We start from the raw sequence: 57,671 nt of genomic DNA, 5'->3' as shown, positions 1-57,671 counted from the left end.
CCTATATAACGTCACTATAAAAAGAATATATATGGATACTTTGAAAATGCTGGCTGTTGTAACGGGAACGGATATGTATGCTGATGGAAATCTGGAAACAGGATTGTGGCTCAGTGAGTTGACTCACATCTATCATTGTGCGGAAGAAAAGGGATATGAAATAATCATAGCAAGCCCCAAAGGTGGCAACGTCCCTGTTGATCCGGAAAGTTTAAAGCCGATGGTTTTAGACAAACTTTCGAAAGAGTATTGGGATGATCCTGAGTTTAGGAATGAGTTGCGACATGCGAAGAGTTTGGACGAGGTTGCCGGAGAGCTGTTTGATTGTATCTATCTGGCGGGCGGACATGGTACGATGTATGATTTTCCTAATAATACCACTTTGCAGACGATTATTAAGGAGCATTATGAGCATACTAAAATAGTAGCCGCGATCTGCCATGGTGTAAGTGGGCTTTTGAATGTCAAATTGTCCAACGGAGAGTATCTTATAAAAGATAAAAGGCTCACAGGATTTTCCTGGTTTGAGGAAAGTGTTGCCGGGAGAAAGAAGGAGGTACCTTTTGATCTTGAAGCAGAGTTGAAAAAGAGAGGAGCCGATTACGAAAAAGCATTGATTCCGATGACCTCAAAAGTAGTGGTGGACCATAATCTGATAACGGGGCAAAACCCGTTCAGTTCAAAAGAAATGGCGGAAGTCGTCATGCGACAGTTGGGTTGAGAAAGGTAATTTTTATTATAATAGAACATGAATTTAGAGGAAGTCTTAAATTATCGTCGTTCCGTACGGGTGTTTGATAAAGCGAAGCCGTTGGACCCTGAGAAAGTGAAACATTGTCTGGAACTGGCAACGCTGGCTCCTAACAGTTCGAATATGCAATTGTGGGAGTTTTATCAGGTCACGCAACCGGAGTTGCTGGCCAGGATATCCAAGGCTTGCCTTGACCAGACCGCAACTTCAACAGCGTCGGAGATCGTTGTTTTTGTGACGCGTCAGGATTTATATCGGAGCAGGGCCAGGTTTGTACTCGATTTTGAAAGAGGGAACGTCAGACGAAACAGTCCCCGGGAGCGTCAGGAAAAACGTATCAAGGACAGAGAACTCTATTACGGAAAGTTAATGCCGTTTCTTTATGTCCGGTTCCTTGGTCTGCTGGGCTTTTTAAGAGTCCTGCTGGCCAAAGCCATCGGCCTTTTCCGCCCCATTGTGCGTGAAGTTTCCGAGGGTGATATGCGTGTCGTCGTCCATAAATCTTGTGCGCTTGCCGCTCAGACGTTTATGATTGCTATGGCAAACGAAGGATACGACACCTGCCCCTTGGAAGGCTTTGACAGTAAACAAATGAAGAAACTGCTGAAATTGCCTCATGGTGCCGAAGTGAACATGGTGATCGGCTGCGGAATACGAGATGGAAATAAAGGAATCTGGGGTGAACGGGGCAGAGTACCCTTTAATGAAGTTTATCATAGAGTTTAATATTGCCCCCAAAAGTCAGACACAAAGCTTTTGGGGGGTACTTCAGTTGGACACACCCTCATAACAGGCGGGCCCAATAGAGGTCGTTTTTATTCCTTTTTCAAAACACTTGCCGGATTCAGGTGCATTACTTTATAAATCTTGTATGCCGTAACCAAGAAGATCAAAAGGGCCATCGTGAAGAACAATAAGATTCCCCAATTCCAACTATATATGCTTTTCAAACTACTTTTTTGCGCGATCCCTATCAACACCAATCGTACTAACGGATAGATAATGACGAAGACAGAAAGGTAAATAATCAGATAGATTTTGCCGAATAACAGGGCAATCACTTTCGGGGTAGCTCCGTTTATTTTTCGGATGGCTACTTCCTTTTGCCGATTTATCACATCCATGGAGATTCCGGAATAAATACTTAATATCAACAAGAGGATACTGACTATTGCCAACAACAGGGATGCTGTCTGCAAGAGTGCTACAGTTCCCATAACGGACTGTTTGGAATCACCCATATTACGAATATCAAGAGGCAATGTCTCAGGTACATAACGCCGGCAGATCTCCGTTATTTTTTCCAGGGCGACCGGAGTAATATCCGAATGGAGGGTTTTAAAGTAATAGGTGTAGGCTTGCGGGTTAACTAAAAAGACAGAACCGACTGAACTGTTCTGAGCATTTTCCTTGTTCAGTGCACGGTAAGTCCCGGCAATCCGGTATTCTTTACCATCCAACGTGACACTACTTTCTATACTATCCTTCTGCAATTGTTCTTTAAACCGTTCGCTTATATAAACAAAGCCTTGAGCATCCTTATCCACCAATTTTCCGGAGAACGGGATCTTGAAGAACTCAAAATAATGGGGCTCTGCTTCGTTCATCAGCACATTTCCTCTTGGCTTTCCGTTTTTCATGTAGGTCATGTAGGTATAAACATCGGCATCGAAGGTATTGAAAGCGGATGTCCGATCGGTTATCTCGGGTAAGGACTGGATATCCGAAAGAATGGCATCCATGTTTTTTTGCATGCGTATGGTATTGACCGATATTGAAATCACCCGGTTCTCTTCTTCCGTACTCAAAGGATGGTACATTCCTTCAAACATTTCATCGAACAAAAGTGTTATGCCAAATACACCGCCTGTGAAAAGGATGGAGATCGCCAATTGCAAAGCAATCATGAAATAGCGGAACACATGCCGCTTCTGTCTCTGCACGACCGAATGGAGGACATTCAACCGGCGTAACCGATAGATAGGGTAAAGAATGGCGAGCATGCAGATCAATAACAAAACGAGATACAAGCCTAATTGTGAACCATACAGATCTACCAAGGAGAATGAGATCATGTCTTCCGGACGGATGTACATATATGCCAAAGAGAGGGTGACTTCCGTCACGGCCAAGGATAGAAGGAAAGCGACAGATAGCATCCAGAAGATTTCGGCGAAAAGCAAGGCAAACAATCCTTTGATGTCCGAACCGATACATTTGCGAAGCACCAGTTCTCGTTGCCGGTTATAGAACATCTGGATAATGAACTTCAGAAAATTGATCAACCCCGACAATAAAATCAGCGAAGCTATAAACCGGGCGAGCAGAATACTTATCGTTCTTTGGACACTGTCATTCTGTTCCGACTCCAGGAAAGCATATAAATAGATATCCTGTTCTCCATGCTTCCAGGTCAGGTTCTTTAACTGTTTATTCAGGCTTTCCGTCGTGGTTTGTCCGGTGAGACGTGATCTGATGCAGAGTGGAGTACGGGACTTTGCGGACAGGGGAAAATAACAATCGATTGTTTTTCCACGATGATCCTTTTCTTCTGTCAAAGCAACATTGACAATTTTATACACCACAAGATCAGACGAGTCGTTAGCCTCTGTCTCCTGACGGATGACCTGACCTATCGGATCTTCTTGTCCAAATGCTTTCCGGGCAAACGATTCGGAGACGATCACCTCATTGGGAGCTGTTATCTCTTGATTGCCATACTTCAATTTGAACGAATTATAGGTGAAATAATTAGATGATACATTTTTGAACGACATCAAAAACGGCAGTTCCCGTTGTTTTTTGTCGATGGCCGTAATTTCTTTTCCATTGCTATAAGAGGAAGAAGCCACAAGGGTATCTATGCCCGCTATCGGCAACTCTTTCAGATAATCAAAATCCTCCTTAAACAAATAGATATCGGCGGCTGTCTGGGAAGATGTTCCGAGCAACCGGATGCTGTATTCATTATCATCGGACAGTTCAATCTTACCGGATACGGCATCAATAAAATAATTCATCATGCAGAAGCAGGTGATGCCTATCGCCAAACAAATAGCCGAAATAAGACTATGAACTTTAAAGTTCATTAAATTGCGTAATGCTACTTTCAAGTAATGCTTAATCATGTTCTATTACTGTTTTTTCTTTATGCTTGCAAGAATCATGCCATATAGCTAAGTAGCTATTATATAATACAATATATTCCCGAACGTTCTCTTATTATTGTGCGGACACGCACAAAGGCAGTTCACTATCGCACAATTACATCCGGCTGCCCCTCTCGGAACAAAAAAGTGAATATATGCGTTAAGAACTGATTCATAACGCATTAAACAGAGAAGCTCGGAAATAGGAACAATGGCAATAAAGCAAGGGAATGAAGGCGGACAGTTTTCAAATCATTACCCGATGACAGAGTCTGATTTTTCTTTGTGGCATTACGTTTCATCGTTCTGCATCATTTTGTATATCAATGGGGTTAGGCTTAAAAACATACGAGGCAAGCAAAATAAGGCTAAAGGTTTTGAATAGTTTATGCCAACGGAAAGAAAAAGGTAGTAGTCTATTTATTGGGTTAGGAGAAAAAATAATGGACAACTAAGGTTGCTTATAGAATCTTTTTACTAAATTTGTTGTCAAATATTGACTATTCAAGATATATACAATAATTTGATATTAAAATGAGCAATATTATTAATACAATGAAATATACAGAACTCACCAATGCTGTTCAAGCAATTAAAGGTGCGATTTTGCAAAGCCAACAACGAGCCTTGGCTATAATTAACCAAGAACAATTAGCACTTTACTACGGCATTGGACGATTTGTCTCTGTGAATACCCGCAATAAGAATTGGGGCAAGGGATTCATTGAAGCAATCAGCGAACAACTTCGTAAAGAATTACCCGGGTTAAGAGGCTTTTCCGCAGCAAGCTTACGAAAGATGCGTACATTCTATGAGGAGTGGCAGATGCTTTCGGACAATTCGTTCGTTGAAACGAACAATTTAATAAGCGAAAAGCATAATTCGTTCGTTGGAACGAATGAATTGCCTACAGTGCAGTTTAAGATAGATGCAAATTTCCCGATTGCAGCATTTATGAACATTGGTTTTACCCACCATTATGTTATCATCAGCAAAGTCAAGGATACAGAGCAACGAAAATTCTACATTCAATTCGCAGCTGACACAAAAGCAAAGGTAGAGGATTTGGAACGAATGATAAATGACGATTTGTATAGTCATCAAGGTGAGTTGACAAATAATTTCAAGAAAACAATCCCTGGTCAGCTACAGGCATATCGTGCAATCACGATGTTCAAAGATGAATATCTGCTTGACTTTATCAACACCGAAGAGTTGTTTGTTAGGGACAAGGATAGAGATGAACGGGTAATCGAACAAAGCATAGTGCAGAATGTGAAAGAGTTTATTATGACATTCGGCAAGGATTTTACATTTGTAGGCAACCAATATCATTTGGAAAAATTCGGTGTAGAGGAGTTTCCGGACTTGCTATTCTTCAATAGAGAGTTGGCTGCTCTTGTTTGTGTGGAATTGAAAGATGGTCCGTTCAAGACCTCGTATTTAGGTCAATTGGCGGCATATCTGCGTATTTTGGATGATGAAGTACGCAAGCCTAATGAGAATCCGTCTATAGGAATCATTCTTTGCAAGAGTGCCAATAAGAAATTTGTTGAGTATGTAATCCAAGACTATGACAAGCCTATGGGTGTGGCGACATATAAGACTACTGCCGATATGGATGAGCGTCTAAAGAGACTGCTCCCTCCTGTAGAAGAATTAGAAAAACTTCTTTAATTCATTACATATGTTATTGGGAAAGAGAATAAAAGAATTAAGAGAGGAACAAGGATTGCTTCAACGGCAATTAGCGGCTATTCTTGAAATAGACACTCCTATGTTTAGCAAAATTGAACGTGGCGATAGAAGAGCAAAACGTGAGTAGGTAATTACCCTTGCCAAACAATTTAAGGTTGATGAAAAGGAACTCTTAACGCTATGGCTTGCAGACAAAGTACTTGACGCTATTGAAGAGGACAATGATAATTTGAAAAAAGAAGCAATAAAGGTCGCTCAAAAAGTCTTGGATTAAAACCATAACATATATGGATGTAATGAATATAGATGCCATTATTGCAAGGCTTCATGAATTGGAAGAAGACCATTTCATGGTTCTGGAGCATCTTCTTCTGTTCAGGCGTGATTTTGGCACCCATGATAGTGTCGTTGACTTTCAGCTGTTCGCCGGACTGCTTGAATGCGATGTCCATTATTCTCGGATCGACGAAAGCAACCCCGGAAAGCAGTGTGTCGTTTTTGCGTTGTATGTCGTTGATGGGAAGCCGGCCTCCTGACGCAAGGATTTGCTTCTGTTTGTCATCCAGTCTTTTACTGTATATGTAATCGGGTATCTTGATAGCATCCACCGGCATGGTAATGATACGGTTGCTCGGTTCATGGAAAGATACATAACAGTTGCAGACCGTTCCTGTATGGGTGTCCTTCATCTCCTTGACTGCCCCCAAAGTTCCAGTGTCTTTAAGCGACAGCTTTTCCTCGTCCGTGAATATTCCCTTATAGGCAGGTAGGTCATACTGCGGTTTGTCGAGCCTGCTTAGGGTTTTTCAGTTGCACCTTGCCATCCTCGCCCTTGATGCAGAGGAAACAGGCTTCCTCCATATCCTTCTTTTCACCGTTCACTTCCTTGCTGATGGGGAAAGCCATTGAGGTAATCCTTCCTTTCAGTATCTCACCCATGCAATGGTTGTCGAACAAGAGTTGCTTGTCAATTCCCAATACGGCGAGTTCTTTCCACGGAAGCTGGTGTTCGTCGAACTTATACCGGCGGGCAAGTTTGGCGATACGCCTTTCATCGTTGAGTTCGCTGTTCTTCACCAGTTTTTTGCCTTCCACTTCGGGATCTTCCCCTTTTCGGATCTGGACTACTTATTGAGAAATACCGGAATACGGCTTTTGCCGGGCTTGATGGAAAGGTCTTTAGGTTGTGCACAATAGAAAATGCTGATATTCAGTTGAAAAAGATAGCCAAAACAGCCAATATCGAGAAGCGGCTAACCTATCACAAGGCAAGACATAGCTATGCAACTCTTGGCTTTCAATGGGTGTTCCAATAGAAACGATAAGCCAAACATTAGGACATCGAAGCATTTCCACTACTCAAATCTATGCGGATATAACCCGTACCAAAATTAATGAGGATATGACTAACCTTGCGGAGCGGATTGAAAAAAAGTATAGCTTGGCTAAACAATAACATTTCAAAAGATGCAAATATAAATAAATATTCATATTTTTGTCTATATAAACAAGTTAAACCTCATCTATTAATATAATATGAAATTGATACTAGATTGGATACCAGTAATCTTTAGCATAGGTAATCTCCTTTACGCTATCGCAAATGACTGTGGTAGTATATACATACTAACAGGTATATTTATATTTATTATATGTTCGGCGTATTATACTATTTTTAGACTACATATTTTACATCCAAAGGGGGTATTTGCTGTATCTGCAATAATTATTGATGAAAATAACAAGATGTTATTGATAAAAAACAATAACGGTTTACATATGCAGCCTGGTTCTTATTATAGAACGAATAAGCCAATGCTAAATATGTCCTTGGAAACACCATTTAAAAAAATGATTGAAACAATACGAAAAGAAACAGGGCTGGAAGATATAGATATTGAATTGATTGACCTATCTTATTCTGGAAATAATAGAGAATATTTACTTAAGGATTTATTGAAGACAGATGAAGAAAAAAAATTCTTCAGAGAATATTTGAATCATAATATCACGCCTCCTCCTTTTTTTATGATACAAGAATTTGGAGATAATAAAACATCAAAAGAAAAATATCATATTTCCATGTATTATGCTTTCAAATTAAAGAATCTGCAAAAAAATCCTAAGTTAATATTTAAAGATATTGACGAGTTTGAAAATTTAAGCGTATATAAAGATTTGAAATACGTTTACAATAAATTAATTATGCTATACAAAAAGACTAATTATCCAACTTCAAATATTAGATTATGTAGATTTAATGACAAGATTAAAACAGTCTGTTGGAGAATGACACATCATTGTTCTACACATTGTCGCCATTGTTTTATTGACATAGAGGTTGATACAAATCCCATAAATATAAATGTTAATTATGATAAAATTTACAATAATATAAGTAAATATCAAGTAGAAAAAATGGTATTATCAGGAGGAGAACCTTTCCTTATTAGTAATTTATTTGATATAGTAGAAAAAATAAACGAATCTCCAGTAATGAAATTTTCCATATGCACTAATGGGATTTATTATCATAATCAAATTGCTTTAATTGATAAAATAAATCAATTTAGTAAGTTTGACAAGTTTGTTGTTAGCTTGGAAGGATATAAGAATGATAATTATTGTAAAACTAAACACATAGAAAAAAACAACAATGCATTTGACAAGGTAGTTGAATTTTTATCAAAATGTCAATCATTAAATATTCGATTTAATATTAATGTCATTGGAGATTCTTACTTTCTTTCCAATACAAAAAAATTCATCGATTTTTGGCGAGATAAAAAATTTGAGGATATTACTATTTCATATCCAATAAGAACAAGGAATAATTCAAAAACAGATTTATTAAAAACATATCAGAAAATAATTAATGGGGATTTTGGAGATGTTTCATTTATTAAAAATATTGAATTGATTATTCCTATCTGCGAAGATACTATATGTCCAAGTAGACAAAATATTTTCTCAATAGACAGTAGTGGCGATTTTCATAAAAATTGTATTGATTTTAATGATAAAAATAGCACTTCATTGTTGATAAATAGAGAAGATTATAAACATTTAGTAGAGGTGCATGTTGCAGGACTTTGTATTAAACAAGAGAATGAAATAATTTCCATATTGATAGCTCGAAGAAGTCCAGATAGAGATTTATTTCCTGATAAATACGAAGGTTGTGGAGGACAATTAAGACCCGGTGAATTATTTAATGATGGCGTAAAAAGGCATTTTAAAATAGAGATGGGGCTTGATGTTGAAGTTATTAACAAAATCCATCGATTCTATTATATATCACCGAATAAACAATCACCAATTCAAGGAGTATTCTTTTTATGTATGTATAAAAGTGGTGAACCTAAATCTATAAATCACACAGAGGTCAAATGGGTAACGCTTGATGAATTGAAATCAATGAGTGAGTCCGTTTTTATCAAAGACGTAAAAAATGAAATGATAGCATTAGTTAACCAGTATGTTCAATCTACGAAAAAATAGGAGGTTATCACTAAAACGAATTGGCTGAGAAAATAGTACCTAAAGCAAGAAGAATTGACACTATAGTACCCTAATGTAACCAACATATTTTTTCCTTTTTTTCTCTGATAAGCATTAACTATATGGAGAGAATAAATAAAGTAGCTCTTTTGATAAATTTACTCTTTTAAGGAACGAAAAAGGAAGAAATTTATCAGAATCCGTAGGGCTTGGTGTTGCCGTTTTATTTTTGGAATCTATCTTTGTGTTCAGAAAAATAAAGGATTAATTAAGATTATTTTATTGATAAATAAAATATTAGATTGCTTACGACTATTGTGAAGAAAGAGGAACATTTACGGAATATCCCTATTTTCTTCCATAGAATTAATCTCTTGGATAAGCAACGCCTGAAGTTCGTCTTTAGGTAACAGTAGTTGATATTCAGCTACCCCGATAGGCTTGTTTATATCTTGCAAAGCGATTTCTACATCTAAATGATCCTTGTCGGCACAAAGGATTATACCGATTGATGGGTTCTCTCCTTCAGCTTTCTCTAAACGATCAAGAAGTGAAAGATATAGGTTCATTTTGCCTACATATTCTGCCTTAAAAGCACCGATCTTCAATTCGATGGCAACAAGTGACCGCAAACCCCTGTGAAAGAATAGCATATCCACCGCATATTCCTTGTTGTTATACTCCAGACGGTATTGGTTTCCAATAAAAGAAAATCCCTTACCTAACTCCAGTATAAACGATCTGATTTTAGCAACCAGCCGCTTCTCCAATTCCAGCTCTTTAACCGGTTCTGTTATCCCAAGAAACCCCAAGTTGTATGAACTTTTAAAGACCTCATTTGCATAGTCTGCTTGTGCTACAGGTAAGACCGAATCAAAATTATTCGTTTTGATTTGTGTCTGATGAGCTGCGTAAGTATTCATCTTTATTGCATTGAGTAACATATCTCTCGACCAACCTTTCTGCAAGCACTCTTCTGCATAAAATTTCACAGCATTATTGTCATCTATCTTGTTTATCAATAATAAATTATGTCCCCAAGGTAAAACTGCGACAGCTTGTCGCAGTTTTGAATCACAAGTTTTATATCTTTCATAAAAACGCTTCATATCCCATAGATTACGAGGAGACAATCCCATATCCGGAAACTGTTCTTTCAAATCCACTGATAATCGTTTAACTACGCCACTACCATATCCACTCTCTAAATTTCTATCAAAGAGCAACTTTCCGATATTCCAATATACAGAATTGACGGAAGTGTTTACTTGCCGGGCAATGATAGTGCGAGCGGTCTGAATTTCAGAGACTGCCAGCTGTAATATTTGAGCGTACTCGCTATCATTTATTATTATTTCTTTTGCCATATCATGAATTCTTTCAATACTAATCTATTATATTTTTTTCAGTACACTTTCTTTGTTATTTTTTCGGCAAATAACATCGGTAACGGAGCACCTGCATATCGGACATTCTCATGCCTCGACACCCTTTGGGTACAGTGCAAGTGTCCGAGTGCCGTGTATGCAATCTCTTCGTCGAATACTTCAGGCGAAAAACACTCTAACCTTCCGATAATCGTGCGTTCGGCACGGTTCTTTTCCAAAATCTTCGAACACATAGCCTGCAAATACCACATTACAATGAAAAGTTTACTTTTGTCCGGCATAGGTAGTGTATCAAAAAGTTCTCTATACATCACTTGCACTCCTTCTGCATAGGCATCTGATTCGGGATAATCCTCTTGTCGCAAATAGGGTACAACCAAACAATACTCTCTTTTACCGAGCGGTACAATCAAATGGTCGAAATCAATATTACCCTCTTCGGTACGCTTGACAATCCCCCACACAGTAACATCCATCGATACCAAAAGCGAATTGATAGCTTCGAGCTGGGCTTCCGAGTCATGATTTCCGGCAATAATGATGATTTGCAGAGCGAAATTCTTCGCCGTCACCTCTTTGAAAAAAGTATAGTACTGCTGTTGTAATTCAGCCGATAGGTTTGGGATATCAAACAAATCTCCGGCAATAAACAACACATTCACCTCGTGAACTTTCACTTGCTCTCGAAGCCACGTCAAAAATAGAGTATGTTCACCTTTACGGTCATATTCAAAAAACGTCTGCCCTAAATGCCAATCTGCAGTATGAATTATTTTCATTTATTATTATTTATACCATTCTTTTTTTATCTCATCTATTTTAAGATCTTTCCATTCCTCTTTCCATAATTTCCATCTACTGCAAATATATTGAAAATGCAGATTAGTAACATTGTTTTCTTATATATTTATTTAGTAATCCTATTCTTGATTTCTACAATCGCCCGACTTGGGGGAGGGCGATTGCTCCCTGTAAGGGCAAGGTGTGGCGAGCAACTCGCTGCCTTTTGAGTTACCCCAAATACCTACAATGGTATTGGGCTTGAATTTCAATTGTACCCGTAGGTAGAAATCAAAGGCTTCGACAAAAGAATAATCCAATGCTTGAAACGAAATGTCACTCAGATTGTACTTTGTTCGTAGAAAACGGCGTAGGTGGTTGAATAATACGCCGTATCGTTTATAACTTTCCAATGTTATGTTTACACCGATTCTGGCTGCAAGTTGGTGGTTGTATCGGTTGCAATAGCTGATAAGTGTTTCCTGCGTTTTGACCGTTTTTGCTTTAACAGGATACAAACTGGTAACGTAACTCCCTTCCAAATATGCTTTCCTTTGCTTTCTTGTCCGACTTCGCTAAAAAATCTGTTTTATAACTATTTGACTTTTAGTATGGTTGCGTTATCTTTGCGCATCTTTTAAAAATACTTGGTTTCACAATGCTAGAAACTCGTTGTTTATAGTTGACAAAGAAGTAAGTATCCCGGCTTTCGTCCGAAGAGTCCATCCGTGAGGTGAAGAAGCGAATTTTAGAATAAACCATCTGAAAATCAATATCTTTAAAAAGTAAAATTTCTATCTTCAAAAGCTTTGTTTTAACACAGAGTTAAAGCTTGTTCTTTGGATGTGAATAACAAGTTCTTTAAATGCAAAAGACTTATTATTTGTGCATAAGAACCTGACAAACTGAAAAAGGCGTTAACAATGTTAATTGAGGAAAAATATAAGTATGAGGATACCGGTTCAAGCGGTGTAAATCCGCTTTCTAAACTTGAGTTATCCAATTCGGTTGGTGTCTGTTTTATTATCCCCGGAAGTGAATCTAAGGCCATATCTCCGGGAATTGCAGATTCTTTTTGTGACAACATCTTATATATTAGCGGCTTGTAAGATGTTCGTTTGATATGTATATAATGTTATACATTATTATATATGAAATAATTATATCCTTATTTTCTTTTATGTTGAGGGCTTTTTCACAGTTCTATATTACGTGGATATTTCCTTGTTTTATGATTATATGGGTATGGAGAAGCTGTTTAGGCTTTTTTTTCACTTGGATTCCATTAAAACTCAGACTTATACAAAAAACTCTAATTTTTTTTCTCTTAACTCTTGCTTAGTATAATTATAATATCTACATTTGCTCCGAACAATTAAATATACCCAATTATTAAAGGGATCTTTAAAAAGTATGTTAACTATTGGCAATTGGCAAATATAGCCAATTTTGATAGAATAGAGAAAAATAAAGGTATTACACTAATATTGAATTAATTATATTATTAACACTAAAAATTGAGATTATGAAAAAGAAACTCATGATGGTTGCAGTGCTTCTGGGTGCGTTGTCACTGGGAGCTTGCGTAGACAACGACGAATCGGCATCGGTAGAAGCTGTCCGTATGGCGAAAGCTAAACAATTAGAGTCTTTAGCGAACATTAATAATGCGGATGCAGATGCTAAGAAAGCTATTACTGCGGCTGAAGTTGCAATAAAAGAGGCTGAAGCCGCTTATAAAAAAGCACAAGCTGAATTGGAGCAGGCTCAAGCAGATCAACAAAAAATCTTATTGGAGAAAGCTCAGGCTGCTTTGGAAGCGGAACTTGAAACTGCTAAAATTAATGCTGAAGCACAATTGAATTCTGCCAAAGCTTCTTTGGAAACTGCTAAAGCTGCCCTTATTGCTGCTTTGGATGGCGTAGATCAGGCCAATAAGACAAGAATTACAACTTTGTTAGGAAAAGCTAATGGGCTGCTGGTAACTATCAATCAAGATAGAACGGATTTAATTGATGCAAAAAATGGTTTGGCAAGATTGAAAGCTGAATTAGTGACAGTGGAGTTGAGCAATCAGGAAACAATAGCTAAAGAGGAGAAAAATAAGGCTGTTGCTCAGGCATTAATTGCAGAATATGAGAAGTATAGTACTAAAGATAAGGCTGATGCTGAGAAAGCGGCTCAGGAAGCTAATGCTAAATTGACTGCTCTTAATCAGATTTCGAATGAAAAATATACTGCTAATAAAAATGCAATACAGGCTTTTAATGAAGCAAATACGAATTTGAACGGATCTCTTTATATGCAGACAATATATAGATTAACTTCGAATTATTATGTACAAGACTTTATTGAAGGAGAAAATGTGAATTATACAAACGATGATGCTACTACTGGAAGTGCATATTCTCGCGGTTATTACAAATATACTGCTAATATAGATGCTATCAATAAAGAAATCACTGATCAAACAAGAAATTTAAGTGTAAATAAAGCTGCTCTTGCAGATGCTAATAAGGCTTTGACAGACGCAAAAGCTGCAGATGCTTATAAAAATCTGACAAAGGCTGTAACTGATGCGCAGAAGAAGTTTGATGACGCTAAAACCGAAGTAGATAAAAATACTGCTTTAAATGAACTGCGTATAGCGGAGGGTAATTTAAGGGATTACGTAAAACCTCTGGAAACTGCGGTTGAGAGTGCTACTACAGGTGTAACGAATAGCGAAGAAAACTTGAAGTCTTGGAATGATATATTGGCTGGTGTTTCGGGTGACAATGCTACAGCATACGCTACTTTAATAACTGCTATGGATAATGCCGTTAAAGCACAGTTGGAGACTCAAATTGCATACAACAAAGCTTCTCATAATTATTCTGTTCAAAATTCTTTGGCCTATACATTGCAAAGTATAGCTGATGGCTTGGCTGATTACGATCAGTTGATTTTAGCTCAGAAACAGGCTATTGCTGCTGCTGATGAAAATATAGCTAATGCTGCTTCAATTGTATCGAAGGAACAGGCTATCGCAAATAAGGAGAAAGAAATTGCTGACCTTGAAAATAGTTTGGCTGTAAATGAACCTATTTACAATGATTATTTAGCTCAGATCAAAGCTTTAGTAGGTGACTCTGCAGAATAATCGCCAATAGTAACGGCAAATAAACAACAAATCAAAAAAAGTATCGTATGAAAATAAAAAGACTTTTAGTGTTGGCCGTTCTACCCATGATGTGTCTTGCAGCTAATGCGCAGAACTGTAGTAAAGACAATACTCCTAAAAAGGGTGACTTTACGGTAGCAGCTACTGTTGGATACAATAGTTACACAAATGTCACAGCCCCTTCGGGGCTGCTGACTGACTATGAAGTCAGAGCACTCTCAACCAACTGGGCAGACAAAAAGCTGATGGTTGGTTTCGAAGGGGGCTGGTTCTTCAAAGATCAGTGGAAACTAAATTTGGGTGGCGGTGTCAGCTTCACGAATAACCCCGGTTATCCGGCTGTTCCCGGCACGATAGATGGTTCAGAATCGAATGGAAGTGGATCGGCAGACGATTTGATGGGAGAAATCCCTAATTACCGTGCCGTAGCCAGTGCCCAGTCGTTCGCCTATAATGTGTCGGCAGGTGTTGATCGTTATTTCAACATCAAGCGTGTTCCTAACCTGATGTGGTATACAGGTGTTCGCGTAGGTTTTGCTTACGGCGAAAATGAAATGAAGTATGATGAAGAGACCTCTATGGGCAAATCGGTTGCCGAGAGCTGGAATCTTCGTGGCGCCCTGACTATCGGTGTCGATTACTATGTTCTTCCTGCCCTTTACATCGGTGCGCAGATCGATCCGTTTGCTTATACGTACAACAAGACTACGTATAATCCGCAAGCCGGTCTTGGCGATCTGTCGGCAGACAGCCATAACTACAGTGTTTTGGCGGCTCCGACATTGAAGATCGGATTTAAGTTTTGACCTCTATCTCCATCCGGCCGATAGGCTATCGGTCGGGTGGGTGATTTTATAAATAAGTCCATTTATTTATACCTCCCCGGTGTCCGTGACGGCTGTCGGGGATTTTTACGTGATTGGCATTTTGGATGACTGAATGGTATTTAGAATATGAAGAAGAGTAATGTATACATAGGTGAAGTGATAAAACAGGTCATGGCCGAAAGGCAGGTGACAAAAGCCGAACTTGCCCGTAGATTGGGGGTGAGGCCACAGAGTGTGGACTATCTGCTGACACGAAAGAGCATTGATACAGATACGCTGTATAGTTTGTCATTGGCACTGGATTATGATTTTGCTGTTCTATTTTCCATAAAAAAAGGAGTTGCTCTCCCTGTTGATGAAGAGGAGACGTTTAAAATGGGAAATGCAAAGATCACTTTAGAGATCGAGTTGCGACAGGATGAAATGTTGAAACTGAACCTGAAGCAGAAGATCGCAGATCTGCTGGAAGGAAAAGGAAAGTGATTTTGCGTATCTGATATCTTCTTTTTTTGTTTTTGTAAATTATTGATAATTAATATGTAATGTGCCGGTGAATCAAAAGTAGCAGCCTTTGAAACAAATCTTTTAGTTGAGAAATGGGATTCCGCGTTCCTTTGCGACATCAAAACAATCTCAATCAACTAAAAAATTTAAGTACCATGATGAAGAACAAAAAAAGGGCTGTTTGGTTGCTGGCTTGCTTCCTGATGGCCGGCTTCACAACCGCACAAGAAAAGAAAGAATCTTCCCGGACACCTTCCGGATCGAAAGAAGAAGGCAATCGCAACGTTATGCTGAACGCTTCGAGCGCCAATGGTCCCCGCGAAATCTCTATCGGCCTGCCTGGTGGAGACGTAAACGTACTCGAAAACGGACTTCCTGTAGTCTATACCTCTAATCCGCATAACGTAAATACGCACTGGCGTGGAGACAGCAGTCTCGGACACGTCGGGCTGTTAAAAATCTCCGAAACCGCTATTACTACCGGAAACATCGGCTATGCCGTAAACTCTTTTACTCAGTTGGGAACTGAGAAATTCCGTGGAATCGTCAATTACAGTACCAACCACTTTGGCAAGCAGCAGTTCGATGCCAATATCAGCGGTGGTATGGGGAAAGGCTGGTTTTACAGTGGAAGTGTCTACCAGAACTTTGACCCGGGCAGTTTCAAACTGCGCTTTACTTCCAATCAGGACCGCACTCAAATCTATAAAGCAGCCTTGACCAAGAATTATAGCGAAGGGCGCGGACAGCTGTCGGCCATCTATCACTACAGCAACAGCCGTTGGCCGAGTAATGAAACGACTTCCGCTCCTTTCATCTATGTTGGAGACGGCAGCGTGAAAGAAATACCGGGATTCAGCCTCGGAACAAGTTCTTACCTGCCTGCCACGGGAGAAATGGTTTATCGTGATATGCGTACGGGGGAGCTGAAAAAGACCAATCTTTATGATGCCACTCTGAATAAAGGAAACCAGTTGACTTTGCTCAATACCTACACTTGGGACAACAGTCTGAACTGGAAGGTTAACCTGAAGTATGATCATGCCTTGGGTTCGTATGTCTATCAGACCCCGATGGCCATGGAACAGAAGGATGCCTCCGCCGGCTATTTTCTGAAAGGGACGGACGGTACGTTGAAACCGTATGAAGGGTATGTGCAAAGCCGCATGTCTTGCTTTAACCGGGGGACGATTGACGAATTCTTCGCCACTTCCGAACTTTCACGCCAATATCGCAATATGACCTGGAGGCTCGGTGTGAACGAATGGCACTACAAAGTGGATTATGCTTCGAACACAACTATGTACGACCATACGGTAGAAGAGTACCCCGAACGTCTGGTACGTGAGGGGAATACGGACGGCGTGTACTACGATTTCAATAAGAATGCTTCGGAATACTACAAAGGGCACGAAAACAAGTTAGCTGTTTATGCCACCCACGACTGGGATATTTCTCCCCAATGGAATGTATATTATGGTACACGCCTGGAATGGCAGCATCTGGAAGGAGAGAATGCGGCTGTGTATGACGCAGAAGGAAATGCCGTAGGCCGTTTCGCAGATTATTATCTGGGCGCCGTATCCGATAAAGGAGTCAGGATTACACCCCGCCCTTTCGATTACGACTGGATGAACATGGCATTCACTGCCGCCGCTACCTATAAACTGACCCGGGAGTTCGGTTTCACCGCCGACTTCACTTACAACACACAGCGTCCCGGTTTGTCGAACTTTTCACCTGCCACTATGCCCAATACCGATAAAATATCCGTTCCCCTGGGACGTGCCGGGGTCTATTATAACACGGACTGGATTAGCCTGACTTCTCTGTTCTCCTACATCTCGAAAACAAACAATAACTCGACGCTCAATCTGATTAACCCGAACGACCGGACCGAGATTCTTGCCGCTCCGTTGAGTTATGACATCAAGACCATCGGCTGGACGACGGATGCAGTGATCAAACCGTTCAAAGGCTTTAACTTCCATTTCCTGTTTACCTACCAAAGCCCGACTTACAAGAAATATGAAACGAGTGTGACTTTCAAGGACGGTACGATAGGTGAAATCAATGCCACGGGAAATATTGTGACGGAGATTCCGAAAGTGCTTGTCGAACTCGATCCCAGCTACAACATTACGAACGACCTCAGAGTCTGGGCCAGCTTCCGCTATTTCAGCAAGACGTACGCTAACATTAAAAATGCTTACTACTTCAACGGGCGTTGGGAAACTTTCGGTGGTGTCAACTGGACGGTGAACAAACATCTTGCATTGAGTGCCACAGTCGTTAATTTCCTCAATCAGACCGGAGCCAAAGGAAGTATTGCCGGTGCCGAACTGGTGGACAAAAAAGACGCGGCATCCTATAACGGTCATTGGATGGCAGGCAGCTATATTCGTCCGTTTACCGTGGAATTTGCTGCCAGCATTCGTTTCTGACGTGGTTTGGTATCAATCGTTATACTATTTGAAACAAAAATAATAGCCGGTGGCAGATAACTCCGCTATCTTTGCCATCGTAAACACAGCTATTGCATTACTAATAAAAAACATCCTGTTATCATGAAAACAACTTTTATGAATGTAAGTAGAAGAGTGATCGGCGCTTTGGCTGTTTTACTCGGAATTTCGTCTTGCCAGAGCTCACAATCTGAAATGACATTTGAACAAGAAGGCGACAGCCTTACCGTAATTCATATTACAAATCCTACCCGATATTTACTTTTGCCCATCGAAGAACAGACTCCCGAAGCGCAGGTTTGCATTGCGTCAGATTCGGTTCCGGTAGAGATGGACGTGCGCCTGTCGAGGGCGAAGGTGGACTATTTTGTCCCTTATGCCTTACCTGAAGGAGAGAAAAAAGTAGCTGTGCGCATCCGCCACTTACCGAAAGATGCCTTGTGCTGGAAAGAGCTCAAACTCTCGGATACGTTTGATACCGCCAATACGGACAAATACCGTCCTGTCTATCATCATACTCCGCTTTACGGATGGATGAATGATGCCAACGGGCTGGTATACAAGGATGGCGAATATCATCTGTTCTATCAGTATAACCCTTACGGCTCTATGTGGGGCAACATGCACTGGGGGCATTCGGTAAGTAAGGATCTGGTACACTGGGAACATCTGGAACCGGCGCTTGCCCGCGATACGTTAGGGCATATCTTCTCCGGAAGTTCGGTGGTGGACGATGCCAATACAGCCGGTTACGGCGCAGGTACCATCGTTTCTTTCTATACCTCGGCCAGTGACAAGAACGGACAGATACAGTGTATGGCTTACAGCACCGATAACGGTCGTACGTTTACCAAATATGAAAAGAACCCCATCCTGACTCCGTTTGATGGATTGAAGGACTTCCGCGATCCGAAAGTGTTCTGGTATGCTCCGGATCAGAAGTGGGTGATGGTGGTATCGGCCGATAAAGAGATGCGTTTCTATTCGTCACTGAACTTGAAGGACTGGACGTATATGAGCGGTTGGGGCAAAGGCTACGGTGTTCAGCCCAGTCAGTTCGAGTGTCCCGATATGGTGGAACTTCCGGTGGACGGTGATCCGAATCATAAGAAATGGGCGTTGATAGTCAACGTGAATCCGGGATGCTACTTCGGTGGAAGTGCCACTCAGTACTTTATCGGTGATTTTGACGGCGAGAAATTTGTTTGCGACAATAAGCCGGAAACTGTGAAGTGGCTCGACTGGGGAAAAGATCACTATGCGACTGTCTGCTTCTCGAATACGGGTGACCGTACGATTGCCGTGCCTTGGATGAGCAACTGGCAGTATGCCAATATTGTGCCTACCCGCCAGTTCCGTAGTGCCAATGCGTTGCCTCGCGAACTGAGTCTTTATACTCAGGATGGAGATATCTATATGGCTGCCGCTCCGGTGGAAGAGACGAAGTCGTTGCGTAAGGAGTCGCGGGAGATCCCGGCCTTTGAGGTGGCGGACGCCTATCATGTGGATTCACTGCTGGCCGATAACCGGGGAGCTTACGAGATAGAGCTGGAATTGGCTGTCGGTTCGGCGGAAATCATGGGACTGAAACTGTTCAATGAGAAAGGGGAGAATGTAGATATCTATATCAGCCTTCCGGAGAAGAAACTGGTGATGGACCGCACTAAGAGCGGCATTGTAGATTTCGGAAAGGACAGCGCCCCCCATGCCATTGAGGCACACGACCGCCGGAAGCAGAACTCCATCAACTATGTGGACGATTTTGCCTTGGGTACTTGGGCTCCGGTGAAGAAGGCCGACAGCTACAAACTGGATATCTTTGTTGATAAATGTTCGGTGGAAATCTTTCTGAACGGTGGAAAGATTGCCATGACAAACCTGATATTCCCCATAACTCCCTATAACCAGATGAGTTTCTATAGCCGTGGGGGAGCTTTCAAGGTCAGCCAGTGCAAGGTGTACAGGCTGTAGCTTAAATCTGCTTTTTTTAAATTAACATATCATGGAAAATACCAAAAACAACTCTTACATGAAACTTATCCCGGTGATGCTCTGCTTCTTCGCCATGGGATTCGTAGACTTGGTGGGCATTGCCTCCAACTATGTGAAAGCAGATTTAGGACTGACGGATTCACAGGCAAATATCTTTCCGTCGCTCGTGTTCTTCTGGTTTCTGATTTTCTCGGTGCCTACGGGAATGTTGATGAACCGCATCGGGCGTAAAAAGACCGTGTTGCTCAGTCTGCTGATCACCTTTGCATCGTTGCTGCTGCCTGTCTTTGGCGACAGCTATCTGCTGATGTTGGTCTCTTTCTCGTTGCTCGGAATCGGCAACGCACTGATGCAGACATCACTCAATCCGCTGCTTTCCAACATCGTGAGCGGTGAACGCCTGGCAAGCACCCTTACTTTCGGGCAGTTCGTAAAGGCCATTGCTTCTTTCCTTGCCCCTTACATCGCTATGTGGGGAGCTACGCAGGCTATCCCTACCTTCGATTTAGGCTGGCGAGTGCTGTTCCCCATCTACATGGTGGTGGCAATCGCTGCCATCCTGATGCTCAATGCCACGCAGATCACCGAGGAGCCTGAAGAGGGTAAACCCTCCACTTTCGGGCAGTGTTTGGCTTTGCTGGGCAAACCTTTCATCCTGCTCTCGTTTCTGGGCATTATGTGCCATGTCGGGATCGATGTCGGCACCAATACCACAGCACCGAAGATTTTGATGGAACGTCTGGGCATGACTCTGGCAGATGCCGGGTTCGCAACCAGTCTCTACTTCATCTTCCGTACGGCAGGTTGTTTTCTGGGGGCATTTGTTTTGCAGAAGATGGCAGCCAAAACCTTCTTCGCCATCAGCGTGTTGTGTATGCTGGCGGCTATGGCAGGGTTGTTTATTTTTCAGGATCAGACGATGATTTACGTTTGTATCGCCCTGATCGGGTTTGGAAATTCCAATGTATTTCCTATCATCTTCTCGCAGGCATTACTTTATATGCCGGGCAAGAAGAATGAGGTTTCCGGCCTGATGATTATGGGACTTTTCGGAGGAACCATCTTCCCGCTGGCAATGGGAGTGGCTTCGGATGCAGTGGGACAGAGCGGAGCCGTGGCCGTGATGACGGTCGGGGTACTTTATCTGATGTTCTATACATTGAGAATCAGAAAGTAATTTATTTAATAACCATAATGAAGCGGTAACCCTGAGGGTGTGTTATAATTCACTACAGAGTAGCACAGAGTTCCACAGAGAGAACTTAATCTGTTGATAGCTAATGGATATTTATCTGTGTAATCTATGGTGAATACGAGTTCCGGCACACCTTCCTGAGGTGAGGCTTCCCAATTCATGCCATGAACAATATAATCGTAGGAATGGGCGAAGCACTTTGGGATGTGCTGCCCGAAGGAAAGAAAATCGGGGGAGCCCCGGCTAATTTTGCTTATCATGTGTCTCAGTTTGGCTTTGACAGCCGTGTGGTCAGTGCGGTGGGAAACGACGAGCTGGGAGATGAAATTCTGGAAGTATTCCGGGAAAAACAGTTGAAGCACCAGCTTGAGCGGGTCAATTATCCGACAGGAACCGTGCAGGTGACTCTTGACGGTGAAGGAGTGCCGTGTTATGATATTAAGGAAGGCGTAGCATGGGACAATATCCCCTTCACGGACGATTTGAAGCGTTTGGCACTGAACACGCGGGCCGTATGTTTCGGTTCGCTGGCACAGCGCAACGAGGTGAGCCGCGCCACCATCAACCGCTTCCTCGACACCATGCCCGACATGGACGGACAGTTGAAAATATTCGATATCAATCTCCGCCAAAGTTTCTATACCAGGGAAGTGTTGCGCGAATCTTTCCTGAAGTGTAACGTGCTGAAGATTAACGATGAGGAGCTGGTTACCATCAGCCGTATGTTCGGCTATCCGGGCATCGACCTTCAGGATAAATGCTGGATTCTGTTGGCCAAGTACAATCTGAAGATGCTGATCCTGACATGCGGTACGAACGGTAGTTATGTATTTACCCCTGGTGCGGTCTCTTTCCAGGAAACCCCGAAAGTGCCGGTTGCCGATACCGTGGGGGCAGGTGACTCGTTCACGGCAGCTTTCTGCTCATCTGTTCTGAAAGGAAAGAGTATACCCGAGGCACACAAACTGGCAGTGGAAGTGTCGGCTTACGTGTGTACACAGAGCGGTGCGATGCCCGTACTACCGGATGCTCTGAGAAATCGTTTAGATGATTAATGTGTTGGTTTATATAGGGTTATTGATTGGTTGATAGAGTCGTGGGGATGTGTCATAACTCTTTTCACCACAGAGTATCACAGAGTCTTTTTATTAATAACCAACAATTTAAAATCATCTCTGTGCTACTCTGTGTCCTCTGTGGTGAGTTTTGACACACATCCGTCTTGGTTTTAAACCGGCCGGATGGAAGATTTCGGAGGGAAATTGTTATATTTGCCTCCGGAACCTTTTATGTAATAACCAACCATGAAACGTGTACTTTTCTTACTTGGGCTGGTTTTGTCGGGACTGCTTGTCTCGTGTAGCCATGATGCTCCCCGGTACGTCATCGGCGTGTCGCAATGCAGCGATGATACCTGGCGGCATAAGATGAATGACGAGATACAGCGCGAAGCCTTATTTTACGGAGGCGTAGAGGTAGAGACGCGTACGGCGAATGACGACAGCCGGCGACAGATAGAAGATATACGTCACTTCATCCGGCAGAAGGTAGACTTGCTTATTGTGGCTGCCAACGAGGGAATGGCTCTCACTCCCGTTGTGGAGGAAGCTTTCGATAGAGGTATTCCGGTGATTATGGTGGATCGCAGGATACTTTCCGATAAATATACCGCATACATCGGAGCCGACAATTACGAGTTGGGCAAAGCCGTCGGCAATTACATAGCCCATCGCCTGAAGGGGCGTGGAAAAGTAGTCGAACTGAGCGGACTTGTCGGTTCCACTCCTGCCATCGAACGTCACCAAGGCTTTATGAGTGCCATCAGCCGGTATCCGGGCATCACCTTGCTTGCCCGGGAGGATGCGGGTTGGTTGAGGCAGCCTGCCGAAATAAAGATGGATTCTCTCTTGCAGTGTTTTCCGGAGATTGATGCCGTGTATGGGATGAACGACCGTATGGCCGCCGGTGCTTATCAGGCTGCCAGACATCTGGGACGTGAGGAGGAGATGCTGTTTGTAGGTATCGATGCTCTGCCCGGCAAGGGTAACGGAGTGGAACTGGTACTGGACAGCGTGCTGGATGCTACCTTCATTTATCCCACCGAAGGAGACAAGGTGGTTCAGCTGGCGATGGATATTCTACAAAAGAAACCTTTTAAACGGGAGACAAAACTGAAGACAGCAGTAGTCGACGCGGTAAATGCGCACGTGATGGAATTGCAGACAGCCCATATCAGCGAGTTGGATGGAAAAATCGAGACGCTCAACAGCCGGGTAGGGACGTATCTTTCGCGGGTGGCCACGCAGCAGGTGGTGCTGTATGGGGGCTTTGTCATCCTGTTGTTGATCGTCGGATTGCTGATTGTCGTGTATAAATCTCTCCGTTCCAAGAATCGCCTGTACCGGGAACTTTCCCGCCAGAAGGAGCAACTGGAAGAGCAGAGAGACCAACTGATAGAACTTTCCCATCAACTGGAGGAAGCCACACATGCCAAACTGGTTTTCTTTACCAACATTTCACATGACTTCCGCACCCCTCTCACTCTGGTTGCCGATCCGGTGGAGCAGTTGTTGGCCGACCCGTCATTGGAGGGTGACCGGCGCAGGATGTTGTTGCTGGTGCAGCGCAACGTACAGATCCTGTTGCGTCTGGTCAATCAGATACTCGATTTTCGCAAATATGAGACGGGAAAGATGGAGTTTACCCCGGTCCCGCTCAACCTGTTGCAGTGCTTCGGAGAGTGGAACGATTCGTTTCAGGCAGCCGCCCGGCGGAAGCATATCCATTTTTCGTTCGACAGCATGCCCGGTGCCGATTACCACACTCTGGCGGATGCTGAGAAGATGGAGCGTATCTACTTCAATCTGTTGGGTAATGCGTTCAAGTTCACCTCCGAGAATGGTAAAGTCACTGTCCGGCTTTCGGCTTTGCAGAAAGAGGGCACTCCTTTCTTCCGTTTTACGGTCGCCAATACCGGGAGTCTGATTTCGGCAGAACATATCCGCAGCATCTTCGACCGTTTCTATAAGATCGACAGGCATCATACCGGTTCCGGTATCGGGCTGGCACTGGTAAAAGCGTTTGTCGAGATACATGGCGGAATCATCGAGGTGGAGAGCGACGAACGGCAGGGAACTGTCTTTATCGTCGATTTGCCGGTGCGGACATGCGAAGCGGAGACCGGCGTGGCATCTGCTCCGGTGGAGGCATCTGCTCCGGACCGGGTGGATAACCTGCTCCGGGAGGATGAAGCGGAGAACTTCAATGATCCGTCCAAACCTTCTGTACTTGTGATCGACGACAATGCTGACATCCGTGCTTATGTGCACACATTACTCAATTCGGAGTACTCCGTCATTGAAGCTGCGGACGGGACCGAAGGAATCCGTAAAGCGATGAAGTATGTTCCCGATGTCATCATCTCCGATGTGATGATGCCGGGGATTGATGGTATCGAATGTTGTCGGCGGTTGAAGGGGGAATTGCAGACCTGCCACATTCCCGTGATCCTGCTGACAGCTTGTTCGCTTGACGAGCAGCGTATTCAGGGGTATGCCGGTGGAGCCGATTCTTATATTTCCAAGCCTTTTAGTTCGCAGTTGCTGCTGACCCGTATCCGCAATCTGATTGAGTCGCGACGGCGCATGAAGCAGTTCTTTGGCGACCGGCAGACATTGGCCAAAGAGGATATCTGCGATATGGATAAAGATTTTGTCGAACGGTTCAAGTCGCTGATTGAAGCAAAGATGGGTGATTCGGAACTGAATGTGGAAGATTTGGGCAAGGAGATGGGGCTGAGCCGTGTTCAGCTCTACCGGAAGATCAAGTCGCTCACCAATTTTGCGCCGAACGAACTGCTTCGCATGGCACGGCTTAAGAAAGCGGCTTCGCTGCTGGCCTCTTCGGACATGACGATAGCAGAGGTTGGATATGAAGTGGGTTTTACGTCACCTTCCTACTTTACGAAATGCTACAAAGAACAGTTCGGTGAAAGCCCGACGGAGTTTTTAAAAAGAAGCGGATTATAAAAGAACCTGCTGCATAAAAGCGATACACCCATGAAAGATTATAAAGAAAATAAATCTAATTTGTCCGAAACTTTCTGCAATGAAGTATACAGTGTCGTGCGTGAAATTCCTGCCGGTAGCGTTGTTACTTATGGTGATATTGCCGCTTTGCTCGGGATGCCGCAATATTCACGTATGGTGGGGCGTGCATTGAAGCAGGTACCTGCCGGTTTAAGCCTTCCTTGTCATCGGGTAGTCAATGCTATAGGACGATTGGTGCCCGGATGGGATGAACAACGGCAACTGTTGTCCGATGAAGGTGTTTCATTCCGAAAAAACGGTTGTGTCGACCTTAAACTTCACAGGTGGAAGAGCGACAGTATTTGAGTGGGGTGATGCCGGCCTTCTTGTGGCAGTTTATGTACATGCGGCGTGTTCATCGAAAATAATGTGATGAACTATTTGAACGCTCGGCTTGTTTATTTAATTGTCCGTACACACATCTTTGGGTAATACCTGTGTATGGATGTGAATTTGACTTTCGGGATATAGTAACTATCTGTTGACAGGAATCCTGTCTGTAATAACCGGGTTAAGAAATCATATTTGACCGGGGGAACAACACGACCGTTGTTTTCCGGTATCAACTTTTTTACTATAAAGAAGTGTTTGTTTTCGTGTGTGTAGGCCGCCCGGTCCGTTTTTTAATAATCTAAACCCTATTATGTATGAGTAAAATAACGATTAAAGACTTGTATCTCATTTTTGGCAACGACAAGCAGCATGCTTTACGTATGTTGAAAGAAGGAAAGAGCAAGAGTGAGATCTTAAAGGAAACCGGATGCACGGTTGCCGTAAAAGACGCAAACCTCTCTGTCCAGGAGGGAGAGATATTTGTGATTATGGGACTTTCGGGGAGTGGGAAATCCACTTTGCTGCGTTGTATCAACCGATTGATAAAACCTACTTCCGGTGAGGTAATCATCAATGGAAGAGATATTTCGAATGTTACCGATAAAGAGCTGCTCCGTATTCGGAGAAAAGAACTGGCTATGGTGTTCCAGCATTTCGGACTGTTGCCCCATCGTTCGGTGTTGCATAACATAGCTTTCGGGCTGGAGCTGCAAGGAGTGAAAAAACAGGAACGTGAGCACAGGGCGATGGAAAGTATGCAGTTGGTGGGTTTGAAAGGTTACGAGAATCAGATGGTCGGCGAACTGTCCGGCGGGATGCAGCAACGCGTCGGGCTGGCCCGTGCTCTGGCCAACGATCCCGAAGTGCTGCTGATGGATGAAGCTTTTTCCGCCCTCGATCCTTTGATCCGTATACAAATGCAGGATGAATTGCTGACTTTACAGTCTAAAATGAAAAAGACCATTGTGTTTATTACTCACGATTTGAATGAAGCCATCAAGCTGGGCGACCGGATTGCCATCATGAAGGATGGGGAAGTGGTGCAGGTAGGTACTTCGGAGGAGATTCTGACAGAGCCGGCGAATGCTTATGTGGAACGCTTCGTGGAGAGTGTGGATCGTAGCAAGATCATTACTGCCTCTTCGGTGATGGTTGATAAACCCCTCGTGGCCCGGTTGAAGAAAGAAGGGCCGGAAGTTCTGATCCGTAAAATGTTCGAACATAATCTGACCGTGTTGCCTGTGGTAGATGCAAACAATGTGTTGGTGGGAGAGGTGCGTTTAAAGGATTTGCTCCGGTTGCGTAAAGAGCAGGTGAAGTCAATAGAGTCGGTCGTTCGCGAAGAAGTGCATTCGGTGCTGGGAGATACGATATTGGAAGATATCCTGCCATTGATGACTAAAACCAATTCTCCTATCTGGGTGGTGAACGAAGGCCGTGAATTTCAGGGAGTCGTCCCCTTGTCATCGCTCATTTTCGAAGTGACCGGAAAGAACAAACAGGAAATCAATGAAATTATTCAAAATGCAATAGAATTATGATCAACATAGGACAATATATTGAAGAACTCATCAACTGGATGATGATACACTTCTCCGCTTTTTTCGATGCGCTGAATCTGGGCATCGGCAGTTTTATCAATGGGTTTCAGCATATCTTGTTTGGTATCCCCTTTTATCTGACCATTGCTGCAATGGTGTTGCTGGCATGGATGAAGGCCGGGCGCGGGGTAGCGGTTTTCACCCTTTTAGGGTTGCTGCTTATCTACGGTATGGGCTTTTGGGAGGCCACCATGCAGACATTGGCACTGGTGCTGTCATCTACTTGTCTCGCCCTTATCGTGGGGGTGCCCATCGGGGTGTGGACGGCAAACAGTAACCGTGCGGAGAAAGTGATACACCCCATACTGGACCTGATGCAGACCATGCCTGCCTTTGTCTACCTGATACCTGCCGTCCTGTTTTTCGGGCTGGGGGTGGTGCCGGGAGTGTTTGCCACCATCATCTTTGCAATGCCTCCGGTGATTCGGCTGACGGGACTTGGCATTCGCCAGGTACCGAAGAATGTGGTAGAGGCTTCGCGTTCGTTCGGGGCCACCCGGTGGCAGCTGCTTTATAAAGTGCAGTTGCCTCTGGCCTTGCCCACTATCCTGACCGGAGTGAACCAGACGATTATGATGTCTCTTTCCATGGTTGTCATTGCAGCTATGATTGCGGCAGGCGGCTTGGGTGAAATCGTTCTGAAGGGTATTACCCAGATGAAAATCGGTTTGGGCTTTGAAGGAGGTATAGCGGTTGTGATACTGGCAATTATTTTGGACCGGATTACTCAGGGGATGGTTCGTCGTAAGAACAAAAAATAGAAAGGAGAAAGAATCAATATGCGGAAATATAGGATAATAGGAAGTTTGTTGTTGTTACTGGCCGTGATGTGTACGGCCTGTAACCCGGATACCGGGAAAAAGAAGATAAGCATCGCCTATGCCAACTGGCTGGAGGGCATTGCCATGAGTCATCTGGCCAAAGTGGTGCTGGAAGAGCAGGGGTATGAGGTAGAACTGCTCAATGCGGATGTGGCCCCCATCTTCGCGTCGGTTTCGCGTCGGAAAGCGGATGTGTTTATGGATGCCTGGCTGCCTGTGACGATGAAAGACTACATGGATCAGTATGGCGATCAGATCGAGTTTATCGGTGAGGTATATGACAGTGCAAGGGTCGGGCTGGTAGTGCCTCAGTACGTCAGTATCGACTCAATCGGAGAACTCGCTTCCCATAAAGGGCAATTCTCTTCTGAGATTGTCGGGATCGATGCCGGAGCGGGCATTATGAAAACTACGGATAAGGCTATTGCGGACTATGGGCTCAATGGATATAAGTTGCTTACTTCCAGTAGCTCTACCATGTTGGCTTCCTTGCAGAAAGCCATGGATAAAGAATCGTGGATCGTCATCACCGGATGGACACCGCATTGGATGTTCGACCGCTATCCCCTGAAGTTCCTGCATGATCCGAAAGGTACTTATGGGAATGTGGAATCTATCTATGTCGTCGGATGGAAAGGATTTACGGAGAAAGATCCTTTTGCGGCAAAGTTTTTCAGCAATATTAAATTCACTACAGAAGAGATTAGTTCGTTGATGAAAGCATTGAAAGATGCACGGATGGACGAAGAAGACCTTGTCCGGAAATGGCGTGACGAACATCGGGAACTGGTAGAAAGCTGGATTCCTGAATCATAAGCGGTATATGTGTGTCTGGGAATCCAACTTCTGAGTTCTGTCTATCGGGTAACGGCGGTGCGTTGGTAGGCAAGCCGTTCCGTACCGTTCTTCACATAAATGATGCCACAATAGGTGAAACCGTTCTTCAAGAGAATGTTTTGGAGAACTTTATTGTCACGGTGAGTGTCTACACGCAGGTTCGGACAGCGGGACGAACACCATTCCAGGCATAAGTCCATCAATCCCTTTACCCGTCCGCCGGATGCGATGCGATGGATTACCCCGTAAGGGGCATCGTTGAGCCAAGCGCCGTCTTTGATAACTTTATAGTTGGGGTCCTCTCCCCGGATGAAGGTAAAGCAACCTTCCAACTCCCCGTTTTCATTTACAAATACATAACTGTCCCCGTTTTCTATGTCTTGCCGGATGTCGTCGGAAGCGGGGTATCCGTTGATCCACTGGTTGGCATTGCCATTGGCAGCCATAAAGCGGCGGGCACGTTCGTAGAATGGCATCACTTGGTCGAGTTCTTCAAGTCGGGTTGGTCGTATGGTTATATTCATAATTATTCCGTTTGGGGGGCACCACAGATTACACGGATTAACACAGATTGATAATTTATCTCGTCAATATATCGAATTAAGAGTTCTGTGTTAATCTGTGTAATCTGTGGTGAAACCTATTCATTTCTATTTGGCAAAAAGGGGAAAAGAACCTATTTTAGTCCCTTCCCCCCTTTGAGAGTTATATTATCTGATCAAAGATCATTCAGCAACACCCCAAGCCTGGTTGGCCAGACGCTTGTAGTTGTTGTAACGCCACTTAGCGTTGTCCTCGGCAGCCTGGAACAGTTCTTCTGCTTCTGCAGGATACTGTTTCATAACCGATGCGTAACGAACTTCGCCTTTCAGGAAGCCTTTGAAGTCGTCCCAGTTCGGTTCTTTGCTATCCAACGTGAACGGATTCTTGCCTTCAGCTTCCAGAGCCGGGTTGTAACGCCACAAGTGCCAGTAACCGCACTTAACGGCTTTTTCTTCTTCTTCCTGGCTCTTACCCATACCGGCTTTCAGACCGTGGTTGATACATGGAGCGTAAGCGATGATGAGTGACGGTCCGGGATATGCTTCAGCTTCGCGGATAGCTTTCAGGGTCTGAGCCTGATCAGCACCCATAGCGATCTGTGCAACATATACATAACCGTAAGTGGTAGCCATCAGACCGAGGTCTTTCTTACGTACGCGTTTACCAGAAGCGGCAAATTTAGCGATGGCGCCCACCGGAGTGGCTTTAGAAGACTGACCACCTGTGTTAGAGTAAACCTCTGTATCCAGAACCAGAATGTTAACGTCCTTACCCGAAGCGATAACGTGGTCGAGACCACCGTAACCGATATCGTAAGAAGCACCGTCACCACCAATGATCCACTGGCTGCGTTTAACCAAGTATTGAGTCAGACCTTTCAGCTCTTTGCTGATCGGGCAACCTGCCGCAATACCTTGTTCGATGATTGCTTCGATCTGCGGAGCCAGTTCTTTGGTCTTGTCTGCATCGTACATGTTTTCAATCCATGCTTTCAATACTTCCTTAGCTTCAGCCGGAGCATTGTCGGCTGCCAGGATTTCGTTGAATAACTTCACGATGCGTGCACGCATCTTTTCGTTAGCGAGTTCCATACCCAAACCAAATTCGCAGAAGTCTTCGAACAGTGAGTTAGCCCAAGCCGGACCGTGTCCTTTTGCGTTTGTTGTATATGGAGTTGAAGGTACTGAACCTGAGTAGATAGAAGAACATCCGGTAGCGTTGGCAACCATTTCGCGATCACCGTACAACTGAGAAATCAGTTTCACATACGGAGTTTCACCGCAACCTGAGCAAGCTCCCGAGAATTCGAACAATGGAGTAGCGAACTGAGAGTTCTTCACGTTAGCCTTGATGTCTACCAAGTGTTGTTTACTCTTCACGTTGTCTGCACAGTAAGTCCAGTTATCAGCCTGAGCCAACTGGCTTTCAAGGTGTTTCATAGTCAGAGCCTTGCCACCCTTCTTCGGGTTGCCCGGACAGATGTCGGCACAGTTACCGCAACCCAGACAGTCGAGAACGTCAACCTGGATACGGAATGTCATGCCGTCGAATGCTTTGCCTACAGCTTTCAGTTGTTCGAAGCTTGCACCTTTCTGCTCTTCTGCGTCGAGTACAAACGGACGGATAGAAGCGTGAGGACAAACATAAGCACACTTGTTACACTGGATACAGTTTTCTGCGTTCCATTCCGGTACGAAAGCAGCTACACCGCGTTTTTCGTATTTCGAAGTACCCTGATACCAGGTTCCGTCTTCGATACCCTTGAATGCAGATACAGGCAGCAGGTCTCCGTCCTGAGCGTTGATCGGACGAACCACTTCGTTGATGAATGCCGGGTCGTTGTTTTCAACTTTAGCATCATCCGGCAGGTTAGCCCAAGCCGGGTCAACAGCCAAAGTCTTGTATTCGCCACCGCGGTCAACAGCTGCGTAGTTCTTGTTCACAACGTCTTCACCCTTCTTACCGTAAGATTTCACGATGAATTTCTTCATCTGTTCTACAGCCTGGTCTACGGGGATCACGCCTGTGATACGGAAGAAAGCAGACTGGAGGATGGTGTTGGTGCGGTTGCCCAAACCGATTTCCTGTGCAATTTGGGTTGCGTTGATATAATATACAGAGATGTTGTTCTGTGCAAAGTATTTCTTCACTTTGTTAGGCAGGTTCTTTGCCAGTTCTTCGCCTTCCCAGATGGTGTTCAGCAAGAACGAACCGTTCTTACGCAAACCACGGGTTACGTCATACATATGCAGGTAAGCCTGAACGTGGCAAGCCACAAAGTTCGGAGTGTTTACCAGATAAGTAGAACGGATAGGGTCGTCACCAAAGCGCAGGTGAGAGCAAGTGAAACCTCCTGACTTCTTAGAGTCGTAAGAGAAGTAGGCCTGACAGTGTTTATCAGTGTTGTCACCGATAATCTTCACTGAGTTTTTGTTGGCACCTACCGTACCGTCAGCACCCAAACCGTAGAATTTAGCTTCGAACATGCTGTCGCCGCCCAAAGCGATTTCTGCTTCCTGAGGAAGAGATGTGAAAGTTACGTCGTCTACGATACCGATAGTAAAGTGGTTTTTCGGCATCGGCATAGCCAGATTCTTGAATACGGCGATGATTTGTGCCGGAGTAGTATCTTTAGAACCCAGACCGTAACGACCGCCTACGATAACCGGAGCATTTTCTGCGCCATAGAAGCAGTCTTTAACATCCAGATACAGAGGTTCGCCGTTAGCACCCGGTTCTTTTGTACGATCGAGTACTGCGATTGTTTTGGCAGTCTTAGGTACGGCAGCCATGAAATGTTTGGCAGAGAACGGACGGTACAAGTGAACTGCAACCAAACCTACTTTCTCGCCCTGGCTGGTCAGGTAGTCGATAGCTTCGCGGGCAGCTTCGGTTACAGAACCCATGGCGATGATTACGCGTTCTGCATCTTCGGCTCCGCAGTAGTCGAACAAACCGTATTTGCGTCCTGTGATCTTGGAAATCTCGTTCATGTATTCCTCAACGATGGCAGGAACAGCGTCATAGTAGTTGTTGCATGATTCGCGGTGCTGGAAGAAGTGGTCAGGGTTTTCGGCCATACCACGGGCAACCGGATTCATCGGGTTCAGCGCACGGGCACGGAATTCAGCAAGAGCTTCCTGGTCAACCAGCGGAGCGAGGTCCTCGTTTTCCAGCATTTCGATCTTCTGGATTTCGTGTGAAGTACGGAAACCGTCGAAGAAGTTCATGAAAGGAACGCGGGCTTTGATTGTGGCAAGGTGTGCAACACCGGCCAAGTCCATCACTTCCTGTACAGAGCCTTCAGCCAACATGGCGAAACCTGTCTGGCGTGCAGACATTACGTCCTGATGGTCACCGAAGATACACAGTGCGTGAGAAGCCAGTGTACGGGCCGATACGTGGAATACGCAAGGCAGGAACTCACCGGCAATCTTATACATGTTCGGGATCATCAAAAGAAGACCCTGAGAAGCAGTGTAAGTAGTAGTCAGTGCACCGGCCTGAAGAGAACCGTGAACAGCACCTGCCGCACCACCTTCAGATTGCATTTCCTGTACCAATACTGTTTCGCCGAAGATGTTCTTACGTCCTGCGGCAGCCCATTCGTCTACGTATTCAGCCATCGTAGAAGAAGGAGTGATGGGGTAAATGGCAGCTACTTCTGAAAACATATACGAGATATGCGCAGCGGCCTGGTTACCATCACATGTGATGAATTTCTTCTGTTTAGTCATAACTAAAAATAATATTTAAGTAAGTAATTTATTTGTTTATTTCAAAAACGGTATGGAAAGCGGATACTTCCATGTTTTTCCGTTCAGCCCTTTGATGCCTCCGATGATAGGGAACAGCAGACACAGGAAACAGCCTACTCCGAGTATCAGGAGAAGCAGAATACCGGCTCCTCCGCCGAATATGCCCAAGAGGACAGCCAATGGAGAACTCTGGTCGTTCTCATAATTCATATCGCTTATGGATACTATGCCGCTGAATATGAATATGATGAAGAGTACCGTCAGCACGATGCTGTACAGAAACCAACTGATGTACCAGTTCAGGATGTATTTACCTTGGCGGTTGACGGGTGCGGAACTCTCTTTGCCCATGATCCAAAGCACAATGGGGGTAATCCAGCCTACATACGGTATGAACATGGCGAAGTTCATCAGTGCCAGATAAGTATTTTCCGTCAGTCCCATGGGGAGTACGGTTGTGGGTTTACCCGCATCTTCTTCATCCAATATCTTTTTCTTTTCTTTTTCAAATTCTTCATCGTTCAACGCTCCGCTGTCGTGGAGGCGTTTCAGTTGTTCAAGCTTTTCGTAATCCATAATGATTGAGATTAGATGTTAATATAAAAAACCGAACATCCAGAGAGGTATCTGGTTGCCACGGCCAATTTCGGCCTTATGCAAAGCATATGTCACTCCGGGGTTGTTCTTGATCTTCGCCCCTTCGCAGCATATCTTGAAAGGCATCACTTCGTCTACCATGAACGAGGTGTTTTTGTCACCTTTGTGCACTTTATGGTCTTTCCACATCGTGTTTACAAAGAAAGTGTCCAGCACATCTTGTTCTTCCACCTTTACAGGGTAGATGGAATACATCAGATTGGGGTTGTGCAGCATAATCTTCGATGGTTTCTTGGGGAATTCTTCCCCTTTGGGATAGACCAGGTTGATCAGTCGTGCGTCGGCCAGATATTTGATGTAATTCATCACCGTGGCGCGTGATGTTTGTATGTCGCTTGCCAATTGGCTTACGTTTGGGGCCTTCGGCCCGTCTACAGCCAACAAATATAATAATTTTTTTATCTTTGAGAGATATTTTAGCTCAATTTGTTTAATAAGCAGGATATCTACTTCTACCATCATGTTCATGGTTTTGAGCAGATTCTCCGAGAAATTGCGTTTCTCAAGGAAGAAGGGGTAGAAACCGTGGTGGAGGTAGTCTTGAAAATAATCCAACGGGCGGACCTTTGAAAGTACTCCCTTGGCTATCTGTTCGTGGCTGCTTAATATCTCTTCGAGTGTATAATGGCGGAATTTCATGCCTGTTTGCAGGTTCAGAAATTCGCGGAACGAAAAGCCCCGGAGGTTGTAGCTCTTCACAATGTCGCGCAACTCCAGATTCTCTTCTTTGAGGCGCATGACGGATGAACCGGTGAATACAATTTTCAGATTGGGGAAACGGTCGTAGCACATACGCAATTCGCGGCTCCAGTCGGGATGCTTGAATACTTGGTCGATCAGCAATACCTTTCCGCCCCGTTTCTGGAATTCATTGGCGAAGTCGACGATACTGTGTCCGGAGAAATAGAAATTGTTCATGTTGATAAAGAGGCATGAACGGTCGGTTCCGAATTTCTCTTTGGCGTATTGAAGCAGGAAAGTGGTTTTTCCCACGCCACGTGTTCCTTTGATACCAATCAGTCGGTCACTCCAGTTTATTTCGTCCATCAAGTCGCGGCGGACCGGGGCATTGGTGTGCTCAACAAGGTAGGCATGTGTGCGGTAGAATGTTTCCATCTCTTTTCTTGGGTTTTTCGGGGGGCAAATATAAGCCTTTTTTTAGAAATTGCAAAGTAGAGATAGCAAAATTGTAGTTTCGTTTAGCAAGTTTATCTTTTGCTTCATTTTGTCAAAACGGTATTCCTGATAGGGTGGTAGAGGCGTTATTTCGGATCAACGGCAAGCTGCTTCTGAAAAAACGCAGCCAGTTCAATCGGGCAATTATGCTTTTGCTTGTCTACTTCAGTGTTTGCTTGCAAATATAAACATTGTTTTTTGTTTTCGGTAGTTTTTGCCGGTATTTGTTTGAAAAAGGGCTTCTTTTGTCAGTTCGAAATGCTCGCTCCGGAGGGAGCAAATAGAGACGGAGAAGGCGAAAAGAGCCTTTGTTGATGGGCTGTCAATCGTCACTCCGGGAGATGTGAAGGCTTTGCTTCGGAGAAGTGAAGTCTTTTCCCGGGGGAAGTGAAGTCTTTGCCCGGCGGAAAGTGACGGTTTGTCCCGCAGAAAATGACTTGTTTCTCGGTTTTATATGCATTTTTGTGCATATATTTGCAGGAAATTTCCCGGTTTTAATGCCAGTTGCTTCTTGGAGAGCAAAGGGCTTGTAAGTGAAAAACCGGAAATGGCAACAAAAGGACAGGGGATGATACGTTTAAGGAATTAAATGATAGTTTCTATCCCCGGGCATGGATGTATCTTAGGGTGAAAAACACGTAACTGTTCGTTGCCGTCACTCGCACAAGTCTCTGCATCCGGATGAATTCTGTTTAATTAATTGATGCTAATGTCGAATCTGCTTTACTTGTTTAATCCCGATCAGGATCTGGCTCTTGCCAGTGGCGAAGTCAATTATATGCCGCCTGCCTCCGCCTGCCGGATGGCGGAAGAGTTGGCGTTGCTCCCCGTATGGTTTGCGGACAGGCCGTGCGATGTGCTTGCTCCATCTGCCTATAATCAGTCTTTTCTGGAAGAGATGCTCGGCTTATTTCCGCTTCCCGCATCTTTGAGAACCCAAGCCGAAGATTTTTCGGAAGTACGTTCGGTGGTTCCCTGGGGATGGAATCCGGCACTCCGGAAACGTCTGCTTTCATTGGGAGTACCCGATGCTGCGATACCTTCGGTGGAGGATATAGGGCGGTTGTGCAATCTGTCCCATCGTTCGCAAGCCGTGAAGTTGTTGCCCGGTCTGCAAGTGGATAAAGCGTTTTGTGGAGAGTCTTGTTACCTGACCGCTTTGTCCGACTGCCGGGCATTTGTAGAGAGTCTGGAACGCTGTCTGCTTAAAGCCCCCTTGTCCGGAAGCGGTAAAGGGCTGAACTGGTGCAAGGGAGCGTTCACTCCTCTGATAGAGCATTGGTGTGCCCGGGTTATAGAGCAGCAGGGAGGAGTTGTCGGTGAACCTATATATAATAAGGTAGAAGATTTTGCCATGGAGTTTTATTCGGACGGAAAGGGGCGGATTACTTTTGCCGGATACTCTTTGTTCCGTACCAACGCTGGTGGAGCTTACGAAGGAAACCGGTTGCTGTCCGATGTGGAGATTGAACGAAGATTGTCGGCTTATGTGCCTGTGGCGGCTTTACGTCGGCTTCGGGAAGAGCTGCAAAGACGATTGTCCGTCTCTCTGGGGACGGAGTATGCCGGTTATCTGGGAGTAGATATGATGATTTGCCGATTCGCTCTCCTTCCGGAGTTTCGCATCCATCCTTGTGTGGAGATCAATCTGCGGATGAATATGGGACTTGTGTCCCGGATGATATACGACCGTTATGTATGGCCTGGGGCTGGCGGAACGTTTCGTATCTCTTATCATCCGTCTGACGGGCAAGCATTGCAGGAGCATGATGCAATGAAGGCCGCGCATCCGTCGCATACCCGAAACGGAAGGATAGTGAAAGGCTATCTGCCATTGGTGCCTGTCCGGAAGTCGAGTCGCTATCGTGCTTATATTCTGGTGGAAACCGGCGGATAAAGTTTTATATAGGTTGCTTTTATTATATATAATATCGTGATTATGATGCGAAAAGAGTGCTATTTTTCTTCCGGTCGGGCTGCCTCGCTTTCATTTCCGCAGCGGTCCACTGCCGTGACGGCAAAATACTTCCTGGCTGTCCATGGGCGGATGGGGGCGTACATGTAGTACGTATCCCGCAGATTCTGTACGAGAATATTTTCCGGATTCGTGATATCTACCGGATACGTATCCGATGCGTAGACCACGTACATCGGAGCGTTCCGCTTGTCATTATCTGTGGCAGCCTTCCAGTTGAGCCGGGTATATCCGTCGCCAGTGGAAACTACCCTTAGTTCCGACGGTGCGGTAGGAGCCGTATTGTCAATCCATGGCATGGGTGGCTGTAGTGCCGGATACTGATAGAAGTGATCCAGAAGGAGATCGTATACTCCCTGTGTGTTGTCCATCAAATACTTTACCCGATAATGCGCTTCGCCTGCCAAGTGGTTGGCGCGGATGAAATGTATCTGGCGTTCCACTTCTTCGGAGGTCCAGTTACCCTCGTCGGGATGAAGGAAGTAGATTCCCAGTCCGGGCACGATGTGGCGTCCGTTGCTTTGCTCCTGCCAGTCGAGCGCAAAGGGGTAGAAGCCGTTGCCACGGAAATACATCATCGGGTAGATCTGGTCTTGAATGCCTTCGCCCAGCCATCCCTGAGGATCCTGGTAGACGGTGAAAAAAGCATTCCAGCCTTTGGAGGAGTATCGTGACGTGTCGCGGTATTTCCCTACCGGACAGGTGCTCACCTTCACCCAGGGCTTCATGGCTTTCACTCCGTTATAGATGTAACGCACAATGTCCGTCAGGTTGTCACGGCGCCATTGTGCCAGCGAACGTCCTTTACCGTAGCGGCGGAAGTCGTAACTGTCCGGGAAGCGGGGCGCGTTTTCGGGATAGCGGAGGTAGTCGAAGTGTACTCCGTCCACGTCGTAGCGGCTGACCATTTCACGTACCAACTTCATCAGATACTCTTTGGTGGCGGGATGTCCGGGGTTGAGGAAATATTCGTTTTTATAAGGCACGCAGATGTCCCGCTGGCGTTTGGTTACCGATTGTTTGCCGAGTGAGGCTACGTGTCTCTTGCCTCCAAGTGGGATGGTCACCATCCAGGCATGACACTCCATACCCCGTTTGTGGCACTCTTCGATGGCGAAGGCCAAAGGGTCGTATCCGGGATCGCCGCCGACCTTGCCGGTCAGTATGGAGTTAAAAGGTTCAATGTCCGAACGGTAGAGTACATCTCCACGGGTACGTGTCTGGAAAAGGACTGTATTGAAGTTGGCTTCTTTCAGGCGGTCGAGGATGTCGATCAGCTCCTCCTTCTGCCGCCGGATGCCTGCGGGAGTGGTTGCTTTGGTGCGTGGCCAGTCCAGTCCGTAGACGGCAGTGATCCAGGCAGCCCGTACCTCGTGTTTCGGGGAGGTCTGCGCATGGAGCGGAAGTAAGGAGAGAAGAAAAAGAAAGAGGAGGGATGTTCCTCTTCCGGCTCTCTTTTTCACTGAGAAAGAGTCGTTATGGCTTTTATAGATGGTATTCATAAATATAATGGTTTTGATGTTCACCACAGATTACACGGATTAACACAGATTGATAATTTATTTCATTGAGAATCCGGTTAAAGAATCCGTATCAATTCGTATTAATCTGTGTAATCTGCGGTGAAACGTCTTTTAAACTGCCTTCCGTGGTGAACAGAAGTCCGCAAAGTTAGCAAAACCCTTTGTAAAGTTGTGTAGTTTCCACAGATTATGTTACATTTGCGCTGATTAACAATTCAACACGCCATGATTACATTTACAATTTGCCTGCTGGCATTGGTTGCAGGCTACTTCATTTACGGACGATTGGTGGAGCGTGTCTTTGGCCCCGACGACCGAAAGACCCCGGCACTGACACATGCCGATGGAGTGGATTATATTCCCCTTCCTACTTGGAAAATCTTTATGATTCAATTTTTAAACATAGCCGGTCTCGGTCCCATCTTTGGCGCAATTATGGGGGCGAAGTTTGGTACCGCTTCCTATTTGTGGATTGTATTGGGAAGTATCTTTGCCGGTGCTACACACGATTATTTCGCTGGAATGCTCTCTCTGCGTAACGGTGGTGAGAGCTTGCCTGAAATTGTCGGCCGTTATCTGGGGATGACTACCAAGCAGGTGATGCGGGGTTTTACCGTTGTCCTGATGATTCTGGTAGGTGCGGTCTTTGTGGCGGGACCGGCAGGACTGCTGGCGAAGTTGACTCCCGACAGTCTCGACACTACTTTCTGGATCATTGTGGTGTTCATCTATTATATTCTTGCCACTCTGCTTCCGGTCGATAAAATCATCGGAAAGATATATCCCTTGTTCGCTGCAGCTTTGTTGTTTATGGCGGTGGGTATCCTGGTGATGCTTTATGTTTATCATCCGGTCATCCCGGAGTTGTGGGACGGCTTACAGAATACTAATCCGGATGCAGCAGCGTTACCCATTTTCCCGATTATGTTTGTCAGTATTGCCTGTGGAGCCATCTCCGGATTTCATGCTACCCAAAGCCCGCTGATGGCACGTTGCATGACTTCCGAACGTCATGGACGTCCTGTCTTTTATGGTGCCATGATTACCGAGGGTATCGTGGCGCTGATCTGGGCTGCCGCCGCGACTTATTTTTATCGTGAACACGGTATGGAAGAGAACAATGCTTCTGTCATTGTAGACGCCATAACGAAAGGTTGGCTCGGTGCGGTAGGTGGGGTGCTTGCCATTCTGGGAGTGATTGCGGCGCCTATTACGTCGGGCGACACCGCGTTTCGTTCGGCACGCCTGATCGTAGCCGATTTCCTGAAACTGGAACAAAAAAGCATTCGTCGCCGTTTGTATATTTGTGTGCCGATGTTCGTTGCCGCCATCGGGCTGTTGCTTTACAGTTTGCGTGATAAAGACGGGTTTGACATGATCTGGCGTTATTTTGCCTGGGCCAACCAGACCTTATCGGTCTTTACTCTCTGGGCCATCACAGTCTACTTGGCACGTACCCGCAAGTGGTATGGTTTGACATTGGTTCCCGCTCTGTTTATGACAGCTGTCTGTTCCACTTATATCTGCATCGCCCCCGAAGGATTAGGACTGTCACATTGGGTTTCGTATGTGGCAGGAGGTGTTTGTACACTGATTGGAGCCGTTTGGTTTATTGTTTGGAAAAAAGGGATTTGATACTCGTATAAAAAATAAACTCGATATTCGTATAAAGATGAAGAAAGTAAAAAAGTCAACCTGGGTTACTGTCGCCTTGCTGATCTATGTATCTGCAACAGCGGCTTATCTGCTACCTCGCAATCATGAGGTGAGCGACACGGAGAAATATCTCACCCTGGCTGCTTCGTATGTCATTGTTCTGGTTCTTTGGCTGGTGCTGAGAAAAAAAGAACAGATGCAGCAGCGCCGCCGGGAGGAAGAACATATGAATAACCTGAAAAAGTAGAAACGTTATGAAGAAATTAATGTGGATCGTATGCCTGCTTGTCGTTTCAGTGACGGCACAGGCACAGTTTGAGAAAGGAAAGTGGATTGTGAATCCCTCGGTGACGGGACTTGGACTTTCGTACAGCAAGTCTGAGAAAACCCAGTTCGGATTGCAGGCGCAAGGCGGTGCTTTCTTGGTGGACAATGTGGCGTTGATGCTCACGGCTGGAGCCAATTGGAGCAAACCGGAAGATAAATACACACTGGGCGTGGGTGGCAGATATTATTTCGATAAGTGCGGCATTTATCTGGGGGCCGGATTGAAGATGAACCGCTATAACTGGAAAGTAGGAGACACGACCGACTTTGCCTTCGGTGCGGAGGCTGGCTATGCGTTTTTCCTGACACGGACTGTTACCATCGAACCGGCTGTCTATTATGATTTGAGTTTCAAAGACAGTGATTTGTCGAAGTTCGGACTGAAAGTAGGCTTCGGATTCTACTTCTGATTGTCGCATTTTAAAGAAGTCCCCGTTGGTTTTAAACCAACGGGGACTTCTTTAAACCTATTTGAAGCTCTCTAATTAGCTTGAACTACAGTGTATTAAGCTTTTCTTGCAGGAGCTGTCCCGTATAACTTGCCGCACAGGAAGCTACTTGTTCCGGCGTTCCGGTTGCCACAATATTGCCGCCTTTATCTCCGCCTTCCGGTCCGAGGTCTATCACATAATCAGCACATTTTATGACATCCATATTGTGTTCAATAATCACGATGGAGTGTCCGCGACGGATCAGCGCATCGAATGCGTCGAGCAACTTGCGTATATCGTGGAAGTGCAGTCCGGTGGTCGGTTCGTCGAAAATGAACAAAGTCGGGTCCGCTTTCTCCTGACTCAGGTAATAAGCCAGTTTCACGCGTTGGTTCTCTCCTCCCGAGAGGGTGGACGATGATTGTCCCAGCTTGATATATCCCAAACCGACATCTTGCAGGGGGATCAGTTTCTTTACGATCTTCTTTTGTCCGTGTTCCGTGAAGAACTCGATGGCTTGGTTGACCGTCATCTCCAGTACGTCATAAATGTTTTTATCCTGGAACTTCACTTCCAGCGTATCGGCTTTGAAGCGTTTGCCGTGGCACGATTCACACTCCAGCACCAGGTCGGCCATGAACTGCATCTCCACTGTGATGGTTCCGTCGCCTTTGCACTCTTCGCAGCGTCCGCCTTCGTTGTTAAAGCTGAAATGTCCTGCCGTATATCCCATTTGCTTGGCCAGTGGCTGATCTGCCCAAAGCTTACGGATTTCGTCGTATGCTTTGATGTAGGTCACCGGGTTCGAACGGGAGGATTTACCGATGGGGTTCTGATCGACAAACTCCACGTTGCGCAGGTTGCGCAGGTCGCCTTCGATGGAAACAAACTCTCCCGGACGCTCGCTACATTCATCCAGTTCGCGCTTCAGCGCACGGTAGAAGATGTCGCGTACCAGTGTGCTCTTTCCCGAACCGCTGACTCCTGTTACGACGGTCATCACATTGAGCGGGAAGCGTACGTCTACTCCTTTCAGGTTGTTTTCGCGTGCGCCTTTTATCTCGATATAGTTGTTCCACGGGCGGCGGTGTTCCGGTACGGGAATGTTTTCCTCGCCCAGCAGGTATTTCACAGTGTAACTGTTGCTGCCTTTCTGTAAATCTTTCATATCCCCCTGGTAGACTACCTGTCCGCCCAGCCGGCCGGCATTCGGGCCGATGTCGATGATGTAGTCCGCTGCACGTATGATCTCTTCGTCATGTTCCACCACTACTACCGTATTGCCCAACTGTTGGAGTTGGCGGAGTACGTGGATCAGGCGGTCCGTATCCCGGCTGTGAAGCCCGATACTGGGTTCGTCGAGGATGTAGAGACTGCCCACCAGACTGCTTCCCAGCGAAGTGGCCAGGTTGATGCGCTGGCTTTCACCGCCCGAGAGCGAATTACTGAGCCGGTTCAGGGTGAGATACCCCAATCCCACATCGATCAGGAAACGGATGCGGCTGTTGATCTCTGTCAGGATGCGGCGTGCCACGGCTTGGTCGTGTTCGTTCAGTTCAAGCGAATCGAAGAACTTCTGCAATTCGGTGATGGGCAGGTCCACCAGTTCCGAGATGTTTTTTCCACCTACGCGCACGTATCCCGCTTCGGGTTTCAGGCGGGTACCATGGCATTTCGGACAAAGCGTCTTTCCACGATAGCGTGCCAGCATCACACGATATTGAATCTTGTACTGGTTCTCTTCAAGCATCTTGAAAAAGTCGTTGATGCCGTGGAAATATTGGTTTCCTTCCCACAACACCCGGCGCTGTTCATCGGTCAGCTCGTAGTAAGGGGTGAAAATCGGGAAGTTGAATTTTTCTGCATTGTGAATCAGTTCTTCGCGCCATTCACCCATCTTCTCGCCCCGCCAGCAGACGATGGCTCCGTCGTAGACCGACAACGAACGGTTGGGCACTACCAGATGTTCGTCGATGCCGATCACCTTGCCGAATCCTTCGCATACCGGACAGGCACCGATCGGTGAGTTGAACGAAAACATCTGGTCGTTCGGTTCTTCAAATATGATGCCGTCGGCCTCGAACTTGGTGCTGAAGGTGTGAAGCCGGGTTGATCCGTCCGGTTGATAAAAGCGAAGCATACACATGCCATTGCCTTCGTACATGGCTGTTTCGGCCGAGTCGGTCAGGCGGCTGACGGCATCCTTGGTTGTTGCCACCGTCATTCGGTCGACGAGAAGGTACACCACATCGTCTTTGCCGGCAGCGTATTCGTCGATACGCACCATCTCACCGTTCACTTCAAGACGGTTGAAACCTTGTTTCTGGTCGATCTCCAATTGCTGTTCAAGTGTGCGTCCGTCGTGCAGGAAAATCTGCGTCAACACCGTGTAGCGGGTTCCTTCGGGATATGAGAGCATGCAGTTTACAATGTCCTCGATGGAGTGTTTTTTCACTTCTTCACCGCTGACAGGGCTGTAGGTTTTGCCCACACGGGCATAAAGCAGGCGCAGGTACTCGTAGATTTCGGTCGAAGTACCCACCGTGGAGCGCGGGTTGCGGCTGTTTACCTTCTGTTCGATGGCGATGGCAGGCGGAATCCCTTTGATAAAGTCACATTCCGGTTTGCTCATTCGGCCCAGGAACTGGCGGGCATAACTGCTGAGGCTTTCTACATAGCGGCGCTGTCCCTCGGCATAGAGGGTGTCGAAAGCAAGCGATGATTTTCCGGAACCGGAAAGGCCGGTTATCACCACCTGTTTATTGCGGGGAATGTTTACGTCAATATTCTTCAGATTGTTGACTCTGGCCCCCTTTATGGAGATGTATTTACTGTCAGTCATAAGCGTTTTCGTTACTTGGACTGCAAAGATAACGAGTCGGAAACGTTTAACCTAACAGAGAAAGGAACTTTTATCTTAAAAACACCTTGCGAATAGTGAATTGCTCGCTTAGCCGTTGCAAATGAGGAGCAAAATTGTATCTTTGCACCACATTTTTATGAAACCGATTATGAACCTGAGAAAATTGATTCTTCTTTTAGCTCTCTTCCTTGCAACAGGAGTGGGGGCACAAATCCAACAACAAAGCCCTTATCCGAAGAGAGAATTCCGCGGAGCGTGGATACAGGCAGTGAATGGTCAGTTCCGTGGCATACCTACCGAGAAGCTGAAACAGACACTCATTGATCAGCTCAACTCTTTGCAGGGAGCAGGTATCAATGCAATCATATTTCAGGTGCGCCCCGAAGCGGATGCCTTGTATGCTTCGCAATTGGAGCCGTGGAGCCGTTTCCTGACCGGTGTGCAGGGACAGGCACCTTCGCCTTATTGGGACCCGATGCAGTTTATGATTGACGAATGCCATAAACGGGGAATGGAGTTCCATGCGTGGATCAACCCTTACCGGGTAAAGACATCGCTCAAGAGTGAACTGGCAGCCAATCACTTGTACAATATCCATCCTGAATGGTTTGTCACCTACAATAATCAATTGTATTTTGATCCGGCATTGCCCGAGAGCCGCCGTCACATCTGTATGGTGGTGGCAGACATTGTTTCGCGTTACGATGTGGATGCCATCCATATGGACGACTACTTTTATCCTTATCCGGCAAAGGGCGTCGACTTCCCCGATGATGCGAGCTTTGCCCGTTACGGCGGAGGATTCACCAACCGTGCCGACTGGCGCCGAAGCAACGTGAACATACTGATCCAGAAGATTCATGAAACCATCCGTGGCTTGAAACCTTGGGTGAAGTTCGGTATCAGTCCGTTCGGTATTTACCGTAACGAGAAGAACGATCCGTTGGGTAGTAAAACAAATGGTTTGCAGAATTACGATGACCTGTATGCCGATGTATTGCTCTGGGCGCGTAATGGCTGGGTGGATTATAACATCCCGCAGATATACTGGCAGATAGGTCACCCCGCTGCCGATTATGAAACCCTGGTGAAGTGGTGGGCAAAGAATACGGAGAACCGTCCTTTGTTCATCGGCCAATCCGTAATGAATACGGTTCAGAATGCCGATCCGAAAAATCCGTCCATCAATCAGTTGCCTCGTAAGATGGCTCTGGAAAGAGCTTATCAGACTATCGGCGGAAGTTGCCAATGGCCGGCAAGCGCTGTGGTGGAAAATGCCGGGAAGTATCGGGACGCACTTGTGCAAGAGTATCATAAGTATCCTGCTCTGGTTCCTGTCTTCGATTTTATGGACGATAAGGCTCCGGGCAAGGTGCGTAAAGTGAAAAAAGTGTGGACGGAAGATGGCTATATGCTTTTCTGGACTGCTCCGAAAGCAAAAGACGAGATGGACCGTGCCGTGCAATATGTGGTTTACCGTTTTGATGGAAAAGAGAAAGTGAACATTGATGACGCTTCGCATATCGTTGCCATTACCCGAAACAATTTCTATAAACTTCCCTACGATGACGGAAAGACCAAATACCGTTATGTTGTGACAGCACTCGACCGCTTGCACAATGAATCGAAATCGGTAAGTAAGAAGGTGAAATTATAAAGTAGTTCACCACAGAGTTCCACAGAGAGTTTATTTTCTATAATTTTACCTCTGTGGAACTCTGTGGTTCATCAATCCTCTCCTAATATAATATCAGTCCTGCTATTCCGCAGGCAATAATCATCAGAATCGGGTTGGCATTGTACTTTTTCGTTCCGATAAAGGCCACTAAGAAGATGATAATGCTGATTACAAATGTATAAGTATCCCCTGTCGGTGAACCGAAATTCTCCGTATTCATCAAGACCAGTGCTGCCGACGCCAGCAGTCCTACTACGGCAGGTCGGAGTCCGCTGAAAACAGCTTCTACGGCAGGATGTTTTTGGTATTTCAGAAAAAACTTACTGATGGTGAGCATCAGGATAAAAGAGGGGAGCACTACTGCAAACGTGGCGATGACAGATCCCCAGACACTGCCTGTAGCCGTAAAACCCACATAAGTGGCGGCATTGATACCAATAGGTCCGGGAGTGGATTGACTGATGGCTACAATATCGGTAAACTCCTGAGTGCTAACCCAGTCATAGCGTGTCACGACTTCACCCTGAATCATCGAGAGCATGGCGTATCCGCCTCCGAAGCCAAATAGTCCGATCTTGAAGAATGTATAAAAGAGTTGCAGGTAGATCATAATGTTTAAATGTCAAAGTGGATGATTAGCGATGTGACTGTTTCCATTTTCCCCAGCAGAAGCCGCCTACGCCTGCCGCGATGATAATCCAGATAGGAGAGAAGCCCAGTAACCAGATAAGCAGGGCGGAAACAACCGGAATCCAGATTGTATACCGGTTGACTTTGGCAGATCTCGCCATACTGAAAGTGGGTGCCGCGATCAGTGCGACCACCGCCGGGCGGATACCCTTGAAGATACGTTCTACGATGGGGTTATCTTTGAAATTATGGAAAAACATGGCAATGGCCAGTATGATGATGAACGACGGAAGCACCGTTCCAAGGGCAGTTACAAGGCTCCCGCGTATGCCACGCAGTTTATATCCGATAAAGATAGAAATGTTCACGGCCAGAATGCCTGGTGCGGACTGGGATATGGCAAGCAGATCAACGAAGTCATCCTTGGAAATCCAGTTCCGTTTGGTTACGATTTCGTTTTCTATCAGAGGTACCATGGCATAGCCACCTCCGATAGTAAAGGCACCAATCTTGAAAAAGATGCCGAACGCTTCAAGATAAATATTCATTTAATATTATTACTTTTATTCTCTTTTTTCTTACTCTTGTGGGGCTTCTTCCTTATCCTCTTTGGAGTACTTACTGGGACTCATTTTAAAATGTTTCTTGAACACTTCCCGGAAATACTTGACGTCACTGAATCCCGTCATCTCGGATATTTCGGTGATGGAGTGTTGTCCGGTCTTTAATAATGTTGCAGCCCGTTTCAGGCGGATCAGTCTGATATAATCTCCGGGAGCCTGATCGGTCAATGCCTTTAGCTTATTATAGAAGCTCGTGCGGCTCATATTCAAAAGGTTGCAGAGTATATCTACATTGAAGGCGGGATTGTCTATGTTTTCTTCGACACTCTTCTTGACCGTAGCAATGAATTTCCAGTCGAGATCTGTTGCACAGTTGGGAGAGGACTCCTCCTCTTCGCTGACTTCAAGGTTGGCATATTTGCTTTTCAGCAGTGCGCGGTTTGTCAGCAAGTTGGCAACGGTTGCTTTCAGGATGCCGATGTTGAACGGCTTGACTATGTATTCGTCTGCTCCTATTTTCAGCCCTTCCAGGATATTCTTTTCGTCATTCAGTGCTGTAAGCAGAATGATGGGAATGTGTGAAGTTTCGATATCATTCTTTATGGCGGCGCAAAGTTCGTCACCTTGCATCTCCGGCATCATGATATCCGAAATGATCAATTCCGGCATGTACTCTTTTACGATAGTCAGTGCCTCTTTACCATTGCTACAAGTCTGGATGGTATAATTATCCGATAAGGTGTGGGTGAGGTAATTACGCAATTCATCATTGTCTTCAACGATCAATAAGCGTTGCAGGTTCTGGTCATGCTGCTTTTTCGCCTTTTCGTAAATATCGGCAGGAGAAACAGGAGGTACTTGTTCTGTGCTGAGTTCCCGGCCCCGAGTAGCCAGATGTGCTTTATGGAAATGCTTGTTGTCCTTCGGGAAAGTCACTTTGATAGACGAACCCTGATGTTCTACACTGTTAAGGTTGATTTTTCCTTTATGCAGATGAACCAGTTTCCATACAAGCATCAATCCGATGCCACTTCCGGTTACTTTGGAATTGACTGCATTGCTTCCCCGGAAATGTATCTTGAATAATTTTTTTTGTTCGTTGGCAGGGATTCCGATACCTGTATCATTTACCTCAACGCTCCACATATCGTTTGTTTCAGAAGCGTAAATGTGTACGCTGCCGTTTTCAGGAGTATATTTCAGGGCATTCGAGATGATGTTTTTCAGGATTGAATCCATCTTCTCTTTATCAATCCATACGTTCAAGTAACGAAAATTGCTTTCGTATGTGAAGTTAATATGCTTCACACTTGCGTATGGACGGAATGCGTTGAAAGTTTCCGTCAGATAGGTATTTAGTTCATATTCTGAAATATAAAGTTCCGATGAATATACGTCTGCCCGTTCAAAGTTGATCAGATTAGTGGTCAGACGTAGTAGGGCATTTACATTTCTTAGTGCCGTATTCATGTTGCTGATGCCGTCTTTCGTCAATGCTTCTCGTTCGCGTATCTCCTCAAGTGGGGCTTTGATCAATGTCAGCGGAGTACGGATGTCATGTGCCGTATTGATGAAGAAATGAATTTTCTCGTCCGATATTTTTCTTTGCTTTCGTAAGATAATAATACGGAGAGCAATGATGGCAATCACAGCCACTGCGACTGCGTAGATGAATATGGCCCAGAAACTGAGCCAAATAGGCTGGGCAATACTGATTTTCATGGTACGCTCCTCAAGCACAATACGTTTATCTTCATTAGATACTGCGCGGATATGAAGTGTATATTCTCCTGGGCTCAAGTTTGTGAAACGAATTATGTTTTCATTTCCGGGACGACTCCACTGATCGTAGAATCCTTCCAGTTTCCACGAATATAAGATGTTTGACGGATAATCGTAATTGATTGACGATACTTTGAGTGAAAAGATATTTTGGCTGTAACTTAGTTCCAGTTCTTTGGTATCATCGATATCTGTACTTAACGGAGAATTCTCGTCACCGGGATAGACCGTTTGATAAAAGATCGTCAGATCACTGAGTACCATTTTGGAATTATACTTTCTAGGTATCTTCATCGTTCTGCTAAATTCGATAGCACCGTCGGAACTACCGAATATAAAGTTTCCGTTTTTGCGCAATGTACCTGCTTCGGCATTGAAATGACTGGCCATCAGTCCCTGATCCCTGGTCCAGTTGTGAAACAACTTCTCAGCAGGATAATAGCTGGTCAGTCCGTTTTCTGTGCTCATGACGATATCTTCGTCTGCATCCGAAAGTATTGCGTATATATTGTTGGAAATCAATGCGCAGTTGTCTCTATGGTAATGTGTGAAATTTCTCTTTTCCGGATCGTATATCAGTAATCCCGAACCACTGGTTCCGATATATAAAAGTCCATTTTTTGCTTGATATAGCGAATAAATATACATTGATTCTACAGGAAGGTCTATACGTTGGTACTTGCCGGATTCTTTTTCAAGTAGGTAGAGTCCTGTAGCCGTGCCTATCCACATCTGTTCGCTGTCTTTTTCTATAATGGAGGTGATGGAATTTAGTCTTGGGTATAAGCGGAGGGTTCTGTCTTCAAGATTGATACGCTTCAGATTGTAGTAGCCTCCTGACCAAATATCGCCGTTGTTCGTTTTCATAATAGAACGGATATATTTATCCGGCCGTATATTTATCCCATATAGTGCGGACGGGGTCACATACTCGACAGACAAGGTATGTTTATTTATCTGGTAAATCCCTGAACTATAGCCGGCAGCCCATATAATTCCCGGCCTTACTTCACATAAGGTAATGAATATATGGTTTTTATTACGTTCATTCTTTTCAAAGGAGCTCATGAACGAATGCCATGTCCCATTGGCGGAGTTGTAGTAACTGATACCATTGTTGGTACCGTACCATAAATCTCCGTCACTGTCTTCAATGATTGAGTTTACCTGGTCATTGATTAATGATTGCTTGTTCCCAATCGAATGCTTTATCCAATTATAGCTTGAATAACGGTTGTTACGTATCGTGATACCGATTGGGTAGTTGGCAAGCCAGATGCGTTGTTCGTCATCCACATAAAAGTCAGGAATATTGTTGCCATTCATCTCATTGTGCTGGTTGTAGTCGGCTACGATGTATGGAGTAGTCAAATAAGAGTTTACATTTATCTTATATACTCCTGCACCGTCTGTTGCAACCAACAATTCGTTGTTGTTCAATGGCTTAATTCGTGTGATGCTGACATCTGTCAGGCTCATTCGGGGCTGGATACTTTGTTTGGTATTCATGTCGTAGACATATATACCACGTTCAAAAGTACCGATGAATAATTTATGTGAAGGGCGGTGGAAATAAAGTTCATTGATCTGTATCGGTAGATTGTCGAGTTTGTCACACGGAAGCAAATGCAATGCCTGATTCTTTAGTTCAGCGTGATGAATGCCCTGTTCCGTACCGATAAAGAAATGTGTTTCGTCTATTTGTTCGATATCTGTGATATCTTCTTCGATTTCATTTTTTATCTGTAGGGTTTGCTGCGTATGGGTGTTGTATAGATAAAGATATTCATCGTTGCACAGCCAGATGTTGTTATTCTTGTCGATGAAGCTGTAGCTGATGGGAGCGGGGTGGTCTTTGACCACGTCTTCCGGTAGCTTGTAGACAAGTGTGAATTCATCCCGTAACGGGTCGTAACGGAACACCTTTCCTTTCTTTCCTATTTCCCATAAGGTATTTTCGTGGTCCAGATATAGCCAATTCAGGTTAAGCAGTGAATTCAGTTCTTCACCGTTATCCATCAATTTATATCGTTTGAACTCTTTGCCATCATATCTGTCCACACCTTCATGGGTAAGGAACCACATATATCCCTTTTTATCTTTTTGGATGTAATATACCCTCCGGTTGCTTAACCCATCCTCTACACCGATATATTTGTAGGTTTGTGCAGAGACCATAAGAGGCAATAAGAGCAGAAGAAAAAGAATTTTTTTCATACAAGCTGGAATCCTTTAATGATTATTCTTTCGGGGGGCGAATGATTTTACAAAATTAATAAAAAGAGTGGAGAAGTGCAAACTTTACGAAAGGATTTGTTACGGACGCTGAATGACGAAAAAGGGCGGACCTCACTTTGAGACCCGCCCTTCTTTATTGTTGCATATCCTGTTATTTAGTCTTTTCTTCGATCCACTTACGTGCATTTACGAAAGCTTCCATCCATGGAGTTACCTGATCGCTGTGTACGCGGTCGGCAGGATAATTGGCGTTTTGCCATGGGAAGATGGCACGCTCCAGGTGAGGCATCATTGCCAGATGGCGGCCGTCTGTGCTGGCCAAGGCAGCTATCGAATAATCGGAACCGTTCGGGTTGCCCGGATATTCGTCGTAGGAGTATTTGGCTACTACGTTGTATTGGTCTTCATCGTATGGCAGAGAGAATTTTCCTTCTCCGTGTGCTACCCAGATACCCAGTTTGCTGCCGCTCAGTGAGCCGAACATAACGCTGCGGTTGGTAGGGATAGTGACACCGATGAAGGTCGATTCGAACTTATGTGATTCATTGTGCAGCATTTTTCCTTTCTTCTCGTGTTCCGGATTTACCAATCCCAGCTCCATCATCAACTGACAACCATTACAAATACCCAATGACAGTGTGTCTTCACGTGCGTAGAACTTATCGAGTGCCTCTTTTGCTCTTGGATTGAACAAGAAACCTCCGGCCCATCCCTTGGCAGAACCCAATACATCTGAGTTAGAGAACCCTCCGCAGTAAACGATCATATTTACATCTTCCAGTGTTTCGCGTCCGCTGATAAGGTCGGTCATGGTGACATCCTTCACGTCGAAACCTGCCAGATAGAGCGAGTATGCCATTTCACGTTCGCCATTCGTACCTTTTTCACGGATGATGGCGGCACGTATACCGCTCGGAGTACGACGTTCCGGAGTGATGCCGTATTGAGACAGTTTGCCTTTGAAGCCCGGCATGAATGCGAATTCAAGCGGTTGCATCTTGTAGTTCTCAAAACGTTTCTTGGCGCATCCGTTCATTGACTGTTTGCGGTCGAGCAGGTAAGAAGAAGAATACCACACATCACGCATATAGTCTATACCGAATTGGTAAGTAGCACCGTCCTTGTTTACCAGAATATGACGTTCGTCCGTCGGTTTACCCAACTTGATGAAGCCTACGCCGGCATCTTCGAGGATTTTCTTCACTTCGTCTTTGTGCTTGTCGCTGATCTGGATAACGATACCCGGGTTTTCGGCAAACAGAATCTTCACGATATCCGTTTCCTTCATCTTGTCAAGTTCGATTTCCAGGCCACCTTCTACGTTGGCAAAGCACATTTCAAGCAGCGTAGTGATCAGACCACCTGCCGAAATGTCGTGTCCGGCAAGAATCAGTCCTTTGTTCACCAACTCCTGTACTGCCAGGAAAGCGTCGCGGAAGTATTCGGCATCCTGTACACAAGGCACTTCGTCACCTACCTTACCCAATGACTGCGCAAATGCCGAGCCGCCCAGTTTCAGGCTGTCGAAACTGAAGTCGATATGGTAGAGTGTAGTTTTGGCATTGTTGACAAGGACGGGAGAAACCACTTTCTTCACGTCCGAAACCTCACCGCCGGCTGATACGATTACCGTTCCCGGAGAAACTACTTTCTCTCCATTCGGATACTTCTGAGTCATAGACAAAGAATCCTTTCCGGTCGGAACATTGATCTGCAATGCACAGCAGAAATCGCTCAGTGCTTTAACGGCTGTATACAAACGGGCGTCTTCCCCTTCCTGAGAGCGGCAAGGCCACATCCAGTTGGCGGAAAGTGATACGCTATCCAAACCTTCGGTCAGCGGAGCCCATACCAGATTGGTCAGCGCTTCGGATACGGAAAGGATGGAACCTGCTGCCGGATCGGCCAGTGCGGCCTGCGGAGCATGTCCGATAGAAGTAGCGATACCTTTCTCGCCACGATAGTCGAGCGCAACGACACCACAGTCGCTCAAGGGCAACTGGATTTCTCCCTGGCACTGCTGGCGGGCTACTTTACCCGTAACCGAACGGTCCACCTTATTAGTCAGCCAGTCTTTACAAGCCACGGCTTCCAATTGCAACACCTGCGTCAGATATTCGTGAAGTTTGGATGTTTCATATTCCGGCATTGTATAGTGACGTTCTACGGTCTTGTCTATCATGTAAGTTTTGGGAGAAGAACCGAACATCTGGTCTACAGCCAGGTCGAACGGACGGACACCGTCGGCTTGCTGGAAAGCAAAACGATGATCTCCGGTCGTTTCACCTACCACGTACATCGGAGCGCGTTCACGTTCGGCAATTTGGCGTACGTGTTCGATGGCTTCTTCTTTAATAAGGAGTCCCATGCGTTCCTGGCTTTCGTTTGCTATAATTTCTTTGGCCGACAGAGTCTTGTCACCGATAGGCAGCTTACTCATGTCAATAAGTCCACCGCACTCTTCCACCAGTTCGGAGAGGCAGTTTACGTGTCCGGCCGAACCGTGGTCATGGATAGATACTACCGGATTTTCGTCCTCTTCGCAAAGGGCACGAACCACATTGTTGGCGCGTTTCTGCATTTCCGCGTTGGCGCGCTGTACGGCATTCAGTTCGATACCGCTGCTGTAACGGCCTGTATCTACCGACGAAACCGAACCGCCGCCCAATCCGATACGGTAATTGTCACCGCCGATCACTACTACTTTGTTTCCGGCTTCCGGCTGTCCTTTCAGGCAGTCGCGTTGTGTGCCGTAACCTACGCCTCCGGCAAGCATGATTACTTTGTCGTAACCATAAGTTTCATTGTTTTCCGTATGTTCAAAAGTCAGTACCGAACCGCAGATCAATGGTTGGCCGAACTTGTTGCCGAAGTCACTCGCTCCGTTGGAAGCTTTGATCAGGATCTGTTCCGGAGTCTGGTATAACCATTTGCGTACCGGCAGGATTTCTTCCCATTCGCGTCCTTCTTCCGTGCGTGGATAAGAAGTCATGTAAACGGCTGTTCCGGCAATCGGCCATGAGCCTTTACCCCCGCCCATACGGTCGCGGATCTCTCCTCCTGTGCCTGTCGATGCACCGTTGAAAGGTTCTACTGTGGTGGGGAAGTTATGGGTTTCCGCTTTCAGAGAAATGACGCTTTTGATATCTTTTATCTGGAAGAAATCGGGCTTAGAGTGGTCTGCCGGAGCAAATTGCTCAACTACCGGACCTTCAGCAAAAGCCACGTTGTCTTTGTAAGCTGAGATGATTTTGTTCGGATTCTCCTGAGTAGTCTTTTTAATCATCTGGAAGAGGGACGATTCCTGCTCTACGCCGTCGATGATAAATGTTCCGCCAAAGATTTTGTGACGGCAGTGTTCCGAGTTGATTTGTGCGAATCCGAAAACTTCCGAGTCAGTCAGGCGGCGTCCAAGATCCGATTCTACCTTTTTCAGGTAGTCCATTTCTTCTTTTGACAGGGCGAGACCTTCTTTTTCATTGTAGGCTTCCAGATCGTCGATATAGATAATGGCTTCCGGTTGGCGGTTGGTCGTGAATACGTTTTGGTCGAGACCTTTGTACATGCGTTGCAGCATTGGGTCATAGTCGGCATTTTCATCTTTTACAGGGAAATACTCCTCAATACGGCTGATACCTTCGAGTCCCATGTTCTGGGTGATTTCTACTGCGTTGGTACTCCATGGAGTAATCATCTCACGTCGTGGCCCAACAAAGCAGCCTTGCAGGTTTTCTTCACTTTCCGGCACGGCTTCACCAAAAAGCCAGCAGAGTTTGTTGTTGTCGTTCGCGTTAAGTTCATGGTTGCTCTCTACGGCAATCACGCTCTTGGAAGGGGTTCTGAAAAAAAGAATCATGTGTGTATATACGATTTTGTTTTCTTTGCGTGCAAAGATAAGCAAATTCGTTGGTGGTGAGAAAGAAATGCAATAAAAAAACTTCAGCCTGTCACAGTCAAGGGGGGAATGACCGGGCAGGCTGAAAAATAAATCAAACAAATACCTATCTGAATAATAGGATTGGGGTATGAAATGTTTAATGGTTTATTCTATTGCTTGAGATGAATCGAGATCTTTAAACCAGTTTTCGTTGTACTCTTCCGGACCGTCCATTGAGAAATTCGGATTAGTGATCCAGCTTCTGAACTTGCTGTAAACTTTCATGATATCTGTTTTTTCGCGTGGATGTGCAAGCTTAACAGGCACTTTGATACCCCACACGAAATTGTCGGTACTGCAATATTTGATGTCACTGCGCATATTGTTTCCGGCTTCACCGGCATACGAACCACTGTAATAAGCTGTCGGTTCGTAACCTCTCAGGTGAATTTCACGTCCTCCGTTCTTTTCTTTCTGGAGGAAAAAGTTCTGATTTTCTGAGGTTGCCGCCGTCCATAATGCCTTTGCTTTATCTAAGCTTCCGAAGCAGTTCATCTTTAATTTGTATTTAATCGTTACCAGGTCATTGGCTGCTATCTGATGGTCAGCTTCGGTATTATAGAATGTTCCGCCGTTATTCTGTTTCCGTAATTGATCGGTGCCGGTGAATATGAAGATAGCAGGAGCGTCTTCTCCGGGATTCTGAAGTTCCATCTTAACAAGGTCGTTCCCGTTTATTTCGACCACTTCGTCGATATATTTGGCAGATGTTTGGTCCAATTGCAGTCCCAGGCGATAAGGCAGATAGCCTCCCATTGCACGGAAAGTGATTTCAAATTCAATTCCGTCTGCCTCATAAGAATCTTTGCTTCCGTTGCTGCCGTCAAAGAAGATCGCTTGCGTGTGATAATAGATAACGAAATCATTGAAATCATAATCTCCCATTTCGGGCCAGTTATCTTCCATCATCAGGGTTGCCGTTTCTCCTTTTGCGGGATACCATTGATATCTGTATGCACCCTCTCCTCCGTTTGTGTCAAATTCACTCACGTTTTCCGGCAGTTTGACCAAGGTCTCTGCACGTGTAGAAGCCGTATTGAGGGGGATGTTCATCATTTCTTTCCCTTTGCTTGTAGCATACTGTACGTATAATGCCCGGTCTGCCTTGGCTACATCCAGGCGGATGTTTTTGGCAACTTCGGATACAGGCAGTTCTGTCAGTAAACTTGCGTCGGTGCATGATTCGTCGGTATAAATCGCCACTCGTGTTGCCACGGGCGAAGTAATGGAGAGATTGACACTCCTTGTAGTGGTCCAGTCCGCGTCATCCGATATGACCAGGTCTGTCGTTTTTTCCGGTTCTTTGGGTTGTGAGAGGTCTTTGTCATCCTCAACACATGCTGTTAAAGCAAGTGTTGCTCCCAGTAGGGTGTACATCATCCAATGCGTTGTTTTCATTATTTTTGTGATTAGGATTATTTACTTGTTCGTTTGTGACTGCAAATATACAATGAAAAGTTGTATATTGTGTTACTTTATGTCTGATTTTTATATAAAATGTTGATTTTCTATGTGTGCTTATGGTTGGAATAGTCAACTTTTGGCGGAATAGAGGCTGCGTATATACGAAACAGAGGCTCTATTCACCTGGAATAGAGCCTCTGTCTGTATAAAATAGAGCTTTCGTTTATTCGCTGATAACCTTTCTGTATTCTGCCACTGCCATTTTCTCTGCCAGGTAAGCATTAATCAGGCTGGTATGTGCCTGTGTCCACGAAAGTTGTGCCGAGAGTACGTCGACCATATTTGCTTTTCCTTCGTTGTAGGAGAAGGTGATCAGGTCCAGGTTTTCTTCTGCCAGCTCTTTATTTTCTTTGGCTGTCTTCACCTGCTCTTCCGTTTCCTGCAGCTTGGTCAGTGCGGCAGCCAGTTCCTGGTTGATCTGGTCTACTACGTAGCTTTGCTGCAACTTCTGTATACCCGTGTAGGCTTTCTGTTGCCGGTTGGTCTTGAACCTGGCTCCCCAGCGTAGCACGGGGATATTTACGCTCATGCCTACGATGGGGGTAAACTTCACGTCATATCCCATGTTGGGAGAAGCGGTGGCCCATCCGCCGGTGACGTACATGCTTACTTGCGGATTGTACTGGCTCAGGGCTGCCTTGCGTTGGGCTTCGCTTTTCTGGATGTTGACTTCTGTGCTGGCAAAATCGGCACGGCGTTGCAGCACGTCGTCCAGTGGGAGCAAGGTGACAGGCGGACACACGACACCGATGGAGCAAAGGCTGTCTACGGGAGCGTTGGGTTCTTCTCCCATCAGGATATTGAGTTTCTGTAGAGCCAGTGTATAATTCTGGCGTGCGCTGATGTATTGAAGTTCGGCTTCCTTACGGCGTGTCGAAATCATCAGCAGGTCGGTGCGGCTGATAGCGCCGTCTTTAAAACGGTCCTGAATGATTTCATATTGTTTCTCTACGATTTCCTGATATTGTGCCGAAGCGTCGAGCATGGCACGGGCTGAAGAGGCGTTCCAATAAAAGGCGTCACTCTGATAGTGAATCTGGTCGCGTGTCAGCTCTTCGCTCAGCTGATCGAGTTTTTCGTCAGCTTGGGCTATACGGTTCTGGGCTTGCAGGGCGCCGCCTGTATAGAGTGGCTGCGACACGACGAATACCCCTTGATAAGTGTGGTTGCGGTATTGTCCGGCCGGTCCGTCCCAGGAGTCCATCTCTTTCAGGTTCAGTGTTCCCTCGGCGGAGATGTCCACTTTGGGCAGGAATCCTGTAAAGGCTATTTTCCGTGCGTCCGTGCTTGCCATTGATTTCAGATGCTGCTGTTTCAACACCTGGCTGTAGGCCTCCACACGCTCACGGTATGTCTCACGGCTCAGATGCGGGACTT

Annotated in this window: 35 protein-coding genes and 6 pseudogenes (1 of these 41 only partly in view); 24 read left to right on the top strand and 17 right to left on the bottom strand. The window is 45.4% G+C overall.

The features are described 5' to 3' along the window. Positions 1-31 precede the first annotated feature (31 nt). Together FDF36_RS06810 and FDF36_RS06805 are read left to right on the top strand one after the other, a co-directional pair. A complete protein-coding gene (locus tag FDF36_RS06810; protein ID WP_220390811.1) occupies positions 32-721 on the top strand; it encodes a type 1 glutamine amidotransferase domain-containing protein in 690 nt (229 codons plus the stop codon). Between the two features lie 27 nt (positions 722-748). Continuing rightward, positions 749-1,477 carry a nitroreductase family protein gene (locus tag FDF36_RS06805; RefSeq protein ID WP_220390810.1) on the top strand — a complete coding sequence of 243 codons (729 nt, stop codon included), beginning with the start codon at positions 749-751 and terminating at the stop codon, positions 1,475-1,477. 89 nt (positions 1,478-1,566) lie between these two features. On the opposite strand, the gene FDF36_RS06800 is transcribed toward FDF36_RS06805, so the two are convergent. Continuing rightward, positions 1,567-3,879 carry an ABC transporter permease gene (locus tag FDF36_RS06800; RefSeq protein WP_220390809.1) on the bottom strand — a complete coding sequence of 771 codons (2,313 nt, stop codon included), beginning with the start codon at positions 3,877-3,879 and terminating at the stop codon, positions 1,567-1,569. Positions 3,880-4,434: 555 nt separating this feature from the next. Between FDF36_RS06800 and FDF36_RS06795 the strand changes: the two genes are divergently transcribed. Beyond that, positions 4,435-5,577 (top strand): PDDEXK nuclease domain-containing protein, encoded by a 1,143-nt coding sequence (locus FDF36_RS06795; protein WP_175414018.1) that lies wholly within the window; start codon positions 4,435-4,437, stop codon positions 5,575-5,577. A gap of 10 nt (positions 5,578-5,587) precedes the next feature. Then, a pseudogene (locus FDF36_RS06790) lies at positions 5,588-5,872 on the top strand (helix-turn-helix domain-containing protein). A gap of 49 nt (positions 5,873-5,921) precedes the next feature. Here FDF36_RS06790 and FDF36_RS06785 read toward each other — a convergent pair. Next, positions 5,922-6,726 (bottom strand): annotated as a pseudogene (locus tag FDF36_RS06785) (DUF3945 domain-containing protein); the annotation flags it as partial. A 408-nt stretch (positions 6,727-7,134) separates the two neighbouring features. On the opposite strand from FDF36_RS06785, the gene FDF36_RS06780 reads away from it, so the two are divergent. After that, positions 7,135-9,099 (top strand): radical SAM protein, encoded by a 1,965-nt coding sequence (locus FDF36_RS06780; RefSeq protein ID WP_220390808.1) that lies wholly within the window; start codon positions 7,135-7,137, stop codon positions 9,097-9,099. A 335-nt stretch (positions 9,100-9,434) separates the two neighbouring features. Here FDF36_RS06780 and FDF36_RS06775 read toward each other — a convergent pair whose 3' ends face one another. The 3 genes and pseudogenes from FDF36_RS06775 to FDF36_RS21185 all read right to left on the bottom strand — a co-directional run bounded on the left by FDF36_RS06775 (position 9,435) and on the right by FDF36_RS21185 (position 11,809). Further along, entirely contained in the window at positions 9,435-10,466 is a 1,032-nt protein-coding gene (locus FDF36_RS06775; RefSeq protein WP_122143512.1) for a PDDEXK nuclease domain-containing protein, read from the bottom strand. 59 nt (positions 10,467-10,525) lie between these two features. Next, positions 10,526-11,266: pseudogene (locus FDF36_RS06770) on the bottom strand (metallophosphoesterase family protein); the annotation flags it as partial. Between the two features lie 141 nt (positions 11,267-11,407). Further along, the gene (locus FDF36_RS21185) at positions 11,408-11,809 is read right to left on the bottom strand and encodes a phage integrase SAM-like domain-containing protein (RefSeq protein WP_259281384.1); all 402 of its coding nucleotides are present in this window, start codon (positions 11,807-11,809) and stop codon (positions 11,408-11,410) included. A 303-nt stretch (positions 11,810-12,112) separates the two neighbouring features. On the opposite strand from FDF36_RS21185, the pseudogene FDF36_RS21180 reads away from it, so the two are divergent. The 14 genes and pseudogenes from FDF36_RS21180 to FDF36_RS06705 all read left to right on the top strand — a co-directional run bounded on the left by FDF36_RS21180 (position 12,113) and on the right by FDF36_RS06705 (position 29,072). After that, positions 12,113-12,376, top strand: a pseudogene (locus tag FDF36_RS21180) (hypothetical protein). Between the two features lie 416 nt (positions 12,377-12,792). After that, positions 12,793-14,409 carry a coiled-coil domain-containing protein gene (locus FDF36_RS06760; RefSeq protein ID WP_220390806.1) on the top strand — a complete coding sequence of 539 codons (1,617 nt, stop codon included), beginning with the start codon at positions 12,793-12,795 and terminating at the stop codon, positions 14,407-14,409. A 47-nt stretch (positions 14,410-14,456) separates the two neighbouring features. Further along, positions 14,457-15,236 (top strand): BT1926 family outer membrane beta-barrel protein, encoded by a 780-nt coding sequence (locus FDF36_RS06755; RefSeq protein WP_220390805.1) that lies wholly within the window; start codon positions 14,457-14,459, stop codon positions 15,234-15,236. Positions 15,237-15,383: 147 nt separating this feature from the next. Next, positions 15,384-15,740: a helix-turn-helix domain-containing protein gene (locus FDF36_RS06750; RefSeq protein WP_220390804.1), complete on the top strand. Its 357-nt coding sequence runs from the start codon at positions 15,384-15,386 to the stop codon at positions 15,738-15,740. Between the two features lie 176 nt (positions 15,741-15,916). Beyond that, positions 15,917-18,205, top strand: coding sequence for a TonB-dependent receptor (locus tag FDF36_RS06745; protein ID WP_220390803.1), 2,289 nt, complete (start codon positions 15,917-15,919; stop codon positions 18,203-18,205). A gap of 123 nt (positions 18,206-18,328) precedes the next feature. Continuing rightward, the gene (locus FDF36_RS06740) at positions 18,329-20,197 is read left to right on the top strand and encodes a glycoside hydrolase family 32 protein (RefSeq protein ID WP_220390802.1); all 1,869 of its coding nucleotides are present in this window, start codon (positions 18,329-18,331) and stop codon (positions 20,195-20,197) included. Positions 20,198-20,228: 31 nt separating this feature from the next. Next, positions 20,229-21,395 (top strand): MFS transporter, encoded by a 1,167-nt coding sequence (locus tag FDF36_RS06735; RefSeq protein ID WP_005807727.1) that lies wholly within the window; start codon positions 20,229-20,231, stop codon positions 21,393-21,395. Positions 21,396-21,577: 182 nt separating this feature from the next. Then, complete coding sequence (locus tag FDF36_RS06730) at positions 21,578-22,468, top strand: carbohydrate kinase family protein (protein WP_005780717.1); 891 nt, start codon at positions 21,578-21,580, stop codon at positions 22,466-22,468. Positions 22,469-22,717: 249 nt separating this feature from the next. Further along, a pseudogene (locus FDF36_RS06725) lies at positions 22,718-24,586 on the top strand (substrate-binding domain-containing protein); the annotation flags it as partial. 90 nt (positions 24,587-24,676) lie between these two features. Next, positions 24,677-25,441 (top strand): annotated as a pseudogene (locus FDF36_RS21520) (response regulator transcription factor); the annotation flags it as partial. 30 nt (positions 25,442-25,471) lie between these two features. Beyond that, entirely contained in the window at positions 25,472-25,807 is a 336-nt protein-coding gene (locus FDF36_RS06720) for an MGMT family protein (protein WP_022011291.1), read from the top strand. A 341-nt stretch (positions 25,808-26,148) separates the two neighbouring features. Next, a complete protein-coding gene (locus FDF36_RS06715) occupies positions 26,149-27,375 on the top strand; it encodes a quaternary amine ABC transporter ATP-binding protein (RefSeq protein WP_220390800.1) in 1,227 nt (408 codons plus the stop codon). Then, complete coding sequence (locus FDF36_RS06710; RefSeq protein ID WP_005780712.1) at positions 27,372-28,196, top strand: ABC transporter permease; 825 nt, start codon at positions 27,372-27,374, stop codon at positions 28,194-28,196. Before FDF36_RS06715 ends, FDF36_RS06710 begins: the two co-directional genes overlap by 4 nt. Before the next feature lie 18 nt (positions 28,197-28,214). Further along, entirely contained in the window at positions 28,215-29,072 is an 858-nt protein-coding gene (locus FDF36_RS06705; RefSeq protein WP_220390799.1) for a glycine betaine ABC transporter substrate-binding protein, read from the top strand. Between the two features lie 41 nt (positions 29,073-29,113). On the opposite strand, the gene FDF36_RS06700 is transcribed toward FDF36_RS06705, so the two are convergent. From FDF36_RS06700 to FDF36_RS06685, 4 genes are all read right to left on the bottom strand, one after another. Beyond that, positions 29,114-29,617, bottom strand: coding sequence for a hypothetical protein (locus FDF36_RS06700; RefSeq protein WP_005780707.1), 504 nt, complete (start codon positions 29,615-29,617; stop codon positions 29,114-29,116). Between the two features lie 201 nt (positions 29,618-29,818). After that, positions 29,819-33,373, bottom strand: a complete 3,555-nt coding sequence (gene nifJ / locus FDF36_RS06695; protein WP_220390798.1) for a pyruvate:ferredoxin (flavodoxin) oxidoreductase — start codon at positions 33,371-33,373, stop codon at positions 29,819-29,821. Positions 33,374-33,409: 36 nt separating this feature from the next. Then, positions 33,410-33,970: a DUF4870 domain-containing protein gene (locus FDF36_RS06690; protein WP_220390797.1), complete on the bottom strand. Its 561-nt coding sequence runs from the start codon at positions 33,968-33,970 to the stop codon at positions 33,410-33,412. An 18-nt stretch (positions 33,971-33,988) separates the two neighbouring features. Continuing rightward, positions 33,989-35,167: an ATP-binding protein gene (locus tag FDF36_RS06685; RefSeq protein WP_005780701.1), complete on the bottom strand. Its 1,179-nt coding sequence runs from the start codon at positions 35,165-35,167 to the stop codon at positions 33,989-33,991. Between the two features lie 769 nt (positions 35,168-35,936). Between FDF36_RS06685 and FDF36_RS06680 the strand changes: the two genes are divergently transcribed. Further along, positions 35,937-37,124 carry a hypothetical protein gene (locus tag FDF36_RS06680; RefSeq protein WP_220390796.1) on the top strand — a complete coding sequence of 396 codons (1,188 nt, stop codon included), beginning with the start codon at positions 35,937-35,939 and terminating at the stop codon, positions 37,122-37,124. Positions 37,125-37,183: 59 nt separating this feature from the next. On the opposite strand, the gene FDF36_RS06675 is transcribed toward FDF36_RS06680, so the two are convergent. Continuing rightward, positions 37,184-38,704 carry a glycoside hydrolase family 10-like protein gene (locus tag FDF36_RS06675; protein ID WP_220390795.1) on the bottom strand — a complete coding sequence of 507 codons (1,521 nt, stop codon included), beginning with the start codon at positions 38,702-38,704 and terminating at the stop codon, positions 37,184-37,186. Positions 38,705-38,950: 246 nt separating this feature from the next. On the opposite strand from FDF36_RS06675, the gene FDF36_RS06670 reads away from it, so the two are divergent. The 3 genes from FDF36_RS06670 to FDF36_RS06660 are packed head-to-tail and all read left to right on the top strand — an operon-like array spanning position 38,951 to position 41,118. Next, positions 38,951-40,360: a carbon starvation CstA family protein gene (locus tag FDF36_RS06670; RefSeq protein WP_220390794.1), complete on the top strand. Its 1,410-nt coding sequence runs from the start codon at positions 38,951-38,953 to the stop codon at positions 40,358-40,360. Positions 40,361-40,397: 37 nt separating this feature from the next. Beyond that, positions 40,398-40,628 (top strand): hypothetical protein, encoded by a 231-nt coding sequence (locus FDF36_RS06665; RefSeq protein WP_005780694.1) that lies wholly within the window; start codon positions 40,398-40,400, stop codon positions 40,626-40,628. Between the two features lie 7 nt (positions 40,629-40,635). Continuing rightward, positions 40,636-41,118 carry an outer membrane beta-barrel protein gene (locus tag FDF36_RS06660; RefSeq protein WP_005780691.1) on the top strand — a complete coding sequence of 161 codons (483 nt, stop codon included), beginning with the start codon at positions 40,636-40,638 and terminating at the stop codon, positions 41,116-41,118. Between the two features lie 85 nt (positions 41,119-41,203). Here the strand turns inward: FDF36_RS06660 and uvrA are convergent, their stop codons facing one another. Further along, on the bottom strand, positions 41,204-43,981 hold the full coding sequence (gene uvrA / locus FDF36_RS06655; protein ID WP_220390793.1) for an excinuclease ABC subunit UvrA: 2,778 nt from the start codon (positions 43,979-43,981) through the stop codon (positions 41,204-41,206). A 169-nt stretch (positions 43,982-44,150) separates the two neighbouring features. Between uvrA and FDF36_RS06650 the strand changes: the two genes are divergently transcribed. Then, a complete protein-coding gene (locus FDF36_RS06650; RefSeq protein WP_005807709.1) occupies positions 44,151-45,659 on the top strand; it encodes a glycoside hydrolase family 10-like protein in 1,509 nt (502 codons plus the stop codon). Positions 45,660-45,741: 82 nt separating this feature from the next. Here FDF36_RS06650 and FDF36_RS06645 read toward each other — a convergent pair whose 3' ends face one another. From FDF36_RS06645 to FDF36_RS06620, 6 genes are all read right to left on the bottom strand, one after another. Next, a complete protein-coding gene (locus tag FDF36_RS06645; protein ID WP_005780686.1) occupies positions 45,742-46,290 on the bottom strand; it encodes a chromate transporter in 549 nt (182 codons plus the stop codon). A gap of 25 nt (positions 46,291-46,315) precedes the next feature. After that, entirely contained in the window at positions 46,316-46,858 is a 543-nt protein-coding gene (locus FDF36_RS06640) for a chromate transporter (RefSeq protein WP_220390792.1), read from the bottom strand. 30 nt (positions 46,859-46,888) lie between these two features. Continuing rightward, positions 46,889-50,872 carry a hybrid sensor histidine kinase/response regulator gene (locus FDF36_RS06635; RefSeq protein WP_220390791.1) on the bottom strand — a complete coding sequence of 1,328 codons (3,984 nt, stop codon included), beginning with the start codon at positions 50,870-50,872 and terminating at the stop codon, positions 46,889-46,891. Positions 50,873-51,044: 172 nt separating this feature from the next. Beyond that, positions 51,045-54,749, bottom strand: a complete 3,705-nt coding sequence (purL, locus tag FDF36_RS06630; RefSeq protein ID WP_220390790.1) for a phosphoribosylformylglycinamidine synthase — start codon at positions 54,747-54,749, stop codon at positions 51,045-51,047. Between the two features lie 186 nt (positions 54,750-54,935). Beyond that, entirely contained in the window at positions 54,936-56,228 is a 1,293-nt protein-coding gene (locus FDF36_RS06625) for an LruC domain-containing protein (protein ID WP_220390789.1), read from the bottom strand. A 229-nt stretch (positions 56,229-56,457) separates the two neighbouring features. Beyond that, positions 56,458-57,671 carry the 3' portion of a TolC family protein gene (locus FDF36_RS06620; protein WP_220390788.1) on the bottom strand. Its footprint extends 61 nt past the window's final position, so 1,214 of the gene's 1,275 nt are visible here — the last part of the coding sequence; its start codon lies off the right edge, out of view; its stop codon occupies positions 56,458-56,460.

The organism is Bacteroides fragilis, from assembly GCF_019583405.1.
Classification (GTDB): domain Bacteria; phylum Bacteroidota; class Bacteroidia; order Bacteroidales; family Bacteroidaceae; genus Bacteroides; species Bacteroides fragilis_B.
This window is presented reverse-complemented; position numbering and strand designations above follow the sequence as displayed.

Excerpts from the sequence above, each read along its gene's own strand:
- FDF36_RS06750 (WP_220390804.1), top strand. The coding sequence starts at position 15,384 with ATGAAGAAGAGTAATGTATACATAGGTGAAGTGATAAAACAGGTCATG.
- FDF36_RS06810 (WP_220390811.1), top strand. The coding sequence starts at position 32 with ATGGATACTTTGAAAATGCTGGCTGTTGTAACGGGAACGGATATGTAT.
- FDF36_RS06670 (WP_220390794.1), top strand. The coding sequence starts at position 38,951 with ATGATTACATTTACAATTTGCCTGCTGGCATTGGTTGCAGGCTACTTC.
- FDF36_RS06690 (WP_220390797.1), bottom strand. The coding sequence starts at position 33,970 with ATGGATTACGAAAAGCTTGAACAACTGAAACGCCTCCACGACAGCGGA.
- FDF36_RS06740 (WP_220390802.1), top strand. The coding sequence starts at position 18,329 with ATGAAAACAACTTTTATGAATGTAAGTAGAAGAGTGATCGGCGCTTTG.
- FDF36_RS06625 (WP_220390789.1), bottom strand. The coding sequence starts at position 56,228 with ATGAAAACAACGCATTGGATGATGTACACCCTACTGGGAGCAACACTT.
- FDF36_RS06665 (WP_005780694.1), top strand. The coding sequence starts at position 40,398 with ATGAAGAAAGTAAAAAAGTCAACCTGGGTTACTGTCGCCTTGCTGATC.
- FDF36_RS06710 (WP_005780712.1), top strand. The coding sequence starts at position 27,372 with ATGATCAACATAGGACAATATATTGAAGAACTCATCAACTGGATGATG.
- FDF36_RS06760 (WP_220390806.1), top strand. The coding sequence starts at position 12,793 with ATGAAAAAGAAACTCATGATGGTTGCAGTGCTTCTGGGTGCGTTGTCA.
- FDF36_RS06755 (WP_220390805.1), top strand. The coding sequence starts at position 14,457 with ATGAAAATAAAAAGACTTTTAGTGTTGGCCGTTCTACCCATGATGTGT.
- FDF36_RS06685 (WP_005780701.1), bottom strand. The coding sequence starts at position 35,167 with ATGGAAACATTCTACCGCACACATGCCTACCTTGTTGAGCACACCAAT.
- purL (WP_220390790.1), bottom strand. The coding sequence starts at position 54,749 with ATGATTCTTTTTTTCAGAACCCCTTCCAAGAGCGTGATTGCCGTAGAG.
- FDF36_RS06680 (WP_220390796.1), top strand. The coding sequence starts at position 35,937 with ATGTCGAATCTGCTTTACTTGTTTAATCCCGATCAGGATCTGGCTCTT.
- nifJ (WP_220390798.1), bottom strand. The coding sequence starts at position 33,373 with ATGACTAAACAGAAGAAATTCATCACATGTGATGGTAACCAGGCCGCT.
- FDF36_RS06775 (WP_122143512.1), bottom strand. The coding sequence starts at position 10,466 with ATGGCAAAAGAAATAATAATAAATGATAGCGAGTACGCTCAAATATTA.
- FDF36_RS06780 (WP_220390808.1), top strand. The coding sequence starts at position 7,135 with ATGAAATTGATACTAGATTGGATACCAGTAATCTTTAGCATAGGTAAT.
- FDF36_RS06705 (WP_220390799.1), top strand. The coding sequence starts at position 28,215 with ATGCGGAAATATAGGATAATAGGAAGTTTGTTGTTGTTACTGGCCGTG.
- FDF36_RS06795 (WP_175414018.1), top strand. The coding sequence starts at position 4,435 with ATGAGCAATATTATTAATACAATGAAATATACAGAACTCACCAATGCT.
- FDF36_RS06745 (WP_220390803.1), top strand. The coding sequence starts at position 15,917 with ATGATGAAGAACAAAAAAAGGGCTGTTTGGTTGCTGGCTTGCTTCCTG.
- FDF36_RS06675 (WP_220390795.1), bottom strand. The coding sequence starts at position 38,704 with ATGAATACCATCTATAAAAGCCATAACGACTCTTTCTCAGTGAAAAAG.
- FDF36_RS06720 (WP_022011291.1), top strand. The coding sequence starts at position 25,472 with ATGAAAGATTATAAAGAAAATAAATCTAATTTGTCCGAAACTTTCTGC.
- FDF36_RS06650 (WP_005807709.1), top strand. The coding sequence starts at position 44,151 with ATGAACCTGAGAAAATTGATTCTTCTTTTAGCTCTCTTCCTTGCAACA.
- FDF36_RS06715 (WP_220390800.1), top strand. The coding sequence starts at position 26,149 with ATGAGTAAAATAACGATTAAAGACTTGTATCTCATTTTTGGCAACGAC.
- FDF36_RS06645 (WP_005780686.1), bottom strand. The coding sequence starts at position 46,290 with ATGATCTACCTGCAACTCTTTTATACATTCTTCAAGATCGGACTATTT.
- FDF36_RS06730 (WP_005780717.1), top strand. The coding sequence starts at position 21,578 with ATGAACAATATAATCGTAGGAATGGGCGAAGCACTTTGGGATGTGCTG.
- FDF36_RS06640 (WP_220390792.1), bottom strand. The coding sequence starts at position 46,858 with ATGAATATTTATCTTGAAGCGTTCGGCATCTTTTTCAAGATTGGTGCC.
- FDF36_RS06735 (WP_005807727.1), top strand. The coding sequence starts at position 20,229 with ATGGAAAATACCAAAAACAACTCTTACATGAAACTTATCCCGGTGATG.
- FDF36_RS06800 (WP_220390809.1), bottom strand. The coding sequence starts at position 3,879 with ATGATTAAGCATTACTTGAAAGTAGCATTACGCAATTTAATGAACTTT.
- FDF36_RS06805 (WP_220390810.1), top strand. The coding sequence starts at position 749 with ATGAATTTAGAGGAAGTCTTAAATTATCGTCGTTCCGTACGGGTGTTT.
- uvrA (WP_220390793.1), bottom strand. The coding sequence starts at position 43,981 with ATGACTGACAGTAAATACATCTCCATAAAGGGGGCCAGAGTCAACAAT.
- FDF36_RS06635 (WP_220390791.1), bottom strand. The coding sequence starts at position 50,872 with ATGAAAAAAATTCTTTTTCTTCTGCTCTTATTGCCTCTTATGGTCTCT.
- FDF36_RS06700 (WP_005780707.1), bottom strand. The coding sequence starts at position 29,617 with ATGAATATAACCATACGACCAACCCGACTTGAAGAACTCGACCAAGTG.
- FDF36_RS06660 (WP_005780691.1), top strand. The coding sequence starts at position 40,636 with ATGAAGAAATTAATGTGGATCGTATGCCTGCTTGTCGTTTCAGTGACG.